Raw genomic sequence first — 57,671 nt, forward strand, 5'->3', positions numbered from 1 at the left:
ATGAGAGGACGTTTAGACGCAAGAAGGACGCTGAAGAGCTTAGTTGCGGATTTGAGGATTAATAATAGTTGATACTGTTTTGCGTCCACACCTTCCTTTATTACCGTTTCATCCGCTTCAAACTCATGGATATTCTGCAGCTCCTGCTTCAGTAGCCATGATGCCGGATTGAACCACTGGAAGAAAATGCAGACATCGGCTACCAGCAAGTCCCAGGAATGGCGGTTATGGATATGAGCAAGCTCATGGATAAGGATTTCCCGTCCGTTCTCCTCCAAGTCTTTCCGTGAAATGACAATATATCCCATCCAACTGAACGGAGCTATGTCACGATTGTGCACAATCAGAGTGACACGTTCCTTTCTGCTCGGTAAGTAGCTGCCGATATCCTCTTTTTTACCCGATTTCAGCAACATCAGTAACCGTACCAACGAACATACGTTGCGGAAGGCAAAGAAAACGATTCCTGCCAGATAGACAAGCAGCGCCACTTGTATCCAGGTGACTGTTGCCGTTTCAGCACTTGCTCCGGCCTCAGTGGCATTCACTGCATCCGCCATCATCAGCAACTGTTCCAATGTCAGCATCGTCTGGTGCACTTCCGTCTCCTGCTTCACACTTACCTCTACCAAAGGCAATAGGCAGGACAACAGCAAAATGCCCAACAATGAAAAACGGTTGAAACGATGAAACGTCTCGCGTGCCAGCAACAAGCGATAAAACAGATAGAATATCGCCAGGCAAACAGAAGATTTGAGTATATAAACAAAAAACAGACCCATGGAGTTATTTACTATTTAAGGATTTACGATTTACTATTTACAGTTACTTGGTCAGTTCATTCCGTAGTATCTCCACTCCGGGAAATCCGGTTGCTTTGTAGGAGATATCTCCTTCACGGTTCACGACGAAATAGGTCGGGATACCCGGATATTCGTACAGCTTTGCCAATGCCGTACTTTGCTCATTGCTAATGCGACAGTGAATACCGGGTATATCCGGTATCGTTACTTTCCATTTTCCTTCAGGAGATGTTTCGTCGGCAATATATAGATAAACCACCTCTTTCAGCTCCTCTTTCAACGGTTTCAGGCTTTTCATGGCCCGCATACAAGGGCCACACCAGGTGTTCCACATATCCACCAGTACCACCTTGCCACGATAAGGACGAGTAATGACCTGCAACAAACTGTCTGCCGCTACCTCCTTTTCCACCTCAACAATCTTATATCCGGTCTTTCCCTTAGTAGCTTCCAACTCTGATTTCAGTTCGGCTTCAATCCTCCCGTTTCTCATCAGGAACAATTGCCTGAGGTCGGGAGAAGCGATGCTGTCCACCGTCCGACACTCTTCCTCAGTCAAAGGCATGTACTTGCTCAGATTACGGGAAGCACGCCCGGCAAGAAGCATGTCCGGCCAAAGAGGGTCTTGCACAAACTTATCCCGGAGATTTCCGGTAGCGGTCTTCACAAAGTCCGTATAATAATTGTAATATTTCTGTTCGGGGGTATGCAGAATATCCAGTTGCAGTATTTCCTTGAAGTATGAGGTACTGTCAACCGTCATGTCCGCCCTTTTCACCCCCTTCCTGCCCGAAAACATCGGGGCATAACTAAGGTTACTCTTGTAATTATAGATAAGGCTGAACAGATTCATATCCAGATTTGCCCGGATATAAGTACGGCAAGCCTGGCTCATATCCTTGTTTTTTACAAGTTTCTTTTGCACATCTTCATAATGCCCGAACAGATACTTTTTATATGCCTGCGGAGTCATCCCACAAATATCTGCATAAAAATCATCAGTTCCCGATAAGCTTTTCATTTCACCGAACCGCAGCAACTCGGTATTCAGACCGGCATAGTCTCCTTCAAACCAAACACGGCTATCCGTTACACCATCCCTTTTCCGGCTTAAAAGACGGCTTTGCGAATAGAATATTTCAGGCAGATTGATTGTGACATCCAGTTCTCCACCCGGAACGAGAAACAATTCTATTTTCGAACGGGATATCCACAGCGTAGCACCGCTCGGCAACAGCACCTCCGTCTCATAGCGGAACGTGCCATCCTCCGCTATCTTCAAGTCCTTACCGGTGAAATACATGAAGAACCAAGGCGAGTCATAGTAGCGTAACGTCACTCCATACTCTGGTTTATACCCCAATATCCGCCCCTTTATGACAGTCTTTCCCACATTCAGTTCCGGTCCGGGCAATGGCAAAACCTCATCCGGTTTCTTATTCCGCAAACGTTCGGGAATATCCACCCGAGGTTTCTCTCCGTTGAGCTGTATACCATAAATTATCCATCCTTCATCACTACCCGGCATCTCTACGAAATCAAAGCTCTCAGTATCCATCGGAAGCGGACTAAACTTCAAAACAGCAACCATTTCACCGGAAGCGGGAATATGCGTCCACTCATCCCTGGCAAAACCGGTATTTCCCAAATATCCGTAATCCTTTCCGGATGCCCGCAACACAGCTGTCGAATCAATCCTGACCTTATCGCCCTGCATACCATAAAGCCTTACCGCCAGCCAGGTCGTATCTTTTCCAAGCGTCACTCGCTCCACTTCGATGCTACGCGTATTACAAGCCATGAAATAGGGAGTCTTTACAATTTTCTTTGCTTGCAATCCGCAGCAAATACTCACCAGCAACCAACAAACCAATCCGATGTTTTTCATAAGCAAGAGTTATTAGATTTTCAATTACCTCAATCCTTTCCCTTTTCCACCTCCTGTATCAACAGTTTCAGTTCTTCCAAAGATATATCTTCTTCCCTCACCAAAGACGACACTGCACTGAGATAGGAATTATTGAAATATTTACTGATAACATTCTTCAGTGTCCGCTTGCGAAAATCCTCCTCGCTGACCACCGCATAATACTGATAGGTGTTACCATATGCATGATGGCTTAGGAATCCCTTATCCTCCAATCCCCTCACAATGGTGGACAAAGTATTGAAATGGGGTTTCGGCTCTTCATAGAATGCCAGCATTTCCTTCACAAACAAGGGTCCTTTTCCCCAGAAAAAGCCCATGATTTCTTCTTCTTTTGCAGTCAATCCTTTCATAACATTCTTTGTTTTCCGCAAATAACTAAATTATTTAGTTCAAAAACTAATTTCTCTCGTTAAATAAAACTAAAGCTTTTAGTTTATCCGGCAAACACCACTCTCCAACCATCTCCCGACAAGCAAAATACCTACTAATAGTGATTGCAGTTCTCGGATAAAAGCCGTTACTTTGCGCACGAATCAGAGAATTAAAAACAATAACACACAATGAATGAGCAACATAAGTACCGCTCCACGGACAAAATGAGCGACCTCATCTGTGACAATTACTCCTTGTTAATGGTGATGAGCCGCTTCGGACTGTCATTAGGATTCGGAGACAAGAACGTGAAGGACGTCTGCGAAGCGCAAGGCATCGATTGCCCCACATTCCTCGCCGTAGCCAACTTTATCAGCGAAGAACAATACTCTTACAGCGGCAATGAAAGTGACTTTTCCATTCCCGCCCTTATGGATTATCTGAAGCGTGCCCACACGTATTTCCTCGACTTCAACCTGCCGGCCATCCGCCGCAAACTCATCGAAGCCATCGATTGTTCCAGTACAAACGATGTAGCCTACCTCATCCTGAAGTTCTTCGATGAATATGCCAAGGAGGTACGCCGCCACATGGAATATGAAAACCAGGCCGTATTCACCTACGTAGAGCACTTGCTCCAGGGCAGACTATCGGACGAATACAACATCGCCACTTTTGCCAGCAAACATAATCAGATAGACACCAAACTGAAAGAACTGAAGAACATCATCATCAAATACTACCCGGAAAAGGAGAACAACAATCTCCTAAATGCGGTCTTGTTCGATATATTCAACTGCGAACAAGACCTTGCCACCCACTGCCAGGTAGAAGATTATATGTTTGTTCCCGCCGTAGCGCAAATAGAAAGGAAACTGAAAAATGAACAATAATACTTCTTTGAAGATTGTCATTGCAGAAACTTCGGTCATCATCCGAAGTGGTCTGACGGCTGTTTTGAAGCGTATTCCCAACTTGAATGCACACCCTATTGAAGTTTCTTCTCCGGAATCGCTGCAAAACTACATTCACATGCATCCGGCAGACATTATCATCATCAACCCCACTTTCGGTGGCTGGTTCGACCTGCCCGCCTTCAAGGCAGAACACGGAAAATCCGGCATCAAGTACATTGCTATGGTATGCTCCGTCATCGACAACAACATATTGAAGGAATATGACGAGAACTTCGCCATGTGCGATGACATAGATGTCATCACCTCCAAAATCAACCACTTGCTGCACACCGAGGAGGAAGAGGAAAAAGACAGCGAACAAGAAACCCTGAGCCAGCGCGAAAAAGAAATCATCACCTGCGTTGTGAAGGGCATGACCAACAAAGCCATCGCCGACAAACTCTACCTCTCCATTCATACTGTCATTACCCATCGCCGTAACATTGCACGCAAACTGCAGATACATTCTCCGGCAGGGCTTACCATCTACGCTATTGTGAACAAGCTAGTGGAATTGGGAGACATCAAGGACTCTCTATAAGGTTCTTCCGGCAACTGTTTCCCTACCCACTACGGCCTATAGGGAAAAAACGGATGAATCCCTTGCAAAAGTATTCTCCCCCATACGGGAAAAGGCCTCTGGCTATTGATTAAGGTTTATCTTGTGACTGGCGATATACATCTTTAGCGTAAAGATGTATATCTTCAGCATAGAGATGTGCATCTTCAGGCTGAAGACAAAGCTCATCCCCTATGTCAGCCCTCCCCATGCTATGACTCAAGCAGTCTGACAAGTAGCCTTAACCAACCTTGCCCACAGTATCCGCCACGCCATACACAAATCCCCACTTCACGATATCACATCGGAAAGTGGGGATCCTTTTATCTTCATAAAAGTGGTTACGTAATTATGACTAACTAATTCATTCAAATCTGATGTTGCAAAGATAAGGCATCGGCAGACAGTACGCAATCGCTCAAATTAGGTATAATGAAAAAAGCCAGTCATTATAAATAGGTAGAACCACCCGCAAATCAAGCATTGGCATAGCTATGCATTCCTCCAAGGATGTAGTTCACCCCAAAATAGGTCATCAGGACTGTCAGAAAAGCGACAATCATATAGATGTGGAAGAATAACGGCCTGCGGAAAATGCGCAGGCTGCGCGCATGGAACGCCGCTCCATAAACCATAAAGGTAATCAGCGCCCATACTTCCTTCGGGTCCCAAGCCCAATATCGCCCCCAAGAAGCATTGGCCCAAACCGCACCCAGAAAAATACCGGCTCCCAAAAAGAAAACGGCAGGATAAAGCAGCAATCGGCCGAGCAGCATCAACATCCGGGCTGAACGGCGAAGACACAATGCCAGTATGCCGTTCAGCATCATAAAGGCAAACAAAGCATAAGACATCATTATCAACGACACATGCGTACTGAGCCATGGAGAAACAAGCACGGGCATCAAGGGAGTGATTTGGGGATTCATCTGTCCCAAATAAGACACTAGCAAGGCAAAACCGGACAGCAAAAAGCCGAAAGGCACCATAAACGGGAAGCGCCGCCGAAACAGACAAGCCAGGAACAGCGCACACAATGCCATGAACTGCATCGTTTCGTATCCGTTGCCCAACGGTATTCGCCCACCGATGTACCACCTCAGGCCATACCCGAAGAGCTGAAAGAGAAACGCCGCATAAAGAGAAAACGGGAAAAAAGTATCTGCCAAACGCGAAGAGAAAGAGAGCGCTACAATCCTACCGGAAGAGTCTGACAATGCCGACGAACGACGCAGGCCGCGATACAGCAGACGGAAGAAAGCCAGCATCCCCACCGTAAGGTTGAACATGAACAGTAATTTGCTGAAAGGAATACGGTTATACAGCAATTCGGCTTGTATTTTAGTATCGGAAACAGGCTCCACACTCCCGTCTTCCGGCAAAGGACGAATCAATGTACCATTTTGGAGCATCAAAATCAGTCCCACCTTTTCATCCGCCTCTACAATGGCCTTTTCCAGAGAAGTCATTTTCTGATGATGGTCTTGCTTCCCCTTCCAGAACTTCTGCAAGCGATACTTCTCACCGTCGAACAAATCAGCCAGACATGCATAGGGTGTCTCCAAATGAAGCAGGCGACGGAGTGCCTCGTTTTTGATATAAATCATCGGCTCATTCTGCCAAACTTCCGGACGCAGAAGCCATCCACCAATCACCTGCTCCGGCGTCATGCCTCCATAAGACGGTTTTCCCGTCAGTTTCAGTACAAAATCGCGCGCAAGGGTATTGAAAGGAACCACACGGTCATTATAAATCACCTGCTTACGGGCGAGACTATCCGCCTGCTTGCGTGCCAGTGCCGGAAGGCTTCTCTTCTGCGCATGTACCCCACTTCCCAGACACAGCAACAATAGAACAAACATTCCTCCCTTCTTCAACAACGGATGCCTCAGCAGCCTGCGGAACTCTCCACCCCGGCTGACCAGCATCCAGAGCATGGAGACACCTAACAAGAGGTATCCACTATAGGTAACCCCTATCCCCCACGGGTCATAATTCACTGTCAGCCAGCTCCCCTGCATATCCTCATCAAAGGAAGACTGATAAAAGCGGAACCCCTGCCGTGAAAGAATACGGTTCATGGAGACGGGCGTCTCACCGTGAATATAGCTGATATAATCTGCAGGAGCATCCGTACCCGGATAGTACTCAATCCGGAAACTGTCCAGACGTAAGGTGAACGGTAACTCTACAACCTGCCTGCCGTCTTGTTCCAAAAAGCAGTTCACCTCACTGCCGACAGTAAGATGCACATATCCTTTTCGGCCACAAAGAAACGTAGTCATGGCTCCCGCCAAAATCACGAGGAAGGAGCCATGCAACAACAACGTCGGGAGACGCCGCCACAACCGCTGTCTTACAAGCACAACAACAGTCATCGCAGCAAGGGCTCCCCACAAACAACAGAACCAAATCGTATGATAAACATGCTTTTCTACAAAATCCGTACTGTATGTCTGCTCTACAAACGTAGTTGCAGCAAGTAAGAGCAGCAAACAACCATAAACAGCTATGAGAAACTTTTTCAATTAAGAGCTATCAATTAAAAGTAAAAAAATCAATATGGAGCAAACTCCTTGTTTTCTAAAGACTTGACTCCCATACATTCCATCTCTATCAGCCAACCCGGACGACATACGGGAGCATATACAAACACTCTCGGAGTATCCGGAAAACGCTCGTCATACATTCCTTTGACCACGGTATAGTCTGCAACATCCCGCAGATAAACAATCATCTGTCCTAAATCATCAAACGTACAGCCAGCCTCTTTCAACAAAGCCTCCACATTCTCCCACATACGTTCCGTCTGCTTGCGAATGTCTCCGGGACATACCACCTCACCTTTATTATTGATGCTCGCAGTACCCGAAATAAACACCTGGCGACGGTCGCCATAATCCACATACGTACCTCGCTCGAAACTCACACCGTATTCGTATGTGGGATTCAGATGTGTCGGTGCGTAAAGGTAGTGAATTTGTTCAGATTTCAAACCATCTACAGCATAAGTATCCATCTGAACCGTCACTTTTGGGTCGGCATGACGGCCACCGATACCGGTACTGGAAATATAATGAGTCTTCTCCGTCAAGTCCTGGGTAACAAACACCTCATTACGCGCCTTCACCACTCCGGCATAATTCACATCCACGTTCTGTACAAAGAACCAGGTACGTATGCAATTATCAGCCAGCTTACAGCCCTGTTCCATCAGCTGCATCACATAGTCATTCAACAGCAGACGGGTCTGGTATTCCGAATTGGCAGCACGATTGAAAGAGCCGCCTCCCCAAAGGTGACGGTAGGCGCCATGTCTCACTTCGAACAATCCGTTATGAAGCACCTGTGTTTCCACACCTTTCTGCAGATAGACCCACAGTGCAATCTTTGTACCGTTCAACGGCGGCTGCTCTACCACGGAGAGTGCACAATCCGAACATTCTGCCGAAAGCGCCAGTAGCATATCTGCTTGATTGGCGGCGTCACTTAGAAAGTAGCGTTTAAAGATGGCAACAGCACCTTGTAGTTCACTTTCACGCAGTTGGCAGTAAGTGTCGACCACCGCATTCAGCTGTTCTTCATAAGTCGCTTCCGGTCTGGTGGCATGAATCATTACATGATATTCCGAAACACCCGCTTCTACCTCATATTTAAAGATTTCGGTTAAGGTATTCTCCAATTGATTAGTTTGTTGTTGTTTATTTTTCATATTAAATATCAATTAGTCGTTGTTGTTCAAAAAAGTACCGGTATTACCAGTAAGGCCCATCATTATTACGGCTGTGCACCATCGTCAATCCAGTTGCCAATCAAAGACTGCATATCAGATGAGGTTATCATCTGAGAATGGTCTATACGCCAATCCGAGCTGATGTCCGTACCCAATATGAGATGCAAGACACTTTCTGACGCATTACCGGGCATAACCCTCATTTTACCGTCCACCGTCGTTGAAGCCCGGTTGACCAGATCAGCATGGCTATGTCCTTCCAGCAGATTCAAGCCACCACCCGGAGTGGTGCTAAGACCATGGCAAGCCGTACAAGTGGCATTGAATATTTTTTGTTGAATGGCATTGTACATACTTGCATCAACTGTTCCTGCATCCATAAGTATAGTATCAGCGATTTCAGTACATTCCATTGCCACCAAACTGACAATGCGCTTCCTCAACTTATTGATTACACATAGCTCGACAGTTGTCACCTCATCCGTTATGCCGGACATTGTCAACTGGATTTCATCATTATCCGATTCGGATGCCGGAACAACCTTTGAAACAATGGCATAATCGCTTTCATCATCAAATCCTGCCACTACCACACTATAGTCGCCCGACCACTTATCCACACCACTAATCCGGCCTGTCATCTTCACTGTGCGTCCTTCACCCGTGGCCACAACGGCATTCTCATAAATTCTCCCCTCATCGCATGCATGCAGACCTATAAGAAGCACGGGCAGAAAAAAGAAAAGAATGTATTTTTTCATAGACGAATCCTTTCCTGACTTCATTTAGAATGTATATTGAAGCATCACCGTGGCAGAGTGAGTGGCCAGACCTAAATTATCATTATCACGGTCGAGCTGCGTGTCGTGTCCCCAACGGGCTACATACTGATACATTGCCTGCAATTTCAAGTTGCATCCTCTGAAAAAGTAGTTCATACCTACAGCAGGCATATTCAGGAAACCGTCGTCATCCGTACCGTTACGATTGAAGATATCGTAGCGTGCGGCAAGCTGTAGGCGGGGAGCGACAAAGTAACCACCTTGCACATAACCGCCTAAAAAGCTATACGATTCATTTATCTTTTGCCGTTTGGTGAAACCTACATTCATATAATAAGCTTCAGCCGCCAGATAGAGCTTGTTCTTCAACATAGCAAATTCCAACCCCACACGGGTATCATTGGTACTCTCATTTTCACTCTCCACATTGATAGAACCCGAAAGACCGAATAATATCTTATCCTCGTTCAAACGGTTAGGATTACCTTGTGTGGAAGGCATCACCCCCTTGGGCATATAAGTCAGACGTCCGGTATACAGCAATGAAGGGATATGCCAGTCATCACTCATCGTCTTTGAAGCTGTATTCACGGAAGCTCCGGTTCCATTGAACAAGCCGACTTCATAACCGAACTTATCTGCCACCAGACCGTGAACTTCAACACCCAGGTCAAATCCCGTACCGATATTAGGCGTCACGGCATTCAACGAATAAGGCAAAATTACAGAAGACGTCAGAGAAACCGGCAACTGGGGAAGCAGTGTTTCGCCAAGAGTTGTCAGATAGGCATGCGAGAATGGAGTCTTGAACTTTCCGACACGAATCGCAAATTGTTTTTTCAGCTGTACATCGAACCACGCCTGCTGTAACAGCGCTCCTCCACTTGCAGCAGCATTGATGGACAGATTGAAAGCCACTTTTCCAAAAGCCTTGCCAGTAAAGCCAAGTACGGCATAAGGAATGGAAAAACCCGAATTGGCAATATTATCTTGGTTATAAGCCTTATCCAAGCCTTCATCATCATACCAATTGAAATTAGCACTCGTTTGTACCAACAGATAAGGCTTGAAAACAAAGTCACCTTTCTTTGTTTCAATGGTAAAACCTTCTCTTCCGGCCAATGACACTACACCATTCTCCGTATCTTCCTCATGTTGCGCCATAGCGGTCAAAGGCAAAACAGCCAGCATGGCGACATATAAAAATTTCTTCATAATTACTTTTTATATAAAGCTTATTAGTTCTAAAGTGAATTTAAAAATGCAATCAGGGCATCACGGTCATCCTTGCTCATGTTCTTAAAGAGATTTTTCGATGCTTCTCCCTCTCCCCCATGCCACATTATGGCTTCAACAAGATTGCGGGCACGGCCATCGTGCAAGAAGTAGGTATGTCCGTTTACCTTTTCCTGAAGCCCGATACCCCAAAGCGGAGTAGTGCGCCATTCATTGCCACGCGCCAACCCACTTACATAGTTATCATTCAGACCGACTCCCATAATTTCGGAGCCCATATCATGCAGCAAAAAATCCGAATAGGGGTGAATTGTCTGACTTCCCAACCATGGCAAACGGGTACCGTTCAACAGCACGGAGCCCCGAGGCTTGGTATGCAACGTGGTGACATGGCAAAGATGGCACTTGGCTTTATAGAAATTCTGTTCTCCCCTTATCACCTGCGGGTCATTCACATTACGCCGTGCAGGAACACCAAGACTCTGCATATACAAGTCAACATCTTCCATATCTTCTGTAGAAACATCCAACTGGGCATAAGAAAGCCCCATCATGCTGCCTTGATTCACCTGGGCCTGCCCCTCGCATATCTCTTCCGGATAGCGGCTATTGGTAACACCCATATCACTTGAAAAACCAAGTTCAACAGTCAAATCCGCATGTTGAGCCTTATTTCCCGACAGCCCCAAGCTTCTCACACCACGTTCGGTAATGTAATTGCAACGGCCACTTATACCATACTCCGGATAATTACTTTTTGCAGCAAGCGCTTCAATCTCCGTAGGTTCCAAAGCCATCATTTGCCCCATACCGACATGTCTCAACGGGATACGCACCGTACAGAACATATCTTCAGGCTTTATACTGTCAGCATACCATTCGGATATGGAATAAGCCGGTCTGCAAAGTTCATACTTCTCTCCGTCGGGAAAGGTAAAAGTCTCATAAGTATACTCCACAGAAAGCTTTCCCTCCGGTTTCACTCCATAAATGGCCTGGTCATGGAGAACACGGCCATAATCCTGAAAAAACGCACCATTCTTGCGGCTTATATAAACCAGCATCGAGGAAAACCCGTAACTACCCGATCCGCCTTCACTCCACAGCGTCGGTTTGGTACGGCCGGCATTACGATGACAACTGCCACAAGAATACCCCGCATAGACTGGGCCAAGCCCCCCTCCCATGCCATTGCTACTCGTACGCACATCATCGTAAAGCCCGTCACCATCATTAAAGCGACTGTTGTAAACACCCGACACCCAATCTGCCGGTGAATCATAGGCCTTGGATGAATTCATGAAGATTGTGGACGTTCCGGCAGACAGAGCGTATCCTTCAGGAATCTCTATATCCAACACGTCAATCCCATCATCATCACAAGCAGTCAAACCTGCCGACAAACAAAGGAGAAGACATGAATATCTCATTAAATGATTCATCATCTTTATCTACTTTTTAATAATGGCATATCCAAACATGCCAAAGAAGTAAAGGCAGGATTCTCCAAATCCCCCCCTTTACTTCTTGAGTATTGTTTATAAATAATTCTTATTTAACTGTACGAGGCTTGCCATCCTTGAAAAGCAGGAATTCTAAAGTATGGAATCCGCGTACATTTTGGGCAGATTCAACTTTTGCATCATCATCACCCTCGCTCCATTCCAAATCGCCCCATTTCTGGGAATTCAGAATCTGGACAATGGCGTTCTGGTCCAAAGGCCAACTATCCATATTCGGGTCAAGCCCCAGCTCATCCACCGGCCCAAATAGGAACGCCTCACTTTCCTCCCAAGGTTCACGGGCTGTTATCCAAGCATTGCATGCCGTCTCAAAAGCACTGTTAGAGGGATTGTTGGCAAGAGCCACCACAGCGTCATACAGCGTACTATTCTTCTCCTTCAAATCCTTATAGGTAGGCAAAACCACAACATTGACATAATTTTCAACAATCGGGTCAAGTGCTTCATTGCTGTTAATGGTGCTATTGTCCCTGATATAAGGTTTCAACTCCTTATCCAATACACTTTCCAGTTCTTCACAAGCCTTGATAGCCGCTACCGTTTCCTGACTGTTGATATTATTACGGAAAGGTTGGGGAATAGCCTGAATAGCCGATGCTGCCGTAGTGATAGCTGCCGACACTTTCGTATCCAACTCCGCATTGGCTCCAGCCACCAATTTTGAAATTGACTTGTCGCTCACCTTACCGTCCAAAGAGCCGTAATAGGCATTGCGGATTGAGTAAATATTATTGGTATAATCATCACGGGAATGCCAGCTATACCATGACTCAACAGCATAGAGGGCCTCTGTAACATTGTTTGCCATATATTTATTATATGGATCACCAATCTTCGTCTCACCTACCTCATTGGAGATTTCAACACAACCGTCGATAACCTGCTCTATACAGTTCCAGGCACTTGAAAAGTTATAGGCACCATTATGAGCTTTGAAGGAAGTTGCAAAACTTGCCCCACCCTTATAACTCGTATTCCAAGAATCATAAAGATTGGTGGCATCTGTCTTCAACAAAGCCGCCACATTTCTCATGTAGTTGTGCCAACTTGCTGCATTCCCCGAATTATACTCAATGTCAGCAGGATTAACTGTACTGTTGTCATCATCATCGCTACAAGCAGTAGCCGTAAATGCCAGCCCTAATACCAAAGCTGTCGCATAAAAGAAATTTTTCTTCATTTGTATAAAATTAATTGATTACTATTCATCTACTTCTTGACAAACCAACCGATATAGGCAATACCGATCGAAAACTCATTTTCACTATTATACTTACCAGTTCCAAAAACCTTGTTTGTTCCGATTTGGCGGGTGGTGTAATCAGCCTTTACCACCAGATTAGGCAAGGCATACCAATTCAATCCAGCAGTCCACATGCTTACTTGACAACGTTTCTCCATTATCTGGCTGGCCTCTCCCTTTTCTTGCGGATTATAATATTCATAACGTGCAAAGGGGTAGATAACCGGAACTTTCCTGTTTCCTTTGAAGAAAGCGCTGATATTCAAACCGGCCTCGGCTGCATAACTGACTACATTCTTTGCAATGGGGGTTATACGGCTGTAAGGAGATTTATTCGACAATTTGGTATTTGCCTCACTAAGCTTCGCTGAATTACCCAAATTTCCGTATACCATATTGGCACGGGCAACCACATATTTATTACGGTATTGGGCATCTGCCGTATAGATTCTTACCGGAATCTTACCGGTAGACGAATAAGTATCCGCTTTGTCAGAATTGGAACCGGCATCAGCGCAGTAATAGAACGAAGCACCTATACGCAACCCCGGAACCCCCTTATAGTCCAAACGAGCCACATAGCCCGGTGAAGTAAAATTGTCTTCTTCAAAGATGCCTTGTTTGCCACTTGCTATCCAGGTGTTACGGTCAAAACCATTGGCATTCAGACCGGCCACTATCATGGCCTGATAATCAAAGCTGGCATATCCTTTTCCAAAAGAACCAAAAAACTCGAGTCCGTTTTCATGCCACGTAGAAGGAAGGATGGTTGTCTCTCCTTCTGGCCGATAAGTTCCAAAGAAATTGATTGGTTCATGATGGGCGTTGGTCAATCCTACCGGGACAATGATGTGACCGGCACGTATGTTGAATTGTGGAACAATTAAACGGGTAATGTGGAATTGCTCGATAGCCACTTCGCCACCCTTTTCCACCTCCGTTTCATACTCACCGTTTTCCGTATTCTCAAGTTCATAAGCAGTACCCGTACCACCGGATTCAAACTCGATTTCAGCACCGAGTATCCATTTGGAATTGAACTTGTAATCCAGAGCCAACACGAAACGGGGTATAGAAATTGTATTCCTATGTTTGTCTGGATTGCCTTCAGGCGCACCATAGAAACGGTTAATACCATAATCCTTAAAACTTGCAACCATTTCTCCGTATCCACCGAAACGGAATTTCTTGTAGTTGTCGCCATCATTCGCTACTTTTTCCTTTTTCTCTTTGTCTGTTGAAATTTCCGTACTCTCTGCTGCAGAAGTAACTTTTTCAGGTTCAGCAGCCTGCAAAGCATTGGCAGAAAGCAGAAAACATAAAACGAATAAGCCTGTTAATTTTCTCATCTTTTATCTTAAATTTTATTGGGGCAAAGGTAGAGGTAGTTAAAAAGGAGAACAATACCTAAAAATTACGAAAAGAAGAGAAAGAGTAACCATTAGTAGGTAATGGCAGATTTATAACAACAAATAAAGATGAGAAAGGAGGGTAAGTGGTAAAAAGGACTATTAAACAGACTGTAAGGCTACTTATATTTAAACGCCAGTATATAGTACCCTATAAATGCCACCCCCAACAAAACAAACGAGACAAGGAGCAGGAGTTTGCCGAATGCATAATACAAGCCCCAAACACTGCCCAAAAGCACTAACAACAGAATGATGTTCATCACCCGGGTAAGGCGTATGGCAAACAAATATTGAACAGCCGCATTGCGCTCGGTGACCCGAATAGGGAAATTGATGAAACGGACGGGAAGATACGCCAATCCCCCCATCAAAAGGAAACAGAAAATGGAACAGCCACCCATCACCCAGACGGCGGGCAGCAGGGCACCTTCTCTTTGGGTATACAGCCAGTAAATGTAATCCACGTAACGAGCACGATAAGCAGGGCCGTACCTTCCAGAATACGGTCAATCACAGTGGGTTAAAAACGGACATTAGGGCAATTCTTGCCGGAATAAGGACCAAGATTAATCATACTATCTGCGATTTAGAATCTGTTATTACGAATCCTCCTCTGCTTTCTCTTCAGACGGAGGAGGATTCTTGGACTTCTTCATCCGCCCACTCTTCCGCAATGCTTCAGCGATAATCCACTGAAGCTGTCCATTGGTACTACGGAACTCGTCGGCTGCCCATTTTTCAATGGCATCCATCGTTGCAGCATCCACACGGAGGACAAAGCTTTTGGTTGAAGTTTCTTTTTTAGCCACTATTTATTTACTATTTAACAATTTACGATTTACGATTGAAGTTACTTTGATATAACCAAGTACCAATCAAAGAGTATTCTGCTTGCCCCGCACGAAGGAGGCAATGTCATCCATAACATATGCTGGGACGGGCGAAGCATGGCTATACTCAAACGGAGTCGCCTTGCCGCTGCCTTCCTGCAACAAGTGATTCAATTTCGGATAAGATTTGAAATATGCATTCTTGCAGCGCAACAAACCGGAACGCCATAAACCGAAGTCTTCCATAGTCACCTGATAATCTCTCTCCCCTTGAAGAACAAATATAGGCAGCTTTAGTTTAGCGGCAACTTCCACCGGTTTGTAAGCATTGGCAAACAGCCAATATGAGCGGGGCTGCCCCAATGGCAAGGAAATCGTTTCATCAAACTCTTCCGTACCAAGCTTTTTGACATTAGCCAACTGTTGTTTCAGTTCATCAAGTTGAGCCTTTACATTGACTGAAGAATCCGTCAAAGAAGAGGTATAATAAAACTGTTCCTCAAGAGCATCTTCAAGCGGTCTTGCCAGCCCGGCAAGGATAATGATACCTGCCAAACCTTTCGAACGCCCGGCAATACGGGGAGCCAATGTACCTCCCAGGCTGTGCCCCAACACATACACACTGTCAGGAGCCAGCTCGGGCAAAGCCCTTACCTGCTCCACTATGGCAACGGCATCGTCCACGGCCTCAGTATCATAATCGAGTTCGCGACCGGCAGGAACGCAAGCCGCACCATATACCTTTGTCCGTTTTTCATAGCGGACGACAGCAATGCCGCGTTCCGCCAATCCCCAAGCAAGGTCACGGAAAGGCTTGTTGGGACCTATCGTCTCGTCACAGTCGTGAGGACCGGAACCATGTACCAAAATAACACAAGGAACCCTGCATGCATCCGGGCCGACTGCCCGCTTGGGCAAAGTCAACGTTCCGGGAAGCTTGTAACCGTCGGCTCCCAGCGTAATATCCCTTTCATCCATTTTTGTCTCATCATAGGCTACCGGTTGAGCAGTGCTAACAGCAGGAGCAGGGACCAGCCTGATTGTATTCAGTGCCCCGTCAGCATCAAAAGCCACTAGAAAGCGGAGATTATAACGTTCAAATTCCACATCGGAATAATAGATAGTAATTCCCTGGACAGAATCGGTCTTCCATTCTCCTTTTGATATGGATTTACCAAACATTTTCTCTGCTTGCCGGAAAGAATCATTAAAGAGTGCCGGAGCTAGTTTCTCCTGCAACTCCCGGTTCAATGCCGCATGGATACTGTCACCTTGCCCTGCCACAAACAATTCATAAATGTGCTGCGCGCGCGCAGTATTCGCATCTTGTGCAAAGCCCCCATATACATTGCCCAGCAAGAGCAGTATAAGAGCCCATCGTCCTATAACCCCCATCTCTTTCATCCGTATCCTTTATCAATGGTTCAACGTTCCCGTATTGACTACCGGTTGAGCAGCCTCATCCGCACAAAGCACTACCAACAGATTGCTGACCATTGCCGCTTTCTTGTCTTCGTCCAGTTCAACAATTTCTTCTTCAGAAAGTTTATGGAGCGCCATTTTTACCATAGAGACTGCCCCTTCCACAATCTTCTCGCGTGCCGTAATAATGGCAGATGCTTGCTGGCGACGCAGCATCACAGCGGCAATTTCGGGCGCATACGCCAGATAGTTGATGCGGGCTTCCACCACTTCCATACCCGCCATGGCCAGGCGTTCATTCAGTTTCTGCTCCAGCTGTTCATTGATTTCCTCACCGCCCGAACGAAGTGTCAACTCTTCCGTATCAGCCTCATTATCATCATAGGCATACTGACCGGCAACCTGACGAAGAGCGGCATCACTCTGTATCATGACGAAGTTCTCGAACGCATTCATACGGTTGGCCACCGCATTGCCAAGGCTCACCTGGTTGGCATTACCCGCTGTCGGAGCGGATGCAGCCATTGTTTGTGAATCAATCTCAAACATGGCTTTATAGGTGTCCTTCAGCTTCCACACCAATACCAGCCCTATGAGAATAGGATTACCAATCTTATCGTTCACCTTTATCGGCTCCACATCCAGGTTGCGTGCACGAAGCGAAAGCTTCTTCTTATTAAGGAATGGGTTTACCCAGAAAAAACCGGTCTCTTTGAATGTTCCCTTGTATTTGCCAAAGAACACCATAGCACGCGCCTCGTTCGGCTCCAGCTCCATATAGCCGGCAAACATAATGAACCATACCAGGCACAGACACACCGAAAGGATCAAGGTAGGCACAGAAATGAGAAATCCAAAGATTATCACCGCCGTAAGCACTACCAAATGAAGGAACAAGGCCAGAAAGCCATTCATCTTGAAACCACTGAAACCACACTCTTTTGTTTCCATATTCTATAAATTTAATTGATATCATAATGATATCACAAATATATCAATTAAATTTAGAGAAGTACAAAGAAACAAGGAAGTTAACATATCGTATTAAGGATTATTAAGAACATGTATTCCCAGTATATAAAAATTCCGCTTGAGGGTCATAACTCACCCTCAAGCGGAAAACTTTTTTTTGACTCTGTCAGTGATGTATCAAGGCTGAATGACAAAAGACCGGCGCAGCAAATCAGCAGTTTGCGAGCTACCGCCCACCATCAGTTCATAACTGCCTTCGGAAACGCACATGGTATTGCTTTGCGAATTCCACCACACTAACTCTTTATCACCCAAATCAAACTCTACATCGACCGTCTTTCCTGCCGGGATATGTACCCGCTTGAAAGCACGCAATGCCTTGCTCGGTCCTTCGAAATCATCGTTTTTCTTCAAATAGACCTGCACAACCTCTTCACCGTCACATTTGCCGGTATTGGTTACGGGAACACTCAATCTCAATTTCTCACCGGACTTTATATTATCCGAACCAAGCACCACAGCGCCATAGCTGAAAGAGGTATAGCTCAATCCATGACCGAAGGGGAAAAGCGGTTCCTGGGTCATATAACGGTAAGTCCGCCCCGTCATGTTATAATCCTCAAAATCCGGAAGCTGTGACACATTACGGTAGAAGGTCACCGGCAAGCGTCCTGCCGGATTGTAATCACCGAACAATACTTCGGCTACAGCCGTACCACCTGCCTGACCGGGATACCAAGCCTGCAGGATAGCTCCACACCTCTCGGTTTCCGGCTCCAGGCCGATGGGAGAACCCGAACAGTTCACCAACACCACCTTTTTGCCGGCACGGTGCAAGGCGGCAATCAGTTCCCGTTGGACAGCAGGCAACTCGATATCCGTACGGTCGCCTCCTCTGAATCCGGGAAGCTCAACGCCCATCTCCTCGCCTTCGAGGTTCGGAGAGACTCCTCCCACAAAGACCACGACATCAGCATCCTTTACACGCTCCACAGATTTCTTCACATCCACTTCATTCTTAAATCCAAGGTCAAAGTCCAGCTGTGCATCGCTACGGAAATATTCAAAATCCAATTCAACGTCATACGTTTTTCCTGCTTGTACCTGCAAAGTATAAGCACTCTTCTGCCCACCATGCTGATTAGAGAATCCTCTCACTTCCTCTCCATTTATCCGCAATCTCCCTGAGCCATAAGCATAGATGTCAAAAACGACCTCTCCCGACTGGTCGGGAGTGAATACGCTGTTGTAGGTAGCCGAGAAGTCGGTAAGGTTCACACCCGGAGCAAAAACCGTGGCACCGGATGTACAGAAATGGAAAGGAGTGGTCACTTGGGCAGTAGTGACTGGCTCACCGTCACGAGTCACGTTATTCCAGTAGCGTGCAGTAAATCCGGGTTTCCCGTCGGCAGTCTTGCAACGGTTGAAGACGCTCTGTATCTGAGCTCTCTCCACCCATCCGCAGCCTTGTTCATAAATAAGCCGGTCATCACTCCTCAAAGCTTTTCTAATTCCGTCCAGAATGGTAACTGTGTGCGGAGGCATACCGTTATAATTTCCCCATTGCATCACAGAATCATTGGCATTCGGACCCATCACGGCTATAGTCAGACCTCCACGCTTCAACGGCAAGGAATTATCCTTGTTCATAAGCAGTGTCATTGACTTGCGCGCCATGTCGAGCGCCAGAGAGTCATGTCCAGCAGAAGCCACCACAGAAAAAGGAATGCCGGTCCAGGACACCTTCTCCGGCTCGTCCATTTCACCCAAGGCAAAGCGGGCCGTCAAAAGGCGCTTGACTGCTACATCCACTGCTTTTTCATCAATCTTTCCCTGCTTCACCGCTTCTACCAGGGCCTCGTAACTCGAACCGCATTCCAAGTCAGTCCCACTCAGCACCGCAGCCGCCGAAGCGGACTCTGCATCAGGATGCGTCTTATGACCATAATCTCTGTAAAAATCGGCAATAGCTCCACAGTCCGAAAGAACAATACCGTCAAATCCCCACTCATCGCGCAAAATCTGCATCAGCAAGCGGTCGCTACCGCAACAAGGATCACCCTCAAAGCGGTTGTAGGCACACATCACCTCCTTCACTTTTCCTTCTTTCACCAAAGCTTCGAAAGGAGGAAGATAAGTTTCATACAAATCACGGGGCTTGATATTTTCCGCATTAAACTCATGGCGGTTCCATTCCGGACCGGAGTGTACGGCAAAGTGCTTGGCACAAGCATGCAGCTTGTCATATTTTCCATCGTTCGTGCCCTGCAAACCCTTTACAACCATCACCCCCATACGGCTGGTCAGATAAGGGTCTTCCCCATAAGTCTCTATACCCCTTCCCCAGCGAGGGTCGCGGTAGATGTTCACCGTAGGCGTCCACATTGTCAATCCTTGATAGCGTTCATGGCTTTCCTGGGATGCATAGTAGGCATTCTTGGCACGGGCCTCATCAGAAACAGCAGTAAATACCTCGTATACAGTCTCCGGCGAGAAAGATGCCGCCATACCAATCGGTTGGGGAAACACTGTGGCCAGCCCGGCACGCGCCACTCCATGCAACGCTTCATTCCACCAGTTATAGGGCTTGATGCCCAGACGTTCCACTGGTTTGGAGCTGTCCATCATCAAGGACACCTTCTCTTCGAGCGTCAGTTCCTTCAGCAAAAGTCCGGCACGCTCTTCTGCCGGCAGAGATGCATTCTTGTAAGTAGCCTGCCCGCATCCCGACAATAGGAAGAGTGGCAAAAGGTAAAGAAGTTTCTGTTTCATCATGGTTTCATATTAGGCAATTATCTATTCAAAAGACAAAGATAAGTATATTGATTAAATTTCAAACTTCAAAAGAATGATTCATTATGCAACGTACTGCCTAAAAGACAGTACGTTTTCTTCACATATATGTTTAATTGCCGTTGAATTATTACGTCAATCACATATATATTTAAAGGAGTGCATGCAACGAACATCTGCAGATGAAGTCCCGACATACACATTGAACACTCCCGGTTCAGCTATCCATCGATGGCTTGCCTCATCAAAAAACTTCAAATCATCAGGAGTGATAACAAATTCCACTTGAACAGTTTCATCAGGTTCGACCTCTACTTTTGTAAAATGCTTCAACTCTTTCAATGGACGGACAACGCTACACACCGGATCTCCAAGATAAAGTTGTACCACTTCTTTACCAATCTTCGTACCCGTATTAGTCAAAGGTACTGTTACCTTGATACTTCCTTTTTCATCCATCGTCTTCGATGACAGCCGAGACTTGCCGTATTTGAAAGAAGTGTAACTCAATCCATGCCCAAAACTAAAAAGAACCGGAATCTTCTTTGTATCGTGCCAACGATAACCTACTAAAATATCATCTTTATATTCTTCTTTAGGATTGACACCGACATTGCGCTGATAATCCGTCAAAGACACATCGTCCTTGCCAGTATCGATACCCGGATAAGCCTCTTCACCAAAAAAGTGCGCCGAACAATCGCTTAACTTCACCGGGAAAGAATAAGGCAGTTTACCCGATGGATTCACTTTACCACTGATAACATCTGCAATCGACGCTCCTCCCATAGTCCCCAAATAAGAAATATGCAGGATTGCAGGCACTTTCTGCAACCACGGCATAGCATAAGCATTGCCACTGATATTGGCTATCACAAGATTTGGATTGACAGCAACAAGCTCTTCTATCAATTCATTTTGAGAAAAAGGTAAATTATACGACTTACGGTCAGTAGATTCACAATCCTGGAAAGCGTTTTTATTCAAACCTCCCACATAGATAACAACATCTGCCTGCCGTGCCTTTGCCACAGCCTCAGCACGCAAAGAGTCTATCACCGTCTGCCGCATTTCCTCCTCATGACCAAAAAAGGGACGGCCACATGCATAACCCTGGGTGTATTCTATCTTATCACCATATAGGGCACGCAGTGCATCAAGTGGAGAAATCATATCTTTTGGTTTCAATTCCGACGAACCGCCACCATCCGTAAGTCTACGGACAGCATTGTCACCAACCACCAATATCCGGTTATACTTATCAGCTTGTAATGGAAGAATGCCATTGTTCCGCAACAGTACGATGGACTCGTCACCTATTACTTTAGCCACATCATAATGTTCTTTGGTACAGAGTGAACCATACGGCTTATTCTGATTCAATGAAGTCCGGAAAATCAGACGCAGTATATTCCTCGCTTTCGCATCCACTGACGCCATCGGCAATTCCCCCTTCTTCAACATCTCCAGATAGGGGTCTGCCAAATAGTAGAGATTATACCCCAAGCTATTATCCGAAGTCAATCCGTTAGTATAAGACCCCATTTCGATGTCAAGACCATTAAGAGCAGCCTCTTTGGTGTCGTGAGCTCCTCCCCAATCCGTAATGACACAACCGTCAAAACCCCATTCATCACGTAGAATATCATTGAGCAGACGGGCATTATGACAACAATGCTGGCCACGATACTTGTTATAAGCTCCCATGACGCTCCATGCTCCCCCTTCCACTATTGCCTGTTTGAAAGCAGGCAAATAGATTTCGTAAAGAGCACGGTCACTCACTTCAACGTCAACGGTACCACGCCACTGCTCCTGGTTGTTCAATGCAAAATGCTTCACACAAGCAGCAACACCGTTTTTTTGCAATTCCTTGACATAAGGAACCGCCATTACACCGGCAAGATAAGGGTCTTCACCCATATACTCAAAGTTACGCCCATTAAGGGGAGTACGGTAGATATTGACACCGGGACCTAACAATACGTCTTTCTTACGATAACGTGCCTCCTCACCAATAGCCTTGCCATAGCGTGCAGCCATATCCGGATTCCAAGTAGCGGCAAGAGCCGTAAGAGCAGGAAAAGCCGTAATAGAGTCGTTGGTCCAACCCGCATAATTCCAAGTATTCCATTCAAACTCATGGCGAACTCCATGAGGTCCATCACTCATCCACAACTCTGGAATACCCAAACGGGGCACCCCTGCCGATGAGAACTTGCTCTGCGCATGGCAAAGTGCCACCTTTTCTTCAAGTGTCATACGGCTTAACGCATCCTCAACGCGCACTTCGATAGGCATATCAGGATTTTGATATATGGGTATCTGTGCACTAAGATTTGTGGCAGATGCAGCAAACAGCAGAAAAAATCGTAAAATGTAAGTATGCATTTTTCACTCTTTATTAGAAATTATTGAACTGTTACCAAGTCGACATAGTAACCGTGTCCCACACAAAGGAATCCGGCCTCAGCATTTATCTTGTCAATAACCTCTTGGGTGATAATCAGTTCGTAAACACCATCTTCACTGAATTCTATCTTATCCATCAGCCCTGTCCACCAACCGGTAGCAAGTTGCATCTGATGATATTCTGCTGTAGGCTCTATCGAATAATACACCCGCAAAATAGTTCCCGGCTTAAGGGCAGTCATCACTTCTTGAGGAATCAGGTTGAACGATTTGTTCGGATCACCGTCCGCTTTGTCCCAAGACACATAATGATGGCCTTCCCATAGGGCTTTCTCAGAAGAGATAGTAACTTTCTGTTCTGTAGTAACTTCACCATTGGCATAGAACTGTATACTCTCACCGGTCTTGGTCTTACCAGTCACTGTATATTCCCCTTCTGCCAGTTCCGGGCAAATCAGCGTGAGAGAAGTGGCAGTTTGCTCTGCAAATTCCACTACCTCCACATCAGCTACCGCAACCGAGACAACAGCATCAAGATTAATACCGGTCATTATCCATGCCGTACCAACGGTAGCACGGTTGGCTCCCATTGTAATCATAGCCCCTTTAGTCACTTTCACTTTATTGGCGCCATATTCATTTCCTTCGGCATCGATAAAAATAACCCGGTAATCTCCCTCCGACAAGCCGGCAGGCACAGTATATTCCACATAATTGCCATCTTCCGACTCCACAAAAGTAATATCCGTGGCAGCCATCCCATCAATAAGAATGCTTTCCACTTTATCCAGGTTATCGCCGTAAAGACAAGCTTTATTACCGGGAGCCACAATACGTTCGAATGCCACTTCAGTGGCACTGGGATCATCCGCTAAAGGATTTACCTGGATAAGCCCCTCACGGTAAGTGGATTTCCCAACAGTGGTGGTAGCTGTTATTTTAAGGTGATAAGTTCCTGCCATAAATTCCTTTTCTATTTCAGTACCGGTAGCCACTTCTTCTCCATCCACAAACCAAGTTACGGTAGTATAGTCCGCGGGAGTCACCGTGAGTTTCATCGAAAATTTGCCGTCACGACTGAAATTGGCAAATGTGGCCAGATTTCCATTAACCCGATCCGGAAAGGTAGGGTCGAGTATACGAGGCTCATCATTGGGCGTAGCCGTAGAGAACGGCTCTTCGTCGCTGCAGCTTGTCAAGAAGGCGTTGAATGCCAATATGGCAAACAGCATAACATATATCTTTTTCATATTGATAGTTAATTTGATGTTGAACAGAAATTATTGAACATTATTTTTATCCCACCACACAGGGGTATTCCAGCTATTATTACCTCCCATACGCTCCAGCGCTTCCTCATAGTTTTTCTTATTGTATGAAGATTCCAGCACAGGATAGCACAGACGGACCGGGATAGCCGCCCCCCCAGTAAGAACCTGGCTGAAGCCATACTCTGCAGGAGACTTTAGCTGTGGGTAGTTGGAACGGCGCAAATTAGCCCAACACTCCAACGGATTGGTGAAATGCAGAATCCATGCCTGCGTATTGATAGATGCCTTTTTCTGCTCTACCGTGTAACCAATGATGTTATTGGCCATATAGTTGTCAAACTCTTCATCAGTTATTTTATCACATCCGTAATTGTCCGTCAAGAAGTCCATAGCCGCACGTACACCTTTTCTATAATGCTCTTCTACGGAGCCAGCCACATTCCATCCTTTCAAAGCAGCTTCTGCCAGCAGGAAGTCCACTTCGGCCGAGGTTATAACCACTCCCGGGTTTTCACCCTCAAGAAAGTTACTTGCCAACTTGGGTTCCGTTTCTGTATCCATGGAAATCTTTTCAATGGCAGGATTGCTTTCCTGCAATTCTTTTATAAGGTCGCTCTCGTACGCTTCGGGCCAAGGTTCATAGAAGAATGCACCTGGATCGCGCGGATGCGCCATATTTTTAGCCAATACCTCTTCAGTGATATCAATGCGCCCTTCAGTACTGGTTGTACTCATTATCTGGTCAAAGTAGAACCGTATGATAGCAAAGAACCGAGGGTCACCAGTATTGAACAACTGATTATAAAAAGTAGAGCAGATAAAACTGGGGTTATTGCGAGGGTCGTTACCATACAGCCGCTGTGATAAAGCGTTGCGACGATAGTCGGAATAGCTTTCGCCACCAAAGTCAAAAGCAATATCCAAATAAGGAATCAGTGCGTCATCAGCACCAGAGGCAATGATACCACCATCTGCAGCCAAAGCTTTTTCAAACTCTTCTTGGGCCTTCTGTGGGTTGGCATCCGAGATACGCATAGCATAACGCAGGCGGAGTGAATTGGCAAACTTCTTCCATTTGTTTATATCACCGTTATAAATGACATCTCCGGTGATGCGGTCCTTGGTACCATCAAAAGCTGTTACGGCAGCGTCGAGCTCCGCAAAAAAGTCATTGTATATCTCTTCTTGCGTGTCATATCTAGGCGTGAACTTACCATCGATAAAGCCTTTTCCCGCTTCAAAGTAAGGTACATCACCATAAATATCAGTAAGATGAGACATTAGATAGACACGATAGATGCGGACAGCCGCATTGATGTTCACCTTCTCTTCATCATCCATAGTACGTGCCTGCGCATCGGTAAGGTCCTTGATATTTTTCAAATAGTAGTTCTGCCAGATATGCCCCATCTCGTTAAGATCAAGTGTATGGCGGCCACCATAGTTCGTGGTATTCCAGCAGCCCATCAACTGCTGATTGAAGGCATAAATATAACTACGGTAAGTTTCACTCACCTCCAAATCTCCATAGGTATGAAGCTGGGCAGTGGTAAGTTGTGCGTTAGGATCGATGGTGTCAGCCTTTGAAGGATCGGTATTCATGCTCTCCATATACTCATCGCTGCAGGAAACGAAAAACAAAGTACATGCCGCCAACGCCATTGTGATATATGATTTATAGTGTCTCATTGTATATCTCTTTTTTAGTAAATGTATCTGATAAATTTCATGGGGTCTCTTAAAATTTCACATTGACATTGAAACCGTAACTCTTGCGTGAAGGCAGCGAACCATACTCCATACCCATACCGGTGGTATTGTTGTAGTTGGAGTCCGGGTCAATGTTCGGAATATTCTTCCAGACAATGAACGGATTACGGGCAACAAACGATATAGTTAGTCCGTCTACCACATTCTTCAGCCAAGCCTTGGGCAAGGTGTAGCTCAATGTAATTTCGCGACACTTCACATAAGAGTTATCATAGATAAACATGGAAGGGGCATTGCGACAAACACTCATCCAGTATTTCTCGGGATTAATCACAATGTCATTTTCACGATAAGTGCCGTCACCATTGTCTATCACACCCGGAGCAATAAAACCGCCGGTGGGTATCCAGTCAGGAGAATCCTTGGCATAGCCTGCTGCCTGACGGGCCTCTTCAGACTTATACCATGCTTCACGCCCTTCCAAAGTGGCCATGCTCTTGCCTGTTTCATGCGCGGCCCGAGCTGACATAGAATAAAGGTCTGCTCCCACCTTCACATCAAACACGGCAGAAAGTGAAATATTCTTGTAGGAGAAGTTGGTATAGACACCGCCAGTCCAGTCCCAGGACGCATTTCCCAGTACATGGTTGCTCTTGTCGTACATAGGCAATCCGGTTGAGGGGTCGATAAGGATATCACCATTTTCGTTACGCTGGAAGTCGGGACCTACGATAGAGCCGAAATTCTCACCTACCTTGGCAGCCACTTGTACGTCAAGCCATGTAGCCTTTTCCAGTTCAAACATATCCATGTCGTCCACCAGTTTCTTCACCTTGTTACTATTCTTCGAGAAGTTGAAATTCAAATTCCAAGAGAAGTCTTTCGTTTGAATCGGACGAGTATTCAAAGCTATTTCCACACCTTTATTCTCAATTTCACCTGCATTAATCAAACGATAGCCGTAACCGGAAGTCGAGGAGCTGGCCATCCCCATAATCTGATTCTTGCTAAGCTGGCTGTAATAAGTGAAGTCCAAGCCGATACGGTTCTTCAGGAATTTCAGTTCCAGACCCATTTCGAATGAATTGGTCTTGGTAGGTTTCAAATCCTTATTGGGGATAGTACCGTTACTGATATAACCAATAGTATAACCGGGATAAGCAAACTTAGACTTGGTATACACCAATCCGAGCTGATATGGATCGGTATCGCTACCTACTTGCGCCCATGACATACGCACTTTACCATAAGGAAGCTTGTCACCCAACTTCAGCAACTCGGAGAATACAAAGCTACCGGAGAAAGAAGGATAAATGTACATGTTATTACTGACGGGCAATGTGGAAGACTGATCGCCACGAAGGGTTGCATCAAAATAAAGCATGTGCTTCCAACCCAAGTTTACCGCACCATAAACAGAGTTAATCTGCTTACGATAACTGTAAGGCTCTACACTTACTTCATTGAAGCTCATCAAAGCCACCACATCGCGAATCTTCATGTCCTTGGCAGTAGTGACTATAGTCTGGTTATTCACCTTGTACAAGTTACCGCCCAATGTCGCATTAAAGTCGAAATCTCCCCAAGAGTTATTATAGAGTGCCAGAAGTTCGAAATTATACATTCGATTACGGAAATTATTATTCTGCAAGTAACCGGATTCATATCCTGGCGTGGTAGGAGCCTTGTAGTCTTCAAAAGTAAACCAATTAAGCTCGGCTCCTGCTGTCCCTTGTATCTTCAGGTGTTGGGTGATGTTCCAGACAACCTTACCATTGAAACGGAATTGATCTTTCTTGGAGTTGTTTGAGTTCTTGTAAACATCCCAATAAGGATTCACATTATAAGGGTCCATGCCATTCCAGTTAGAGTATTCATCGTTGGCATCCTGATAAGTCTTAAGCCATTCCTGATCATAAGTGGTTGCCAAGGTCATCAGATTCTTACCTATATTTGATTTACTGTCTCCCAATGCCGGACGATTTTTCACATCTTCACGGGTATAGTTGGCACTGAAGTCCAAGTCAAATTTCCCGGCAGTAGTATTGGCACGCAAATTGAAGATGTCCCGGCTCATATGAGTCTTTGGTACGATATCTTTGTTGCGCATATCAGTATAGGTAAAACGAATACCGGTCTTGCCATTATTCACCCCAATGATAGCACTGTTAGTTGCAGTAAAGCCTGTGCGGAAGAACTGGGAAGTATTGTCAGGAACAATCAGATAAGGACGTTCCACACCATCAAAATACTTAAGCATATTGGTACCATCGGCTTTGGCTCCCCAGCTCATGTTGGTATTAGACACCGCATTGATGGGATAAGTACCATTACTGCCCATACCATAAATCTGCTGGACATCATCCCATTTAGCCAACTGGGTATCAAAAGTCATAGTTCCATTGTATTCCACGCTGATTTTATCCTTATTGGCTTTCTTGGTAGTGATAAGGATTACACCATGACTGGCACGACTACCATAAAGAGCCGATGCAGCCGGTCCTTTCAATACCGACATGCTCTCAATATCATCGGGATTTACACTGGAAATACCGTCACCAAGGTCAAAACCGCCATAAGTACCGGCGCTACCAAAATTTGTATTATCCAAAGGCACACCGTCTATCACATACAAAGGCTGATTATTACCGGTCATTTCCGTACTACCACGTAATATTACACGCGAAGAGCCTGAGGCTCCACCCGCGGTCTGGGTTACGACCAAACCCGGAACACGGCCCGCCATTGAATTGATGACATTCGTTTCTTTGGCCTTAGTCAATGCTTCACCTTGTACCTCAGCCACACCGTATCCCAAAGCCTTGCGCTCACGTTTGATACCCAAAGCGGTTACCACCACTTCACCCAGCATCTTGCTGTCCTCTTCAAGTACAATATTCAGTGGAACATTGCCGGCTTTCACCTCCTGCTGCTTGTATCCCACAAAACTAATGATTAACGTTGCGCCGGGTTTGACGTTTAAACTGAATTTGCCGTTTAAGTCGGTAACTACACCATTGCTGGTTCCTTTTTCAACGACAGAGGCCCCTATCACCGGACCAAACTCATCTTTCACAGTACCTATAACTTTGTTGCTTTGCTGTTCTATGGCAAAACTCTCAAATGAGGTAGCTCTCACTTGCGGAAAACCTCCCCACAAACAGAGAACAAGTGTACTGTAGAGTAACGTGCTTTTACATTTCTTTACTTTCATAATATTATATATAAAATTAGTAAATCAGATTCTCAGTCGGGTTACAAAGTTCATCAAAGTACTCATTCATAGGGTTTGAATCCCTACATATCAGGTTTGAGTTCTCACAGAATTAGTACAAAAGTTTGATTTCCAATGTACACGACTTCAAAAAATAGAACTTATTGAATTATTGCTTTGAACATTCACTCGGTTAATGTATTTTTGTGCTCGTTAACCAATACTGCACATCAAATGTATATCCACACTCAACAAATTATACAAACTTTAATCTTACTTTTTTTCACACTGTCCTCAATCTCAGCCAATGCAGAAAAGCATGTCCAGCGTTTTTCCAGCCTGCAACTTGGCACCGAAGAAGGATTGAACAGCCTGCGGGTTTTCTCCATTGCCACAGATAAGTCAGGAGCTATATGGATGGCTACCCTTGATGGCATCAACCGTTTCAATGGCCGTTCGATGAAAAGCTACCAATTAGGAACCAATCAAAAATTATCCGATGCTTCAGGAAGCACCACCATGTTAGCTATAAGCCCCAACAATTCACTTTATGCTTATAATAATGTAGGACGGATTTACAAATACAACTTGCTTACTGACCAATTCGAACTCTACCTTGATTTAGCAGAACATATCTACACGGGGCTGGTCCTTCAGTACCTTCTTATCGACTCTCAAGAACAATTGTGGATAGGACTGAGTACCGGGCTCTACTGTTGCAGATTTGGTGAAGTGCCTCAGCTTATCGATTCAGAGAGCCATGTGACCTATATCACAGAATTGCCTCAAGGCATTGCCATAGGTAGCACATGTGGCCTGCGTATCTATTCCAAGGATAGGATTTTACTGCATAAGCTCTGTCCAGGCACCTATGTACAAAGCCTTTTAGCGCCATCAGACAGTGATACATTATTAATAGGCACTTTCAATAGTGGAATAAAAAGCATCAACCTCAACTCATGGCAAGAGCAACCAACCCACGCTGCAACTCTTCCTCATACTCCTATTCGTTCCATGGTAGAAATGACACCTTCTACTATCCTATTAGGATTTGACGGAGATGGAGTCTACACCTACAACTACCCGACCGGTGGGGCAGAACCACTCTTTACACGTACCAACCGAATGCTTACTGCTATGGGAGTATATTCCTTATGCCGAGATTGTGAAGACAACATATGGATAGGCACCTACACTGGCGGCGCCTTTCTCATGATGCCCGAAGAAACCACCACCACTTTACTAAGACATCACAAAGGAGAAGAGCCCTCCTTAGCCGATGACAATGTAAATGCATTCTGTGAACAGCGCAACGGTGAACTGTGGATTGCCACCGATGACGGTATCAACATATACAATCCCCAAAACAACCGATGCAGACAGATACTGGCAGGTAATGTGGTATTAAGTGTCTCCATTGATTCCAAGAACAACATTGCTGCAGGTACTTATGGCAATGGACTATTTCTTCTCAACAGTCAGGGAGAAATATTACACCATTACCTTAGCAACAATAGCAGCTTGCCATCCGACTACCTCTCTACAGTATTGTTTGATACAGACCAAGATCTATGGATAGGGACCATGGACAATCAGTTGCTGCAACTGGAGTGCTCCACCCGGCAATGGAAGTCACACAACGTAACTAAAGCACGCTGCATAGTGCAAAAGGATGCACATACCATTGCTGTAGGTACAGTAGACGGACTGGTACTGATAAACAAACATACCGGGACACACACACATTTGTTTAAAAGTACCGACAACAAAGGAGAAGACTTCAATGCTTTCATTCAATCCATAGCATTTGTAGACGATGAGCAAGCCTGGCTGGGAACTGACGGTGGAGGTCTTTATTTGTACAACTTGCAAACTGCTGAAAAAAAGACATTCTCTACCGAACAACGCCTGCCGTCCAACCGTGTGAGTGCCTTACTCATCGACCATAGCAATAGGTTATGGATTACTACCGATCACGGTTTGGCATGCCTTCCTCCGCAGCCGTCCATGCAAATATACAACCAGAATTTCGAGCAAGTGATGTCGAGATTCTACAACCGTTCCGCAGCCATTCTTTTAGCCGACGGGCGCATAGCACTGGGAAGTACCACTGGTGTACTGATATTCAAACCTCACATTTCACTGACTTCCTATCAGGCCCCATCCTTACAACTCACCGACTTCCGAATAGACAACATAGACGCCAGAGTGTCTGCGAGTATGCGCCCGGAACTCATGCAAATGCTGGCGGATAGCACCATTACTTTATCATATCGCCATAATTCATTCACAATGGAATTCGAGTCTGTAAGCTTCCGCTATCAGGAAGACATTGCATACGAATACATGCTTCAGGGGTTTGACCGCGACTGGAACAAACTGGGAAACAATGAGCATCTGCGCTACACCAATGTGTCACCGGGCAAATACCAATTCCGTATACAATCATATAGCCTTAATAGCGGACTCATACTGAGCAGCCGGACTACATGTATCACAATTTGTCAGCCGTGGTGGAACACTTGGTGGGCATGGTTATTATACATCATGACACTATGCTGTATAATAGGAGCAGTTATAAAAAGTAAACAGCAACAATTGGTACGCCACTACATGAACGAAAAAATCGCTTTCTTCGTAAGCATAGCCCATGACATCCGCACCCCGCTTACACTTATCAAAGCCCCTCTGGACGAACTTCGCCATGACTCCACACTCCATGAAAACGCTACCCGATCCATAGAGTTGGCACATTCCAATCTCAACAAATTACTGGATATATTATCACAGCTACTTGATTTTGAACGGATAGACCATTCCAGCATGCTCCCCAAAATAGAAGCTGTGCCGCTAAAACAGATCATGGACAATCTTTTTACCGTCTTCCAACCTCTCTGCCAGCAGCAACAGAAAACATTGCATACAAGCAGCATTGACTGCCAGCTTGGGGTATGGGCCGACCCCCAATTATTGAACCGAATACTCACCAACCTTTTATCCAATGCCCTGAAATATACCCCTACAGGAGGAAAAATCAGCATCAGCGTGAAAACCGAAGCGAGCAAGGTAAAGATTATCGTGAGTGACACTGGAATCGGCATCTCGCCCAAAGAGCAAAAGAAACTGTTCACAAGCTTTTTCCGTGCCAGCAATGCCATCAGTTCCGGCACTCCAGGCATCGGCCTGGGACTATTGCAGGCCAAGAGGTTTGCCGCTTTGCTGAAAGGCGACATAAAGGTTAGCTCCGTCGTGAACCAAGGCTCGGAATTTACGCTCATACTCAATAGGGTTATAGTCACAAATTCTGCGATATCCGTTACCACTCCAGTTATGGAAAGGTCCGTCACTACCGAAAGCACCATGCCTTGTGACCCGGATAAAGACACGTTGCTTATCGTAGAAGACAATGATGAACTCCGCCTCTATATGCGCCGTATATTCGAGCCGGTTTACCGGGTCGTAGACAAATCCAACGCCCAAGAAGCATTGGAATATATGGAAACTCAATACCCCAGTTTAGTTTTGTCTGATATAATGATGCCCGGCATGCAGGGTGACGAGATGTGCCACCGAATAAAAAGCACTCCTGCCACTTCGGGCATACCGGTCATACTACTTACCGCCAAGACCTTCAGAACATCCATCATAGAAGGATTGCAGAAAGGAGCCGATGATTACATAGCCAAACCTTTCGACATAGATATACTGAAAGCCAAAATTCAGGCACAAATAGAGAATCGCAGACGCCTGCGGCAATACTATACGCAAATTGCTCTGCAACATACCCTTTCAACAGACAAGACCATCAAGGAAATGCCTGTACAATCTGCCGTGCCCAATAATGCGGACAGTGCCTTTGTGGAAAAAGCAACCCAAATCGTGAAAGATAACATAAGCGATTTTGAATTCGACATTGACCGGCTCTGCCGGCACATGGCTATGTGCCGGACTCTCTTCCACGAACGGCTGAAAGCTCTTACCGGGCATACCCCGCAAGACTTCATCCGTATTATCCGCCTTGAGCAAGCTGCCGCCCTACTGCAACAAGGAATACCGGTGACCGATGTTTCCATACAAACGGGATTTGTAAACTCCAAATATTTCAGCACCTTATTCAAGAAATATTTCGGTGTCCAACCCAGCCGATACACCGGGCAAAGAATGAATATAGGCTGATTTGTAGGATTTCAAACCTCTATATGCAGGATTTCAAACTATACATAACCCCATTGCCACTACCTTTGTCGCCATAAACCTATAAAACTGATTTTATGAGCACAAAATTCATCTGCTTGAAGAATGTAATGGCAATACTATTGTCCATAAACATTTTGTCCTGTTCCAGCTCCAATTCCTCCATAGAGGAGTTGCCCTATCTCACCGTGAAAAGTGTATCCCCTCAGAATCTCGCAGCTGCCGGTGGCGAAATAACCATCCGTGTTTCATCCTATCCCATCGCAACAGCCCAATCCGATGCCGGGTGGATAACACTGAAATCAAATACTTCTTCCGATAGCCTTACGTCATTTACATTTACAGCAAAAGCCAATAAAGGGAATGCCCGTGAAGCCGGCATAACTATCACGGCCGGTGAAAAAGAAACCAGCATCATCATCACCCAGGCTGCAAATAATGAACAAGAGAGCAAACCTGCCATAGATGAGAATCTCCCTGCTGTAAAAGTGGCAAAGGAGTTGGGGCTCGGATGGAATCTGGGTAACCAGCTTGATGCCCATGTAAACGAAATAGCCGACGAAACCTCATGGGGCAACGGCAAAGTTACACAAGAAACACTCTTGAAAGTAAAACAAGCCGGATTTACATCAGTCCGCATCCCCGTTACCTGGTTGGGAAAAGTAGGCGAGGCCCCACACTATCACATCGACACGGACTGGATGAACCGCGTGGCAGAAGTAGTGGAATATGCTGAAAAAGCCGGACTGAAAGCCATTATCAACATCCATCATGACGGACACCGCCACATCCACGAAGACGGTTTTGACGAGCATCGCTGGCTTGACATCGTAGGAGCAGCACAAAACAAGGACATGAATACCGCTATCAAAGAGCAACTCAAATCCATGTGGACACAAATAGCCCAACGTTTCGAGAACAAAGGCGAGTTCCTCATTTTTGAAGGCCTCAATGAAATCCATGACGGAAGATGGGGCTCTGGCACCAATACCACCGACGGAGGCAAACAATATGCCATACTCAACGAATGGCAACAAGTTTTTGTAGATGCCGTCCGTGCCACCGGCGGCAACAATGCAACCCGCTACTTGGGTATCAGCGGCTATTGCACAAGCCCTAATCTTACTATAAAACACTTGCAGCTCCCGACAGACCCGGCACAAGACCGTCTGTTAATATCAGTACACTACTACGACCCTGCCACCTTCGCATTGGAAGATAAATTTGCAGAGTGGGGACACACCGGCGCCCCCAGTAAAAAAGAGAGCTGGGGAGACGAAGAGCATCTTAAGAAAGTCTTTGCAGCATTAAGAACCGCTTACGTAGAAAAAGGGATTCCCGTATACATTGGAGAAATGGGGTGCGTACACCGCAACAACAACCGTTCTGAAGCATTCCGCAAATACTACCTGGAATATGTATGCAAAGCTGCACGCACCAATGGCATGGCCGTATTCTATTGGGACAACGGCAATGCCGGCGCCGGACGGGAATGTTCCGGGCTGATGAATCACACCACAGGAACTTATGTCAACAATGGAAAGGATGTGATAGATGTCATGACCAAAGGGTATTTCTCCAATGACCCTTCATATACATTAGAAAGCCTATACAATAACGCTCCACAATGAAAGTTCGACAATCTCTCACTTAGCAACAAAAGGGGGAAACCGGGTAGCACCCTTTCCGCGTTATAGCCTCCTCTGAATATCCTCGTTACTGTTCCGCTGACCCTTGCTACGTATATCACCACCGAAAGTATAGGATACACCGATATGGAAACTGGTAAAGGCAAACTGATTGTCGGCAATTATCTTCAGCCCGTTGGACATGGTTTCCAATTTGGAATGGCTGACAAACAAATTGTTGACATTCAGGCTGAGGCTGAGCTTATTGTCCAACAACCGGTAAAGCATACCTGCACTGATACTGTAAGTGGGGCTCATCAGATAGATGCCCTGATACTGACGGGAAGAATAGGAACCGGACAACGTAGCCAGAAGAGTCTTCTTTTCATTGAAGAAGAAAGTGTTGCGCAGACTGGCGTCATAAGCCCACCCTTTCTCCTCGGGAGAGGTGGTGGCAGCGCTGGAGGTGGTCCGGCGATAGCTCACTCCATGCTGGGCGTAAGCTTGCAGCCATTTGGTACGGAAAGTGTACGAATTGTTAAGCCCGAAAGCATGCGTCTGCATGAAATTCTCCCAGAGAAAAGAGGTCACATTCGTTTCGGCATCCAAGTCCACAACCTGGAAGAATACATCGTCCGAATAAGAATAATAGGCAGAAACATTGAAGTTATTCTTCAACGTATATCCCAGCTCGACATTGTAAGTATAACTAGGTTTCAAGTCTTCACGACCACAAGCGTAAGTGTACTTGTTCTGATAGAACGGAAAAGGATTGACCATATTCTGTGACGGACGGGAGATGCGGTTGGAGAAACTGAAGTTCAGCGCATGCCCGTCAGTAGGCGAATAAAGCAGATAGACAGTAGGGAATAAGCGCGTATAGTCGTGCTTGTCCTCCGTATCCTTCGCTTCGGAAATACCGGTAGTGCGAGTGTGCTCCATACGCAAGCCCAACTGCATGGAAAAACGTTCGGAATATTCACGGCTATAATCAGCATATAAGGCATAGATTTGCTCCTTGTAACGGAAATAATCATCCTGCACCAGCGTAGGGTCCGACGTATCGTAATTGATACCGTTGCGAGTGTTGGTAAAGGAGACCTTGGCACCTGCCGTTATCTTGTACTTTTCAAAAGGAAGGATGAAATCAAGAGCGGAGGAGACTACATCTACCTTGCGATGTTGCAGATAGTTGTAATCGAAGTTTGTGCCCGGAATCTCCGTACCGTCAGGCAGGAGGGTTTTCGAGAGAAAGCCCATATTTTCGTCCCGGTTGTCACGCAGGTAATCCACATCCCAAGTCATTTTCTTGCCTTTGTCATCCCAGACCTTATCGGTATGAAAATTCAGATTGAGGCGGTCGGAACTGGTATCCTTGTCACTGTTGGAGTACAGCAAAGAATCCAATACGGCGGTAGAGGCATCGTAAACTTCCGTCCATGAAAGGGCGTTGCCCGGTTTGGGAGCACTGTGATTATAGATGGCCTGCATACCTACAGTCCAGTCCCGTTCCAACGATACGTCCACACCTCCCTGAAGGTAGAAGCTATTCATGTAATTGGTGTAGTCGGCACGGCTGTTCCAGGTGTTCTGCGGAAAATAGCGGTAATTCTTCTCACACGTCTCATAGTTGCCCTGCGTAGTACCCCCGTTGAGGAAGGATGACACGCGCCCCTTGCTGAGATTCAGGCTTACCCCGCCATATCCGTAATTGTCCTTTTCACCAGCGCTGTAGGAAGCGGAAGCCGTACCACCCACGTAATCTTTGGGACGTGACTTCAAGCGGATATTGATGATGCCTGCATTTCCGGCGGCATCGTACTTGGACGGAGGCGTGGTAATCACCTCCACCTTCAGTATCTGGGAGGCGTCATAGGAACGGAGGTAATCTATCAGTTCATCTCCCGACAGCTTCGTCTCACGGTCGTTGATATAAACCTTGATACCCCCTTTACCTATAATACCAATACTGTTTTGTCCAACCTGCAGACCGGGCACTTCACGCAGAAGGTCGAGTGCACTGCCTCCGGCAGAGGCTATGGTATTATGTGCATCGAACACTACCCTATCCACCAGACGCTTGATAACGGGACGCGCGGCCGTAACGGTCACTTCGTCCAGCAAGGCGGAAGAAGATTTCAATGTCAATTCGCCAACGTTTTTGTTTCCTTGCAGCACAACGGGAACGTAGAGGTCTTCGCTGCCGATAAGGGTAATATGCAACAAGTATTCTCCCAGTGGCTGGTCAAAGGAAAAACAACCTTGTGTGTCGGTCAGCATACCGGTAATATAGGTACTGTCTTTTGCCTGCTTCAGCAGCACATTCGCCACCTCTACCGGTTGGCGGTTCTCGTCCTGCACACAACCGGAAAGCCGGTAAGTCTGGGCGGAAAGGAAAGTGGCCATACTTGCCAAGGCCATCCATACCATCACTCTTTTTCTAACGTTGTTCAGTAGATTTTCTTTCATTATGCGTTTGATTTCAATGTTTTACTCTTTGTATTTCGCTGAAACAAAGATAGGGGTAAAACATGCCTCAAACGGTCTATATCGGGGAATAAAAAGTCTATACCCCAAGACTACAAATCACTACATATCAACACTTTAATTTTACAAAAGTCTATATTATGCCTTTTCCGGTCTATATGCTGCCTATAAACTCTACAATGCCTTCCTTCTCCCCCATCCCCAGTTTCTTGCGGATATTCGTCTTTCGCTGGTAAATGGTAGGAATGCTTTGTTGTGTCACCACACTAATCTCCTTCGTCGAGAAGTCCGCACAGAGCAGGCAGCAAAGCTGCTTTTCTTTGTCAATGAGCACATCTCCAAAACGGCTGTCCATCTTTGTGTAGAAGTTATCATACATCCGGTCTATGATAGGGTACAAGTCCTCCCATACCAGCAAACTCTCTACCGGCAGTTCATGGCTGGTAATACCCGAAATGCGGCGAAGCAGCTCCTAATTCTGCGAGGTAGGTTGTTTAGCCACCAGCCGTATCATGCCTAATTGCTGCAACAGTATTTTCCGGAAAAACTGTCCGTCTTCCTCCTTCGACTGGTTCTTGGTCGCATCTTCCAACAGCCGGGTCAGTGTTTCCGCCCGTTCTTCCGCTTCAATCAACCGGTTACGCCGGTTACGGACATAAAGGGACACACCGCCACCTGCAAGCACCAGTACCAACAGTGCCAGCAACAAATTCAACTGTGCCTGCTTCCGTTCCACCGTCAGAATCAAGTTGGCTTGCGAAAGCGTCTCCTTCGACTCGTCCTTACGCCGGACAGTACTCTGCAACGCAGTAAGAGCATTGGCTACAGAATCATTATAGCGCGCCACGTCCAGCACATCAAACGTACGGTGACGTGTATAATCTATCAATGCCCTATATACCGCCACCATATTCTCTTCCGTCAGAAACCGGTTCCGGCCCTCGCCACGTTTCCTCTCCTTATTCAAATAGTATTCCGCCGAATCAAGCAGCCCTTCTTTCAAGAACACTTCCACTTTCACCAGATCTCCCATACGCAACTGCACCGGGTCGATGACATACTGCTCCATACGACGAATAGTAGCTATTGCACCGGAAGGTTCATCAAAAGAGTAAGCCTGCATCTGGGCATAGTTACGCAAATAATGCACTATCTTACTGGTATCTCCTGCCTCCACTGCCAGTTCTATGCTGCGCTCCATGTAATAGGATGCAGAATCATTCTTGTTCAGCCCCATGGCAATTCCCATAGAGAAGAAGCTTCCGGCTCTTGCGTCCAAAGCTATGGCGGTACGGAAAGTTTCTATCGCTTTCTCATAATCTTTCCAGACATACACATACCAGTATGCCTTATCAATCAGCATATCAGCCATTCTTCCCGTGTCCTGCAGCGCCTTGGCCAAAGCTACGCCGCTGTCAATGGCAGCTATACACCGTTCGTGCTCTTTCAGCCAATACCAGTACCAGGCTTTCAACTGATAGGAAAACAGATTCTTCGCCGTGTCGTTGCGGAAGACGTAATAATCGGAAGCAGGCAATATCAAGGAATCTTCCGCCATCGAGTTGTGCCGTTTATAGTGCACATAAGCATTCAGCCATCCATACAACAGCCTCTCCTCATCCGAAAGTTGCGATGGCCTCTCTATCTGTACCAGCAAGGCATACACGCTGTCCACATTCATATTCACCTGCTTTTCTGCCAGATGTAACAGATGTGCCTCATTCATCTGCCGGCAGGTAACAAGGCACAGCAACGCAAACAATAGTCCAAGGAAAGGTAATCTATTCATAATATAGGAGATATAGTTTTTTCTATCATTTGTCTGCAACCGCAGTTTCCAGTTGCTTCAGCGCCTGCTCCAACACCGAACGCGGGCAGCCGATATTCAGCCGCATAAATCCCTTGCCCGGTTCACCGAACATGGTACCGTCATTCAGCGCCAGGTGTGCCTGGTCTACAAATAATCTCACCAGTTCCTCCTGAGTCAGCCCCAATCCCCGGCAGTCCAGATAAATCAGGTAAGAAGCCTGCGGACGTATCATGCCGATGCCCGGAATATGCTCGCGCAGGTAGTTCTCCGTGAAATCGATATTGCCCTTTATATAGTCCAGCAGCTGTTCCAACCATTCCTCACCATGCATATAGGCAGTAGCCGCACCGATATAGGCCAACATGTGCCCTTCGCTGAACTCGCCCACTTCCATGAACTCCTGAAAACGGTGGCGGATGTCCTCATTGAGGATAATGGCGTACGAACTTCCCAATCCCGGCATATTGAATGTTTTGCTGGGTGCCATGAAGGTGAGGGAATTCTGCGCGGCAGCCCCCGAAACAGTAGCAAAAGGATGGTGTTTGTAAGGTGGCAGAGTCAAGTCGGCATGAATTTCATCGGAGATGACAAACGTATGGCTTTCCGTACAAATATCAGCAATCCGGCGTAATTCGTCCACCGTCCATACACGCCCGCCCGGGTTATGGGGATTGCAGAGAATCAATACTTTGCATCCTTGTATATCCTTACGGAAACGCTCAAAGTCAATCTGATACTGTCCGTCTTTCAGGTCGAGCGGAGAGTAAACCACTTCGCGCTTCATGCGTTGCGTCACCAGGAAGAAGGGATGATAAACGGGAGTCATCACTATTACCCGGTCGCCGGGATTGGTGAAGCATTGCAATGCGAAGGCTTGACCGCGGACAATGCCGGGTACAAAAGTCAGCATCTCGCGAGTGACGTCCCAACCATGGCGACGACTGAGCCAGCTACAAATGGAAGTATACCATTCCTCACACGCAGACGTATAGCCCAGCACTTCATGTTCAAGACGCTTCCGTAAGGCTTCCATCACAAACGGAGGCGTGCGGAAATCCATATCTGCCACCCACATGGGGAGGAGGTCATCGCGCCCCCATACACTCTTCACACCGTCCCATTTCACGGAGTCGGTACCACGGCGCTCTATTACTTCATCAAAATTGTAAGTCATATGCTTGCTTTTTTATAATTCAACGCATCAATTTGTTTTGTTTTTATACGACCCATTACCGCTGCCTTATTTTTGTAAACAATAATCATATCGGGAAAAATATAAATACCGCCACATCCCACACTGCATGAGACAAGATAATAGCGGCAAAGCGGTTCGGAAAGAAACGGTAAAGCGCGCCCCATGCCGCCCCCACCACCAGAGCCGCCATGACCAGCATGAAGTTGCAGGAACCGGCATGCACCAGTGCATAAATCAAAGTAGCCACCACAAAACCCGCATTCGGATTCCAGCGTTTGGAAAGCGTGCGTTGCACATAGCCGCGCCAGAAAATCTCTTCCGCCGGCCCTATCAGCAACAGTAGCAATGCCGCCAACAGCCAAGGAGACTCTCCCTCTTTCATCCCATAAATGGAGTCCACCTGCGGACGGGCAAAATCGAACATCCAAGATGACACCTTGTCTCCCAACCAGAAAACGCCCCACAAAGCAACAGCAATGCCAATTCCCAGCAAGACATTCGGCAAGCTCCACTTCACCTCCCGCCACCAGCCGGGATTGAACAAGGTGGCAAACACGGACAGCGTGAGCGCAGAACCGGTCATCATCCACCAGAAATTCACGAAAGGAGCCGTCCAAGGCGAAAACATGACCGTCCACAGCACGGCAGCCAGCAGAATGGTAAAAATCAGCTTCTTCATGACAGCAAACCGGCTACAACGAACGACAACGTGAACAGCAGACTGAACAACAACTGGAGTTTTGCCGTCATCTCATCCAGACCGGCTATGGCACTTTCTCCCTTTCCGGGAAAACGGGACACCACCCGTACATTGCCTATGGCAGGAACCAGTGCCGGCATCACCAGCAGGGTCCATAGAGGAAGAGTTCCCGCAGCTATCAAGCCAGCTATCCAGCCAAAAGGGAAAAGGACTTCGGCACAATAAACGTACATCGACGCCTTTCCTCCCAGCTTCATGGCCAGTGTCTGAATCTCGGCACGGGCATCGGTACGCATATCCCGTGTATTATTGGCATGCAGAATGGCCACCGTAATCAGTCCCACCGGCAGAGCTATCCACAAGACATTCCAGTCAACTACTCCCGTAGCCACATAGCAGGTACCCAACGTCGGCAGCAAGGCATACGCCAAAAAGATGACGACATCGCCCAACGCACGATACTTGAGCGGCGGATAAAGCAACGAGCAAGCCGCGCCGCCTATACCGATGTACAGCAACGGCAACCCCGTACGCCACAGCAGGCCGACACCCGCAACAAGGGCAACTGCCAGCAATGCCATCGACAAGCCATATATCTCGCGCGGAGCAAACATCCCGTCGGTCAAGGTCTTGGCGCCAAAGGTATCCCTTGCATCGACCTTATGCTTATAGTCAAAATAATCGCTCCAGGTATTCCCGGCAGCGTGAAACACGACGATGTTCAGCAATGCCCAGATGCCGTTCACCCAGTTTATGTCCTGCCGCATCCAATACAGATATGCCAACGTCACCACCACCGGCATCGAAGAGGCGGGGAATGACCACGGACGCACCGCTATCATCCAATCTTTCAAAGAATGTTTCTTCATTTGTTATTTATCATTTATTTGTGCGCAAAAGTACGAAATATCTTCGCTTTTTTAAGTAATTTCGCGCACAAGATAAAAGAACCCCTTATGATAAAAGCTCTGTTTTTTGACATCGACGGAACCTTGGTCAGCTTCAAGACCCACGAAATTCCCGTTTCCACTATTGAAGCGTTGACTGCCGCCAAGGCCAAAGGCATACATATCTTCATTTCTACCGGACGTCCGCGCGTCATCATCAACAACTTGTCCGCCTTGCAGGAACGGAATCTGATAGACGGCTACATCACGATGAACGGCGCCTATTGCTTTGTAGAAGACACCGTTATCTACAAAAGCCCCATACCGACAGCGGAAGTGGATGCCTTGACAGCTTTCTGCCACGAACGCAACATCCCATGCATCCTGGTGGGAGAGCACGACATCTGCGTGAACCAGCCCGGCGAAGTAGTGGAGGAAATCTTCCATCGCCAACTCAAAGTGGACCCCATCGAAGCAAAGCCCTATACCGACAGCCATGCCGACAAAGCCTTCTTCCAGCTGACTCCCTTTATCAACGCCGAGGAAGAAGCAATCATCCTGCCCTCCGTCCCCCACTGCGAGATGGGCCGCTGGCATCCTGCCTTCGTAGACGTGACAGCCAAAGGAAACACCAAGCAAAACGGTATCGACCAAATTATCCGCCACTTCGGCATCAAGCTGGAAGAAACCATGGCCTTCGGCGACGGAGGAAATGACATCAGCATGTTGCGCCATGCCGGTATCGGTGTAGCCATGGGCAATGCCAATGACGACGTGAAAGCTGCCAGTAACTACACAACCACTTCTGTTGATGAAGACGGTATCGCCAACGCCCTGAAATATTTCGGCATAGTCGGGAATCCATCATAAATCTGAAATCTTTTGAGCTTCGTTCCCGATACACAAAACAAAGAGTTTCAAGACGCCTTGAACCTCATTCAGTATACCCGTCAGTCCGTATTCCTGACGGGCAAGGCAGGTACGGGCAAATCGACCTTCCTGAAATATATCTGCGCGAATACGAAGAAAAAGCATGTAGTGCTTGCCCCTACCGGCATAGCCGCCATCAATGCCGGAGGCAGTACCCTGCACAGCTTCTTCAAACTGCCTTTCTACCCCCTGCTGCCCGATGACCCGAATTTCAGTCTGCAACGGGGACGCATCCACGAATTTTTCAAATACACCAAACCCCACCGCAAACTACTGGAAGAACTGGAACTGGTCATCATCGACGAGATTTCCATGGTACGCGCCGACATCATCGACGCCGTAGACCGCATCCTGCGCGTCTATTCCCGCAACCTGCGCGAACCCTTCGGTGGCAAACAGATATTATTGGTGGGCGATGTGTTCCAGTTGGAACCCGTCGTCAAAGGAGATGAACGGGAGATACTGAACCGATTCTACCCTACCCCTTATTTCTTCTCTGCCAGGGTATTCGGCCAGATAGACCTTGTCTCCATCGAACTGCAGAAAGTATACCGTCAAACAGACAGCAAGTTCATCCATGTGCTGGACCACATCCGCAACAATACCGTCGGCTCTACCGAACTTCAGCTGCTCAACACCCGCTATGGCACCCAAATAGAGCAATCGGAAGCCGACATGTACATCACCCTCGCCACCCGCCGTGACAATGTGGACTACATCAACGACAAGAAACTGGCGGAACTTCCCGGTGACCCGGTCACCTTCTACGGCGAAATCATGGGAGACTTTCCCGAAAGCAGCCTCCCCACCTCGCAGGAACTGGTACTGAAACCGGGCGCACAAATCATCTTCATCAAGAATGACTTCGACCGCCGCTGGGTGAACGGCACCATCGGCGTCATCAGCGGCTTCGACCCTATTGAAGAGACCCTCTACGTCATCACCGACGACGGCAAGGAATGTGACGTCAAACGAGAGTCGTGGCGAAACATCCGCTACAAGTACAACGAAGAGAAGAAACAGATTGAAGAGGAAGAACTGGGAACCTTTACACAATATCCCGTGCGCCTGGCATGGGCCATCACCGTACACAAGAGCCAAGGGCTGACCTTCAGCCGGGTAGTCATCGACTTTACCGGCGGCGTGTTTGCCGGTGGGCAGGCATACGTAGCCCTCAGCCGTTGCACCTCGTTGGAAGGCATCCAGCTGAAAAAGCCCATCAGCCGTGCCGATGTATTCGTGCGTCCGGAGATTGTCAGCTTCTCCGAACGCTTCAACAACCGCACCGCCATCGACCGTGCCTTGAAGCAAGCACAGGCAGACCTTCAATACGTTGCCGCCGCCAAAGCCTTCGACAAAGGGGACTTCGGCACTTTCCTGGATGAGTTTTTCAAAGCCATCCATTCCCGCTACGACATCGAGAAGCCCAACGTGCAGCGCCTCATCCGCCGGAAGCTGAACATCATCAACCGTCTGAAAGAGGAAAACCGTGCACTGAAGCAAGCAGCATTGGAGAAAGAGAAAGCCCTCGTGAAGTATGCCCGCGAATACATCCTTATGGGTGACGAATGCCTGAAGCATGACATGAAGGAGGCGGCCATGAAAAACTATGAGAAAGCCGTCACCCTCTGTCCCAAATTCAAAGAGGCCTGGAAGAAGATAAAGAAACTGGAGAAAGAGATGCTAAAAAGGTGAATTGCTTGTTTATAAGCTGATTATTATCTATTTTTGCATGTAATATAAAACTCAAATCCATTTCTGCCATGCTTCTGAAACTTTATGAAAAAAATAACAATCCCGCCGACCTGCAGCAGGTGATCGACCTACTGAATGACGGAGGTATCCTTATCTACCCTACCGACACCATGTATGCCATCGGCTGCCACGGACTGAAGGAGCGCGCCATCGAGCGCATCTGCCGCCTCAAGGACATCGACCCCAAGAAGAACAATCTTTCCATCATCTGCTACGACTTGAGCAAGGTCAGCGAATACGCCAAAGTGGACAACAGCACCTTCAAGTTGATGAAGCGTAATCTGCCCGGAGCTTTCACCTTCATTCTGAACGGCACCACCCGCCTGCCCAAGATATTCCGTAACCGTAAGGAGGTCGGCATCCGTATGCCGGACAATTCCATCATTCAGGAAATAGCCCGCCTGCTGGATGCTCCCATCATGACAACTACATTGCCGCATGATGACAATGAGGACATTGAATACTGCACAGACCCGGAACTGATTGACGAGAAATTCGGTGATATTGTCGATTTGGTAATAGACGGCGGTATCGGCGGTACGGAAGGCTCTACCGTAGTGGATTGCACCAATGGGGAGCCGGAAATCATACGCCAGGGGGTAGGCTGGCTGGACGAAGGATAAATATTGAATTCCGGCCACAATTTCCAAACCTTTTCAACTTCTTTTATGTTTCTTTACTAAGAAATACAGGAACTTTATGAGCACAAAAGAACAATACTGGAAATATTCATTGATAGCTATCATTATCGGGCTGGGAATCATTCTTTTCAGACAAATAGCCCCATTCATGGGCGGTCTGCTGGGAGCCTTGACTATCTATATCCTGGTGAGAAAGCAGATGATGTATCTTTCCGACAAGCGGAAAATGAAGCGCAGCATAGCTGCCACCCTCATTACGGCAGAGGCAATTCTCTGCTTTCTGGTTCCGCTTGGGCTGGTGGTATGGCTGGCTGTGGTCAATCTTCAAAACATCAATCTGGACCCGCAAGCCATTATAGCTCCTTTCGAAGAAGCGGCCAACATCATTAAAGCCAAAACCGGCTACTATATCTTGGGGAAAGACACGGTGGCATACGTCATTTCAATTCTTCCCCGCATCGGGCAAGCCATCATGGGAGGTATCAGCAGTTTTGCCGTCAACATCTTCGTACTGGTCTTTGTACTCTACTTCATGCTGATAGGGGGCAAAAAGATGGAACAGTACGTCAACGACCTACTGCCGTTCAACGATGACAATACACAAAACGTCATCCACGAAATCAACATGATTGTCCGCTCCAATGCCATCGGCATCCCCTTACTCGCCGTCATACAAGGAGGAGTAGCCATGATAGGCTACTGGATTTTCGGTGCTCCCAACATCTTGTTCGCCGGTTTCCTGACCTGCTTCGCCAGCATCATCCCAATGGTAGGAACAGCGCTGGTATGGTTTCCGATAGCTGTCTACATGGCATTGATAGGCAACTGGGTTCAAGCTATCGGCCTGGCCATCTATGGCGGTGCAGTCATTTCACAGCTCGACAACCTGATACGCTTCATCATCCAGAAAAAAATGGCGGACATTCATCCGCTTATCACTGTCTTCGGAGTTGTAATCGGCTTGTCCCTCTTCGGATTCATGGGTGTCATCTTCGGGCCACTGCTCTTGTCACTATTCTTTCTGTTCGTGGATATGTTTAAAAGAGGGTATTTGGATGCAAGGGGGAAGACGACGGAATAAGTACTTAATAAAGCATGACCATAATAGGGTTACCTTCCTCTTCTACTCCCATTCTCCGTTGATTATCATCACTGAGTTCATCCGGTTGTAACAAAGCAAAAAAATGTCCATCCGAAGTGACTCCCCTGATTTGGATATGCTGATTATTCATTTTATCAAATAAGCTATCACCCTTTTGGCAAACAACAGTTTTCTTTTCCTTATGGTAAAATCCACAATATGACTGACTTTCTTCTAAATATAAGCTTGTATGAAAATGGAAATAGATGTACTCTGCATTCTCCAGAATATAGTCTATGGCTATTTTCTTATCACATCCTTCTACATCCAATTGCTGCTGCTCATTCCAGTGCCACTCACCCAGTTCAAAAACCAGATATGGAGTAAGTCCCTGCTCTGAAATAGTATAGATAGTATCATTAAAAGCTTGTTTCACTCGGATGGCATCCTTAGATTTCCATAACGAAGGGCTATTGATTGCCGTATAATATTTCCGGTCACCAACAAATTCTGCCATTGCCAAGTCACCTCCATAAGCAACATTGCCCCCCAACAAATTTGAAACCGACAAAACCTCATCCATGGGAAGCAGGGCTGAATTCCATGTAGCAATACCGGTCAATGACATCGTATTTCTATCCATATAAAAGACTGATGGCGTCTCCGGAGAGAGTTTCATTTTATTATGTCCCCAAATTCTGTCCGCATCCATCAAATAGTAATTTTGGGACAGAATACAATTGACTGTATCTTGTAATCGAATTCTATCCTTATATTTCCCATCAAATCCATATAGTAGGAAATCATTATTCCATCCCAATAGATAAACGGTTCTCCGAACCGTATCAGCCCAAAAGCTCACTTTCCCCCATGAATCCTTTGCATATCCTTCCGGATCAGTACCTACGTGTCCAATATCCCGAATATACTTCCCGTTAGTACGGTCAAAAAGCTTCAGATTTTGATGGACAGAAGATACCAATATCGCACTATCCATAATTATGCACTCCGGATATTTTCCTATAATAGCCTGCTCATTAGTCTCCAAAGGAATATAACTTATGCTGGAAAACAAATTTTGTACAGATTGTCCTTCTGACAATCTACTCATTGCTTCCGCAACATTAATTACATTGCCATCAATCTGCTTTTCGGAACACGAAGTTACAACCAACATCAATAATAAAAAGAATTTCCACATATATCTCATACCATTTCTATTCATTACTCTGAAAGTAGTAAAATATCACTTATCATCATTAATTACATTATTTAATCGATTCCGGCTCCATCACAAGGCGAAAACCTCCATACTCGTCACTATAATTCTCAATGTCGTAATCAATGTACGACACCCGACACCCCTTTGCTGTTCCTCCCCAACTTCCACCTCGCAATATTCGGCGGAAAAAAAGATAAGTACCCTCAAAAGGCCATCCCGGATGGATAGACTTACCACCTTGCTTGTATTCTTTAGTGTACAAATCACCACACCACTCCCAAACATTGCCACTCATATCATACAATCCCAATTCATTGCTTTTTTTCAGACCTACCGGACGGGTAGTTCCAGCTTCTCCATATTGTCCGCCAGAGGAATTCCCAACATGCCAAGCCACCTCACTTACCTGATTGCTGCCACTGTATTTATAGTGCTTACTTTTGTGTCCACCACGCGCTGCGTATTCCCATTCGGCCTCAGTCGGAAGACGAAATGTTTTACCGGTCATAGCATTTAATCTACCGATAAACTCCTGCGCATTTTTCCAGCTTACATTTTCCATCGGGCAATCTTCGCATCCCCCATTAAACGGCAAAATGGAATCAGTATCCATAACCGCCCTCCACAGCCTTTGAGTAACTTCATATTTTCCTATGTAAAAATCAGATACCGACTCCTTACGTGCTGGTTTCTCGTTATCCTCACAGTCACATCCCTGCTCATCTGTACATCCCATCATAAATGTACCTCCTTTCACAAAAACCATCTCAATAGAATCCCCATTCACAACAACTATAAGTTGCTGAATAGGAGTTTCATTCGACTGACATCGAATAAAAACAGTTATAAGACATATTGCCAAAACAACAGTCAATGCTTTAACTCTTCTTTTCATACTTTCATTAAGAACATTCTCTTCCTTAGTATTTCATACTATATATACGAATAGCACAAACATACTAAAAACAAATGAATTACGAAATTTACATAGAACTATTTTTCATTTTTCATATTCCACCACTTTCCTCAACGGAGCCAACAACCTTTCCAGTACATTCTTGTCAGCAAGGATAATGTCTGCCGTACCTTTCAACTCACGCGAAACAGGTAGCTGTTTGCCGTAGTTGGTCTGCATGCCGTCAGGCAAAGTTATTTCTACTATATACATTCCCTCTTCCGTTGGAGCAGGAGAGATACTTGCAACCTGCCCTTTTACATAGCCAAACTCCTGGTCGGGATAATTATTCAGACGTATATGCACCCGCTGTCCCACATGTACCTTACCCGAACCCTGCAAAGGAAGTAGAGCCTTACCTAACACCCTTGAACTGTCGGATGGCTGAATCGTGAAAACCGTTTCACCGGCTTTCACATTCTGGTTACGACTCCAAACCGTCATAAAAGTAACCTTCCCCCTGACCGGACTTTTCAATAAATAAGAGTGCTCCCATGCACTCAATTGCGCGGCTAACTGCCCTATGGCATTCTTTAAATCAGTCCGACGACTCTGTTCCTCATCGTATGCTTGCTTACGTATATCCAACATATTCTCCTCATGTTGCACCAACTGCATTTCTGCCTGAAGCAAACTCATACGTACCTCTTCTTTAGAACGCAAACTTTGCAAATATCTGCTTCCAGACTCCTCAAATTCCGCAGCAATCATCGCCTTGCGCACATATAAAATAGAATCACGGATATACATACTCTCGGCAAGCTTTATATCCTTATCAATCAACTCATATTCCCGCTCTGCCAACCGAAGATAGGAGCGTTGTCCACCCAGTTGTTTTTCCTGAAAACGAAGTTTCCGAGCGTAATAGTCCAACTCCATAAAACGTGCATATTCTGTAAGTGAAGTAATGAAAGCTGCAAAAGCCGATTGCAGTTCCCCCAACTGCCAGCGCCTGCCGATAAAAAGCTCCACTCCTTTCTGCCAATCATAATCCTGCGTTTCCCATGCCTTCATCCATTTCTTAAGGAGACGTACATCTTCAGAACATGCCGCATTACCAATCACACCCAAATCCGTATCTGCCTCCACCGAACTCCCGTTCTTCACATAAAGCGTATCGAGTTTCCCAGTAGCATGTGACAGCACAAAGGCGGGAGGTTCCTCCGTGGCCAGAGTCACCTCTGCCGCCAAGGTGTCCGGATACCTGAATATCCAACAACCAACCAGTACCATCAACAGAATCACTGCCAAGACAGTAATCCCACACCTCACTACCCAGGGAGAAATGTGGTTCATCACCTCCTGCACTTCTTCACTGCGAAGTTCTATATCCTTATATATCTTCTCTTCCTCCATTCATTAGCTACCCAATTCCAGCTGATTCTTAACCAGCCGATAATACATTCCTTTCCGCTCCGTCAGTTCCCGATGGGTACCTTCTTCCGCAATGCATCCCCTATCCAGCACCACAATCTTGTCGGCATCCTTCACCGTACTGAGCCTATGCGCCACTACCACTACGGTTTTCCCTTTATAGAATTCATGCAGATGTTCCATAATCTCCTTTTCATTATTCGCATCCAAGGCATTGGTGGCTTCGTCGAAGAAAAGAAATTCCGGATTTTTATACACGGCACGCGCTATCAGCAAACGTTGTTTCTGCCCCTGACTGATACCGTTTCCCTCCATACCGATTTTGGTGTTATACCCCAATGGAAGCGAGTCTATGAAATCACGGATATTGGCCACCGCCACGGCATGGCGCAGCCGCTCCACATCAATCTGCTCCTCTCCCACAGCAATATTCTGCGCAATGGTTTCCGAAAAGATAAAGCCGTCCTGCATCACGGCTCCCGTCTTGGCACGCCACAAGTGGGGATTTATGTTCTCTAACGAAGCATCACCCACCTTCACAGCCCCCTTATTGGGCGAATAGAAACCAAGCATCAGTTTCACCAGAGTAGTCTTTCCACTCCCGCTCGCACCTACAATAGCTGTCACTTTATGTTCAGGAATCACTAAAGAGACATTATCCAACACATAATCCCTATCCGCTCCATCGTAATTGAAGCACACATTTTCCATTCTCAGCTCCCGTCTCTTAGGCAAAACAGACAATTTGGAAGCAATATCCTGCTCCTCATCCGGCTTCCCATGTACCTCATTCAGCCGTTCCAGACTTATCTTGGCGTCCTGAAACTGCTGCGCAAATCCTATAAAAGAAGAGACCGGCGCACTGAGCTGACCGATGATATAAGTCAGAGACATCATCATACCCAGTGTCATCTCCCCTTCCACCACCGCCTTTGCCGCAATAAACGAGATTATAATATTCGTGGTCTGATTGAAAAACACAGAACCTACTTGCTGTACCTGCCCTAGCGTCAACCCTTTTACGCTGATTTTAAACAGTTTCACCTGAATACGCTCCCACTGCCAGCGCTTCTGTGTCTCGCAGTTATTCAACTTTATTTCCTGCATAGCGGTCACCATCTGCACAAGGTTACTCTGCTCTCCGGCTGCTTGTGCAAACCGACGGATATCCAATTCACGGCGATATTTCATAAAAGCAAGTATCCAGGCAATATACAAGCTGTTACCTAAAAGAAAGATTCCCAATACCACCAAATTGTAGTAAGCAAGTACAATAGCAAAGATGAAAAAACTGACAAAGGAAAAGAGCGTACTAATAGAAGAACCTGTCAGAAAATTCTTTATACGGTCATGGTCACCAATGCGCTGTATAATGTCTCCCACCATCTTCGTATCAAAAAAATGAAGCGGCAACTTCATCAACTTTGCCAAAAAGTCCGAAATAAGGGAGATGGATATACGCGTATTCACATGCAACAATATCCAGCTACGGATAAACTCTACCGATAGTTGTGATACCGAGATTATAATCTGCGCAACCAGCACTAAGGTAATAAAGCTCAAATTTCCGTCACTGATACCCACATCCACCAAGGCTTGCGTAAGAAAAGGTAGGATAAGCTGAAGTAAGCTCACCACCAACATGCCCAATATCAGCTGAAACAACTCTTTCCTATAGGGAGTCAGATAACGGAAGAAAAAACGCAACCCTCTTTCTTTCAGTTCCGGTTCTCCCTCACCATTATAAAAGTCAGGAGTGGGTTCCAGTGCAAGCGCAGTCCCCTTCTCTTCTCCGTCCGATTTGGTAGCTAACCAGCATCGCTTCAATTCCAGTTCATTATACGTAACCAACTGAGTTGCAGGGTCTGCTATCCTAAACGTGTATTGCCCTTTCTTTTTCTTAACATCATAGCAAACCACAAAATGACTCTGATTCCAATGCAAAATGCAGGGCAGAGGAACATCTTCCGCCAATTGTTCAAAAGAGACACGAACTCCGGACGTTCTGAAACCAATAGACTCAGCGGCATCGCTGATGCCTAACATGGAAACACCATTGCGAGAAATAAAAGAACGGGCACGCAAAGTCTGCAAAGAATAGCTCTTACCATAAAACTTAGCTATCATACGTAGGCAAGTAGGACCACAATCCATGGCATCAAGCTGACGATAATATGGGAATACGTCCACTTATTCAATTGGTATATTACATAAATTGTTTTTTCCTATCACCAGCTCATAATTAGAGATAGAGGGACATAAATCCCTATTAACACATTGGTTACAAGGTTTTTCATTGCCTCTAATTCTAAGCCAAGCATTTCCTTCTGTTATTTCTTTATAGAGAAGTTCCTTTAAAGATGAATCTTGTATATTTCCTAATACACTGCAATTCACATTGGCATAGACTTCTCCCGAAGGATAAATTGTTAACTTACCGAAAAAATTATCATTCAAAGTCCGATGCCTAAATATCGTTTTTCTATCAATAGGGGCAGCCAATATATCTTGCATATCCAAGTAGACATACTCTCTAAAGAAATCTTTATTTTCCGCTGTATAAAAAGGTTTTATTTGAACTACCGTTTCTGCAGGTATCTCCATTTTTTCTATACGTTCCATATCAGATTCATTGGATACTATCAAATTCCACTTCACTCTATCGTACGGGAACTTCTGCATATCTTCAGTCAGCTGATTACCAAAACCTTCAGCATGGACTAAAACTTCTAAAACACATTTGGTCTGTTGCACCAATTCTTCATATTCACTACACAAGAATGTATTATCCAAATACAAATGCACATCTACCTTTGATTTTTCCATGTCAGGAAGCAATTGCCTAACATAGCTATTTTTATTCGGATTTCCTCCTGCAAATATATTAATCCGTTTAATGCCATTCATCAAGAATTGGCGTATTAATCGACGATAATCGTCTGTTTTCAGTCCATCACCGGAGTGAACAGTACAGTGATTTATTTGATGGAAGTAAGAAGTACAAGCCGGACACTCCAACTCACACGTTGCCGGTAAATACAGATTTACTTCATTAAGGTTTTCCATAACACGATTTCCCAAAGAGGCTTTTTTTTCCTCATCTTTGACACGTATATCTGAATTCAAGAACAAAGTTGGCTGAAAGATATAAGGCTTAGGAAATTTCCCGTCATATTCTATACAATCACCCGAAAACAATTCTCTTACAGCCTCAACAAAATGTCTTACAACTTCGTTTTCCATCATTTCCTTATCCAACAAAACACTATACCCATTCGTCGGATTTTGCCACTGTTCAATAATCAACTGTACAATCGGATAATCAGGACAAATCAAATAAGTTGCATTCAGAGTATTATAAACTACTGTTTTGTCATTACTACGCAACAAAAACGCATAAGGCTCCAAATAAAATAAATAATTCATTGCATTTACTCCTTTTTCAATTAATCGACTACAATAGAAGATAACAACTCCTCATAATGATTCGGATAATTCTCAGCATACGTTAAAAAAATCCCAAACTCCTCTTTCAACTTAGCATCCGTTTGTATGCCGGGACATATCAATTGCCCATTCTTTTCCTTCAACAAAAACAAGCACTGACCGCAGCTCCTTTTTAAATAACAGTGTCGACAGCTTTTTACTACCTTTTCGTACATCGAACTATAATATTTAGCTACAGCTGCACAGTCCAAATTCAGTTTTCCATCCTTCAGATATCCAATAGCATGTTCTTGTCCAATCTTTTCGCATGGAAGAATTTTTCCACGAACTGTCAAAAATAATTTGCGTTCAAAAGGGCGACAAGTGCCTGTGGGAATGTATCGGTCTTCCCACCCCGTATCAAACAAATCCAAATAAGTAGCATAACGATTACCACCATATCGCATCAACATCGAATGATAGCTCACGGAACGGCTGCCATCCTTAATGAAAGTATACTTCAAATCCTCGTGTTGCACTGCTTCATCAAAGCTCCTCACTCTATCATTAAACATTTTAGAAAACTCTTCAACACGTTCCGGAATAAGCCCAGTAGTATTTAGCTGCGCCATACGAGGATTCTTCCCAAACAGTTCTTTGATGGAATAATAACATTCTGCAACAGAATTCAAGTTATGCAATACAGAGTTGAAATTTACTTTCTTTTCAAAATAATCCGGATAGGTTTCTTGCAGTTTCTTTACGTTTCTGACTACACGTGAGAAAGACGAATTTCCATGCTTATCTACCCGATAAGCAGATTGCACCTCATTCCCGTCCAAACTAATCAGAATACTAAAATTCTTTTCCACCAAATAGTCCATATACCGGTCCAGTAGCATAGCATTCGTGGTTGTATTGTAATTAAAAATCAAAGAAGGCAAATTCAAACTCTCAATATAGGCAATTGTTTCCTTCACCAGTTTCATATTCAGCAGAGGTTCTCCGCCATAAAATCCAATTGTAATCTCATTTTTATGAGAAACATTATAATCAGAACACCATAGTTTAGTCAAATAATCTACCAATAGTTTTACGTTTTCAAAAGACTGGTCACCTGTTTCTCGCCGGTCATAATTAGAATAAAATTCACCATAACCACAATACTTACATTCCAAATTACACCTATCAGTTACTTCAATCAATAATTGCCGCAACCCTGCAAGGTTTCGTTTTACCAATTCTTCACTATAATCTGTTTGAAATGTTACCTCTCTCTTTTCAAAAAAACAATGTTCTTTCAGAAATTTCAGTTTACGTTCGTAATAATTTGTTCTATCAACAAGTGATGCATCCATATGTTCCATTACAGTTGCCATTTCTTCCGGCACATAAAGAAAATAGCACAAAGCATCCGAATATACATATTGATGCTGATTCCCAGTAGTTATCAAAAAAGACTTATCCATCATTTACTATTTTAATGTAGCAATTACCAATATCGGATTACTCTCTTCCTCTACATTCTCCAAAGTATGGATGAATTTTGCTTTTAGAGATTCATCCTTTACGTCAGAAGTTCTCATCTCGTCTATATCTATCCAGTTGTCTTCACTGTTCGGAATAAGTACATCTATCCAATACTTTCCTTGTGAACGATAATCTACATGGAACGACCCTCCACACAAATCATTATCCAAGATAAAGTACTTAGCACCTTCCAGCCTACGAAGGGTGTGATTACCCAGCATTCGTTCCGTAATCTCGGATTTTCGCTCTTTTACTTTCACTTTTCCAGTCTGTTTGCCATAACAATAAGTATAAATGGTTTCCCCCTTACTGCACAGCAGATAGATATTATCCTTACTCGGATAATAAGAATATATGGAAAAATAATCGAAAGCGCTTCTTTCCCTAAACCAAACATGAGTCGCCCCATAATCACCTTTTTCTTCATGGGTTGAAATGATATATTGAGGTACCAACTCATTCGCAGGGCTGTCATAACGATAAATCGTATCGGTATCCGGATATTTCAAGGTCAACTGATTGCCATAGGTATCTATACTGGTAAAAGGTTCTAACCAATAGTTAACAAACTGCTGGAAATTAATTCCGTTCTTCATAATTTCCTCTTCACGCCCGATATGTGCCGGATTTTTGAATATCTTTTTTTTCTGGTAAGTACTATCAACCCATGCAAAAGACCATACCGAATCTTTTGGTGTCGGTTTATTGATAAATGCCAGATTTTGAGCTATAAAGAACTTGTTATCATACAATGCAAATTGGAAATACATTGTCATAAATACATCATCCGGAGATGTTTTTGCAGCTGTCCGCTTATAATTGCCTTCATAATCATAGACTTTAACTCCAACTATTGTCGTCTGGATATATACTTCTTTGGTGTTCTCGTCCACGAAGAAATCAGCCATTCTGATATATTCTTCCGGTCCTTGTCCAACTTTGCCTACCTTATTCAAGAACTTTCCGGAACGTGAAAATCGGAGGACATGATTGTCTTTATAATGTTTCACCCAGATGTCAGAATCAGTCACCTTCATTTTAGTAATTTCTCCTATTAGAGATTCGTCCGTCACCTCCAACGAAACAATCTCCACTTTCGCAGCAGCTTCGCTCAATGGTAGTAAAGCAACCTTAGACACATTGTCTGATGATAGATTAATAACTGGAGTACCCTCTTCATCTTGCAAAGTATTCTCCTTTTTATTGCCACTACATCCTAATAAGAATGAAGCAATAGCTATCAGTAAAAAACAATTTTTCATAAATACAATCATCAATATACCTCATTCTGAAAGTAGTAGAAAACACACATATCATGCACTTCCACTACTTCCAAAATAACGGTACAAATTACTTACTTCACAATTCAAACAGTTGCAAAATACAATTTTTATTCTCCTATAAACAAGGAAAGAATAAAAAACATCAAACTTGTATTATTTACTACTATTCCTACATGCTATGTGATCCATGAGTACCGCCAGTCCACGATGGAGAGTACAGACTACCTGCAACATTTGCATTAAAGTTGTCAACCGGTCCAGACGGTCCAGCGCAAGCACACAAACAACAGTTTTCTCCTCCCAAAAGGCGATTCAACTCCTTTTCACTGAGTTCAGCTTTATTAAGCTGATCCAATTTAATCTTACCTAACTTTTTCATTGTCATCAAAATTTTAATTAAACATTCAATTTATGTATAGCATAAAACTATCTCTATTATTTATCCACAAATATTATTTCACGATATTTCCAACGCAAAGTATTCTTTGGGAAATTACAATGTAACAAAAACTCCATTTCAGGTAAAGCATATAACTTAGCTAATACATTTTTTACCGACTCACATATACAAACTTTCTCCACACACAGTAACCATTCACCTAAATCTCGCCAAACATCAACTGGAAATAAAAACAATGGTTCAACATACCTCACTCTATACTCAAACTGACAGAAAAGCCGTTCAACACCTAATACTATTTGCTCCAACATCCAAGAAGTCCGAGAGCGAAACAAAGAATTCTCGTCATAGAAACGAAATAGAAAATAATCTCCTACCCACAATAAGAACTGAAATGTACCCATATAAGGCACTTTCATCTCTTGCCACAAAGCTATCAAGAATTCATCCACATCTGTAAGTTGTTCATCCACATCCATCTCTATCAAAGACTTTTGAGCTAAACATTCTATCAAACATCCCCATTTGGCAAGCCTAATCCCATTTTGATCTGTAAACACTTTTTGTTGTATTTGCTCCAGCAAATTAAAGTTCTCTCCCTCCATTTGCTTTTTGCCTCCCACATAAGTATCACTCAAAAATCCGGAAAGGCAAAGTGTAAATTGTTTATCCAGCAATAAATCTAAATCCGGATATTGTATCTTATACTGATTCCAGACCAAAGAATTGTTAGGATAAAAGCACCACAAATCTTCTCCGAAAGGGAACTGTTTAGGATGGACTGACGGATTTTGATTCAAGAAAAGTAAAAAATGAGTATCGACCCTTTCCTGTATTTCAACCATATTCTCAATATCAAACGAAAAAGTGACTTTGATATGTTCTCCTTGTTGTTCAGAGAAATAAGCCACAAAATAATGAAACAAACTTTGGAACTCACGATAGAATGAGACAACCTCAGTCAAGAGGCTTCCCCACGCTTTTCGAGAATAAAAAACAG

Annotated in this window: 40 protein-coding genes and 1 pseudogene (1 of these 41 running past the window's edge); 8 read left to right on the forward strand and 33 right to left on the reverse strand. The window is 45.4% G+C overall.

From position 1 onward, the window contains the following. The 3 genes from DWY57_RS18530 to DWY57_RS18540 form a co-directional block, all read right to left on the reverse strand. Window positions 1-782: M56 family metallopeptidase (locus DWY57_RS18530; RefSeq protein WP_133302466.1), on the reverse strand; the 782-nt coding region annotated here is incomplete at its 3' end. Between the two features lie 43 nt (window positions 783-825). Next, the gene (locus tag DWY57_RS18535) at window positions 826-2,691 is read right to left on the reverse strand and encodes a TlpA disulfide reductase family protein (protein ID WP_117599412.1); all 1,866 of its coding nucleotides are present in this window, start codon (window positions 2,689-2,691) and stop codon (window positions 826-828) included. Window positions 2,692-2,720: 29 nt separating this feature from the next. Further along, window positions 2,721-3,083 (reverse strand): BlaI/MecI/CopY family transcriptional regulator, encoded by a 363-nt coding sequence (locus tag DWY57_RS18540; RefSeq protein WP_117599411.1) that lies wholly within the window; start codon window positions 3,081-3,083, stop codon window positions 2,721-2,723. Window positions 3,084-3,293: 210 nt separating this feature from the next. On the opposite strand from DWY57_RS18540, the gene DWY57_RS18545 reads away from it, so the two are divergent. After that, entirely contained in the window at window positions 3,294-3,998 is a 705-nt protein-coding gene (locus DWY57_RS18545) for a hemerythrin domain-containing protein (RefSeq protein ID WP_119962240.1), read from the forward strand. Next, on the forward strand, window positions 3,988-4,602 hold the full coding sequence (locus DWY57_RS18550; RefSeq protein ID WP_005835337.1) for a LuxR C-terminal-related transcriptional regulator: 615 nt from the start codon (window positions 3,988-3,990) through the stop codon (window positions 4,600-4,602). Before DWY57_RS18545 ends, DWY57_RS18550 begins: the two co-directional genes overlap by 11 nt. A 494-nt stretch (window positions 4,603-5,096) precedes the next feature. Here DWY57_RS18550 and ccsA read toward each other — a convergent pair whose 3' ends face one another. From ccsA to DWY57_RS18630, 16 genes are all read right to left on the reverse strand, one after another. Continuing rightward, a complete protein-coding gene (gene ccsA / locus DWY57_RS18555) occupies window positions 5,097-7,148 on the reverse strand; it encodes a cytochrome c biogenesis protein CcsA (protein WP_119962241.1) in 2,052 nt (683 codons plus the stop codon). A gap of 29 nt (window positions 7,149-7,177) precedes the next feature. Next, the gene (locus DWY57_RS18560) at window positions 7,178-8,332 is read right to left on the reverse strand and encodes a Rid family hydrolase (RefSeq protein ID WP_005835334.1); all 1,155 of its coding nucleotides are present in this window, start codon (window positions 8,330-8,332) and stop codon (window positions 7,178-7,180) included. 65 nt (window positions 8,333-8,397) lie between these two features. Next, a complete protein-coding gene (locus DWY57_RS18565; protein ID WP_008665536.1) occupies window positions 8,398-9,114 on the reverse strand; it encodes a hypothetical protein in 717 nt (238 codons plus the stop codon). Window positions 9,115-9,138: 24 nt separating this feature from the next. After that, on the reverse strand, window positions 9,139-10,350 hold the full coding sequence (locus DWY57_RS18570) for a porin (protein ID WP_119962242.1): 1,212 nt from the start codon (window positions 10,348-10,350) through the stop codon (window positions 9,139-9,141). A 29-nt stretch (window positions 10,351-10,379) separates the two neighbouring features. Continuing rightward, the gene (locus DWY57_RS18575) at window positions 10,380-11,813 is read right to left on the reverse strand and encodes a di-heme oxidoredictase family protein (protein ID WP_034523352.1); all 1,434 of its coding nucleotides are present in this window, start codon (window positions 11,811-11,813) and stop codon (window positions 10,380-10,382) included. Window positions 11,814-11,922: 109 nt separating this feature from the next. Beyond that, a complete protein-coding gene (locus tag DWY57_RS18580; RefSeq protein WP_117680609.1) occupies window positions 11,923-13,074 on the reverse strand; it encodes an imelysin family protein in 1,152 nt (383 codons plus the stop codon). Window positions 13,075-13,103: 29 nt separating this feature from the next. Continuing rightward, complete coding sequence (locus DWY57_RS18585) at window positions 13,104-14,486, reverse strand: hypothetical protein (RefSeq protein WP_005823799.1); 1,383 nt, start codon at window positions 14,484-14,486, stop codon at window positions 13,104-13,106. Between the two features lie 179 nt (window positions 14,487-14,665). Beyond that, the gene (locus DWY57_RS18590; RefSeq protein WP_227186378.1) at window positions 14,666-15,013 is read right to left on the reverse strand and encodes a hypothetical protein; all 348 of its coding nucleotides are present in this window, start codon (window positions 15,011-15,013) and stop codon (window positions 14,666-14,668) included. Window positions 15,014-15,148: 135 nt separating this feature from the next. Then, window positions 15,149-15,358, reverse strand: a complete 210-nt coding sequence (locus DWY57_RS18595; protein ID WP_005835322.1) for a hypothetical protein — start codon at window positions 15,356-15,358, stop codon at window positions 15,149-15,151. A gap of 66 nt (window positions 15,359-15,424) precedes the next feature. Further along, on the reverse strand, window positions 15,425-16,783 hold the full coding sequence (locus tag DWY57_RS18600; protein ID WP_119962243.1) for an alpha/beta fold hydrolase: 1,359 nt from the start codon (window positions 16,781-16,783) through the stop codon (window positions 15,425-15,427). Between the two features lie 12 nt (window positions 16,784-16,795). Continuing rightward, a complete protein-coding gene (locus DWY57_RS18605) occupies window positions 16,796-17,752 on the reverse strand; it encodes an SPFH domain-containing protein (RefSeq protein WP_016272575.1) in 957 nt (318 codons plus the stop codon). Window positions 17,753-17,950: 198 nt separating this feature from the next. Next, entirely contained in the window at window positions 17,951-20,545 is a 2,595-nt protein-coding gene (xyl3A, locus tag DWY57_RS18610; RefSeq protein WP_119962260.1) for a xylan 1,4-beta-xylosidase, read from the reverse strand. A gap of 156 nt (window positions 20,546-20,701) precedes the next feature. Beyond that, window positions 20,702-22,957: a glycoside hydrolase family 3 C-terminal domain-containing protein gene (locus DWY57_RS18615; protein ID WP_119962244.1), complete on the reverse strand. Its 2,256-nt coding sequence runs from the start codon at window positions 22,955-22,957 to the stop codon at window positions 20,702-20,704. A gap of 20 nt (window positions 22,958-22,977) precedes the next feature. Next, window positions 22,978-24,228, reverse strand: coding sequence for a hypothetical protein (locus tag DWY57_RS18620; protein WP_119962245.1), 1,251 nt, complete (start codon window positions 24,226-24,228; stop codon window positions 22,978-22,980). 30 nt (window positions 24,229-24,258) lie between these two features. After that, complete coding sequence (locus DWY57_RS18625; protein ID WP_022401737.1) at window positions 24,259-25,938, reverse strand: SusD/RagB family nutrient-binding outer membrane lipoprotein; 1,680 nt, start codon at window positions 25,936-25,938, stop codon at window positions 24,259-24,261. A gap of 49 nt (window positions 25,939-25,987) precedes the next feature. Continuing rightward, on the reverse strand, window positions 25,988-29,173 hold the full coding sequence (locus DWY57_RS18630) for a SusC/RagA family TonB-linked outer membrane protein (protein ID WP_119962246.1): 3,186 nt from the start codon (window positions 29,171-29,173) through the stop codon (window positions 25,988-25,990). A gap of 234 nt (window positions 29,174-29,407) precedes the next feature. Here DWY57_RS18630 and DWY57_RS18635 point away from each other — a divergent pair, with 234 nt between their 5' ends. Together DWY57_RS18635 and DWY57_RS18640 are read left to right on the forward strand one after the other, a co-directional pair. Continuing rightward, window positions 29,408-33,349 (forward strand): ATP-binding protein, encoded by a 3,942-nt coding sequence (locus tag DWY57_RS18635; RefSeq protein WP_119962247.1) that lies wholly within the window; start codon window positions 29,408-29,410, stop codon window positions 33,347-33,349. Window positions 33,350-33,444: 95 nt separating this feature from the next. Continuing rightward, window positions 33,445-34,998: a cellulase family glycosylhydrolase gene (locus DWY57_RS18640; protein ID WP_061411411.1), complete on the forward strand. Its 1,554-nt coding sequence runs from the start codon at window positions 33,445-33,447 to the stop codon at window positions 34,996-34,998. Window positions 34,999-35,058: 60 nt separating this feature from the next. Here DWY57_RS18640 and DWY57_RS18645 read toward each other — a convergent pair whose 3' ends face one another. The 5 genes and pseudogenes from DWY57_RS18645 to DWY57_RS18665 all read right to left on the reverse strand — a co-directional run bounded on the left by DWY57_RS18645 (window position 35,059) and on the right by DWY57_RS18665 (window position 42,056). Beyond that, window positions 35,059-37,464 (reverse strand): TonB-dependent receptor, encoded by a 2,406-nt coding sequence (locus DWY57_RS18645; protein WP_061411409.1) that lies wholly within the window; start codon window positions 37,462-37,464, stop codon window positions 35,059-35,061. 172 nt (window positions 37,465-37,636) lie between these two features. After that, a pseudogene (locus DWY57_RS18650) lies at window positions 37,637-39,271 on the reverse strand (hypothetical protein). Between the two features lie 25 nt (window positions 39,272-39,296). Further along, on the reverse strand, window positions 39,297-40,466 hold the full coding sequence (locus tag DWY57_RS18655; protein ID WP_119962248.1) for a PatB family C-S lyase: 1,170 nt from the start codon (window positions 40,464-40,466) through the stop codon (window positions 39,297-39,299). Between the two features lie 85 nt (window positions 40,467-40,551). Continuing rightward, a complete protein-coding gene (locus DWY57_RS18660; protein WP_005823820.1) occupies window positions 40,552-41,166 on the reverse strand; it encodes a CPBP family intramembrane glutamic endopeptidase in 615 nt (204 codons plus the stop codon). Then, window positions 41,163-42,056, reverse strand: a complete 894-nt coding sequence (locus DWY57_RS18665) for a prenyltransferase (protein ID WP_035450026.1) — start codon at window positions 42,054-42,056, stop codon at window positions 41,163-41,165. Before DWY57_RS18665 ends, DWY57_RS18660 begins: the two co-directional genes overlap by 4 nt. Window positions 42,057-42,143: 87 nt before the next feature. On the opposite strand from DWY57_RS18665, the gene DWY57_RS18670 reads away from it, so the two are divergent. The 4 genes from DWY57_RS18670 (at window position 42,144) to DWY57_RS18685 (ending at window position 46,481) form a co-directional block, all read left to right on the forward strand. Beyond that, complete coding sequence (locus DWY57_RS18670; RefSeq protein WP_119962249.1) at window positions 42,144-42,944, forward strand: Cof-type HAD-IIB family hydrolase; 801 nt, start codon at window positions 42,144-42,146, stop codon at window positions 42,942-42,944. A gap of 12 nt (window positions 42,945-42,956) precedes the next feature. After that, window positions 42,957-44,699 carry an AAA family ATPase gene (locus DWY57_RS18675; protein WP_022401748.1) on the forward strand — a complete coding sequence of 581 codons (1,743 nt, stop codon included), beginning with the start codon at window positions 42,957-42,959 and terminating at the stop codon, window positions 44,697-44,699. A gap of 68 nt (window positions 44,700-44,767) precedes the next feature. Then, window positions 44,768-45,382: an L-threonylcarbamoyladenylate synthase gene (locus tag DWY57_RS18680; protein ID WP_022401749.1), complete on the forward strand. Its 615-nt coding sequence runs from the start codon at window positions 44,768-44,770 to the stop codon at window positions 45,380-45,382. Between the two features lie 76 nt (window positions 45,383-45,458). Further along, entirely contained in the window at window positions 45,459-46,481 is a 1,023-nt protein-coding gene (locus DWY57_RS18685; protein ID WP_005823830.1) for an AI-2E family transporter, read from the forward strand. A gap of 4 nt (window positions 46,482-46,485) precedes the next feature. Here DWY57_RS18685 and DWY57_RS18690 read toward each other — a convergent pair whose 3' ends face one another. The 9 genes from DWY57_RS18690 to DWY57_RS18730 form a co-directional block, all read right to left on the reverse strand. Next, window positions 46,486-47,682 (reverse strand): 6-bladed beta-propeller, encoded by a 1,197-nt coding sequence (locus tag DWY57_RS18690; RefSeq protein WP_009037123.1) that lies wholly within the window; start codon window positions 47,680-47,682, stop codon window positions 46,486-46,488. A 67-nt stretch (window positions 47,683-47,749) separates the two neighbouring features. Beyond that, window positions 47,750-48,598 (reverse strand): formylglycine-generating enzyme family protein, encoded by an 849-nt coding sequence (locus DWY57_RS18695; RefSeq protein WP_117599396.1) that lies wholly within the window; start codon window positions 48,596-48,598, stop codon window positions 47,750-47,752. A gap of 105 nt (window positions 48,599-48,703) precedes the next feature. After that, window positions 48,704-50,014 carry an HlyD family efflux transporter periplasmic adaptor subunit gene (locus DWY57_RS18700; RefSeq protein ID WP_005835293.1) on the reverse strand — a complete coding sequence of 437 codons (1,311 nt, stop codon included), beginning with the start codon at window positions 50,012-50,014 and terminating at the stop codon, window positions 48,704-48,706. 3 nt (window positions 50,015-50,017) lie between these two features. Continuing rightward, the gene (locus tag DWY57_RS18705) at window positions 50,018-52,222 is read right to left on the reverse strand and encodes a peptidase domain-containing ABC transporter (protein ID WP_119962250.1); all 2,205 of its coding nucleotides are present in this window, start codon (window positions 52,220-52,222) and stop codon (window positions 50,018-50,020) included. After that, the gene (locus tag DWY57_RS18710; protein ID WP_005823840.1) at window positions 52,223-53,458 is read right to left on the reverse strand and encodes a TIGR04150 pseudo-rSAM protein; all 1,236 of its coding nucleotides are present in this window, start codon (window positions 53,456-53,458) and stop codon (window positions 52,223-52,225) included. It abuts the gene before it with no gap. Between the two features lie 20 nt (window positions 53,459-53,478). Beyond that, entirely contained in the window at window positions 53,479-54,930 is a 1,452-nt protein-coding gene (locus DWY57_RS18715; protein WP_051009014.1) for a radical SAM peptide maturase, read from the reverse strand. A gap of 3 nt (window positions 54,931-54,933) precedes the next feature. Next, entirely contained in the window at window positions 54,934-56,250 is a 1,317-nt protein-coding gene (locus DWY57_RS18720) for a 6-bladed beta-propeller (protein WP_009037127.1), read from the reverse strand. A 190-nt stretch (window positions 56,251-56,440) separates the two neighbouring features. Beyond that, window positions 56,441-56,656, reverse strand: coding sequence for a TIGR04149 family rSAM-modified RiPP (locus DWY57_RS18725; protein WP_306795041.1), 216 nt, complete (start codon window positions 56,654-56,656; stop codon window positions 56,441-56,443). A gap of 50 nt (window positions 56,657-56,706) precedes the next feature. Then, on the reverse strand, window positions 56,707-57,671 hold the 3' portion of the coding sequence (locus DWY57_RS18730; protein WP_117991024.1) for a hypothetical protein. It continues 49 nt past the right edge of the window; 965 of the gene's 1,014 nt are visible here — the last part of the coding sequence; the start codon falls outside the window, past its right edge; it ends in the stop codon at window positions 56,707-56,709.

Source organism: Bacteroides sp. AF25-5LB (assembly GCF_003602965.1).
GTDB classification, from domain to species: domain Bacteria; phylum Bacteroidota; class Bacteroidia; order Bacteroidales; family Bacteroidaceae; genus Bacteroides; species Bacteroides uniformis.

Coding starts and splice junctions, on each gene's coding strand:
- DWY57_RS18535 (WP_117599412.1), bottom strand. CDS start 2,691: ATGAAAAACATCGGATTGGTTTGTTGGTTGCTGGTGAGTATTTGCTGC.
- DWY57_RS18540 (WP_117599411.1), bottom strand. CDS start 3,083: ATGAAAGGATTGACTGCAAAAGAAGAAGAAATCATGGGCTTTTTCTGG.
- DWY57_RS18545 (WP_119962240.1), top strand. CDS start 3,294: ATGAATGAGCAACATAAGTACCGCTCCACGGACAAAATGAGCGACCTC.
- DWY57_RS18550 (WP_005835337.1), top strand. CDS start 3,988: ATGAACAATAATACTTCTTTGAAGATTGTCATTGCAGAAACTTCGGTC.
- DWY57_RS18560 (WP_005835334.1), bottom strand. CDS start 8,332: ATGAAAAATAAACAACAACAAACTAATCAATTGGAGAATACCTTAACC.
- DWY57_RS18565 (WP_008665536.1), bottom strand. CDS start 9,114: ATGAAAAAATACATTCTTTTCTTTTTTCTGCCCGTGCTTCTTATAGGT.
- DWY57_RS18570 (WP_119962242.1), bottom strand. CDS start 10,350: ATGAAGAAATTTTTATATGTCGCCATGCTGGCTGTTTTGCCTTTGACC.
- DWY57_RS18575 (WP_034523352.1), bottom strand. CDS start 11,813: ATGAATCATTTAATGAGATATTCATGTCTTCTCCTTTGTTTGTCGGCA.
- DWY57_RS18580 (WP_117680609.1), bottom strand. CDS start 13,074: ATGAAGAAAAATTTCTTTTATGCGACAGCTTTGGTATTAGGGCTGGCA.
- DWY57_RS18585 (WP_005823799.1), bottom strand. CDS start 14,486: ATGAGAAAATTAACAGGCTTATTCGTTTTATGTTTTCTGCTTTCTGCC.
- DWY57_RS18600 (WP_119962243.1), bottom strand. CDS start 16,783: ATGAAAGAGATGGGGGTTATAGGACGATGGGCTCTTATACTGCTCTTG.
- DWY57_RS18605 (WP_016272575.1), bottom strand. CDS start 17,752: ATGGAAACAAAAGAGTGTGGTTTCAGTGGTTTCAAGATGAATGGCTTT.
- xyl3A (WP_119962260.1), bottom strand. CDS start 20,545: ATGAAACAGAAACTTCTTTACCTTTTGCCACTCTTCCTATTGTCGGGA.
- DWY57_RS18615 (WP_119962244.1), bottom strand. CDS start 22,957: ATGCATACTTACATTTTACGATTTTTTCTGCTGTTTGCTGCATCTGCC.
- DWY57_RS18620 (WP_119962245.1), bottom strand. CDS start 24,228: ATGAAAAAGATATATGTTATGCTGTTTGCCATATTGGCATTCAACGCC.
- DWY57_RS18625 (WP_022401737.1), bottom strand. CDS start 25,938: ATGAGACACTATAAATCATATATCACAATGGCGTTGGCGGCATGTACT.
- DWY57_RS18630 (WP_119962246.1), bottom strand. CDS start 29,173: ATGAAAGTAAAGAAATGTAAAAGCACGTTACTCTACAGTACACTTGTT.
- DWY57_RS18635 (WP_119962247.1), top strand. CDS start 29,408: ATGTATATCCACACTCAACAAATTATACAAACTTTAATCTTACTTTTT.
- DWY57_RS18640 (WP_061411411.1), top strand. CDS start 33,445: ATGAGCACAAAATTCATCTGCTTGAAGAATGTAATGGCAATACTATTG.
- DWY57_RS18645 (WP_061411409.1), bottom strand. CDS start 37,464: ATGAAAGAAAATCTACTGAACAACGTTAGAAAAAGAGTGATGGTATGG.
- DWY57_RS18655 (WP_119962248.1), bottom strand. CDS start 40,466: ATGACTTACAATTTTGATGAAGTAATAGAGCGCCGTGGTACCGACTCC.
- DWY57_RS18660 (WP_005823820.1), bottom strand. CDS start 41,166: ATGAAGAAGCTGATTTTTACCATTCTGCTGGCTGCCGTGCTGTGGACG.
- DWY57_RS18665 (WP_035450026.1), bottom strand. CDS start 42,056: ATGAAGAAACATTCTTTGAAAGATTGGATGATAGCGGTGCGTCCGTGG.
- DWY57_RS18670 (WP_119962249.1), top strand. CDS start 42,144: ATGATAAAAGCTCTGTTTTTTGACATCGACGGAACCTTGGTCAGCTTC.
- DWY57_RS18680 (WP_022401749.1), top strand. CDS start 44,768: ATGCTTCTGAAACTTTATGAAAAAAATAACAATCCCGCCGACCTGCAG.
- DWY57_RS18685 (WP_005823830.1), top strand. CDS start 45,459: ATGAGCACAAAAGAACAATACTGGAAATATTCATTGATAGCTATCATT.
- DWY57_RS18690 (WP_009037123.1), bottom strand. CDS start 47,682: ATGTGGAAATTCTTTTTATTATTGATGTTGGTTGTAACTTCGTGTTCC.
- DWY57_RS18695 (WP_117599396.1), bottom strand. CDS start 48,598: ATGAAAAGAAGAGTTAAAGCATTGACTGTTGTTTTGGCAATATGTCTT.
- DWY57_RS18700 (WP_005835293.1), bottom strand. CDS start 50,014: ATGGAGGAAGAGAAGATATATAAGGATATAGAACTTCGCAGTGAAGAA.
- DWY57_RS18710 (WP_005823840.1), bottom strand. CDS start 53,458: ATGAATTATTTATTTTATTTGGAGCCTTATGCGTTTTTGTTGCGTAGT.
- DWY57_RS18715 (WP_051009014.1), bottom strand. CDS start 54,930: ATGATGGATAAGTCTTTTTTGATAACTACTGGGAATCAGCATCAATAT.
- DWY57_RS18720 (WP_009037127.1), bottom strand. CDS start 56,250: ATGAAAAATTGTTTTTTACTGATAGCTATTGCTTCATTCTTATTAGGA.
- DWY57_RS18725 (WP_306795041.1), bottom strand. CDS start 56,656: ATGACAATGAAAAAGTTAGGTAAGATTAAATTGGATCAGCTTAATAAA.